We start from the raw sequence: 57,671 nt of genomic DNA on the forward strand, positions 1-57,671 counted from the left end.
GCTGATTTTCCAGAACCGCCGCCCGCCGGAGTTACTCGCCCTGACCAAGGTCGATGAGGGGCGCGCGTTTACCGATAACGAATTTGTCTTTGGTGCCTCGGCCCGGCGCAATGTGGGCTACGGCTTCTGGCAGATGGCTTACCGCATGCAGGCGTCACTGACGCTGGATAACCTCTGGAAAGGCTGGAGCGCGATGCGCGGCTTTACTGCCGATGGCGGTCGCAAGCTGGGTATTCGTCCGACCCATCTGGTGGTGCCGGTGGAGCTGGAGAAAACCGCCACCCAGTTACTGGAGCGGGAATTACTGGCCGAGGGTAGCACCACGGTCTCTAACGAAATGAAAGGCAAGCTGACGCTATTGGTGGCGGATGCGCTCTAAACGCGCTTTAAACAGGGTTTTAACGGTCATTAACGGAGAGTCAAGGGATGTATGCCAGTGAGCAGGATTTACGCGCCCGTTATAGCGCCTTGTTGATAGAAAGACTGGTCGACTGGCGTAGTGATGAGGCGGCCGCCCGGCAGAAGGTGGCGCAGGCGCTCAGCGATGCCAGCACGCTGATGGACAGCTTTATCGCGGCCCGTTACGCGCTGCCACTCTCGGTGGTGCCGTCGGTGCTGAAACAGCATGCCTGCACCCTGGCGTTTTACTACCTGAATGACGAGCGGGCCACCGAACAGACCCGCCAGCGTTACCAGGATGCGCTGCGCTGGCTGGAGGCGGTGAAAAACGGCGAGCTGCCGCTCGGGGTGGATAGCGATAACCAGGCCCCCGACAGTGCCGACCTGCCGCAGATGCAGGCTGATGCGTCGGTGTTCGGGCGCAGGCAAAAGGGGTTTATCTGATGATTGTCTCCACCGAAAACGCTTTGCTGGCGCGACTACATGAGGTATTTGGCAACACGTTGCGTGATATCGCCACCCATCCCGGCGACTGGAGCAAGGAAGGGCTGCGTGATGTGCTGCTGACGCCGCCCTCGGTGTATCTGGTGTGGCTGGGGGCGCAGGCCGGTCAGGTCAAAGGCGTGATTGACAGTCGCTTTGTTTTTTACGTGGTGGCCGAGGTTATCAACGGTGCTGAGGGAGACCGGCCCGGCCTCTACCAGATAGTAGCGCGCCTGATAGCGGGCTTATCGGGTTTTTGTCCCGCAAACGCTGGGTCGATGCGCTTTGAAGAGGGGCGCAACCTGTACACCGAGCAACAGGGGCAACATGGCGTGGTGCTGTATGGCACTTATTTCACCTGCGAGGAGCCGGTGCCGCCTTTGCTTCAGGATGACGGCGTGGATGCGTACCTGCGCCATTATCAGACCTTTACCCAGGCGGACGGCAGCCCGCCGTTCGCCGCCCGTATCACCCTGCACGGGGAGAGCCACGACAATGAATGACACCGACAATACCGCGATGCGCTTCCCTAACCCGCATGACTTACCGATGATTTTTGTGGTGCCGGCCCCGGAGCGTGCGGTGCGTGAACCGAATTCCATGCGGATGTTACCAGATACGGGGGCCTGGGTGCCGCGCAATGCTTTCTGGCTAACGCGCCTGCTGCGTTTCAAGGATGTGCTGGAAATCCCGCCCCCATCCAATCCGGCGGCCACCAGGCAAAAGTCAGCCCCTGCCGCCTTGAGTAAACAGGAGTCGCCTTCATGACCATAAGCTTTAATGAAATCAGCGCCGGGGTTCGCCTCCCGCTGACGCATATTGAGATTGATAATTCGCAGGCCGTCACCGGTACCCCGACCACGCTGACCCAGGTGCTGATGTTGGGTCAGGCCGCCATCAAGGACGGCAAGGTCGACGGCAGCGGCGCAGTAGACACGCCGGTCCGCATCACCCGCGCCGATCATGCCGCGACACTCTGGGGCCAGGGATCGATGCTGGCGGCGATGGTGAGAGAATTTTTAACCGATAACCCGGATGCGGTGTTAACCGTGATGGCGCAGGGTAACGGGGCGGGCAAGGCCGATGCCGGCAGCCTGACCTTATCGGGCACAGCACAACAGGCCGGGGTGCTCAATGTCTATCTCGGGGGCGTGCGGGTGCGCGTGACGGTGGAGAAAGGGTAGCAGGGTAAGGCGGTCGGCGATGCGCTGGCCCTGGCGATTAATGCCCTGCCGTCGCTGCCGGTGACCGCGGTGTCTGCCGCGCCGGGGGGTGAGAATGTCACTGCCGATCAAACGGTGGTGACCCTGACGGCACGGTTTATTTCTGACTATTCGGCGCAGGATATCCGCCTGAATTATTACGATGGCGAGATAACGCCACCGGGGCTGGCAGTGGCGATGGCTGCCCCTGCTGCACGGGCGACGAACCCTGATCTGGCTAACAGTATTGCCGCGTTGGGCGATACCCAATATCACCATATCGTCATGCCCTGGCTCGATACCGCCAACCTAAAATTATTAAGCGAGGCGCTGCGCGACCGCTGGGGACCGGCCAAAATGTCCGACGGCATCGCCTGGGCTGCCCATACCGGCAGTCTGGGGGAAATCACCCAGTTCGGCAAGTCGCGTAACGATTTTCTGCTGACCTGTAGCGGTATTCAGCGCGCGCCGGAGCCGGCCTATCTGTGGGCGGCCACCCTGTGCGCCATTGGTGCAAAACACTTAAGTCTCGATCCGGCACGCCCGCTGCAAAGCCTGCGCCTGCCGCGGCGGTTGGCCCCGGCGCTGTCTGACCGGCTGCGATCCAATGAGCGTAACCAGCTGCTGTATGACGGCATCGCTACCGTGACCGTGGGGGCCGACGATGGGGTGCAGATTGAGCGGCAGATAACCACCTATCGTACCAACGCCTATGGCGATCCGGATCCGTCTTACCTCGATGTCAATACCGTGGCGACGCTGTCCTATCTGCGCTATTCCACCCGGGTACGCATCACCCAGCGCTTTCCGCGCCATAAGCTGGCCAACGACGGTACGCCGGTGGCACCGGGGCAGGCGATGGTGACACCGGGCATTATCCGCACCCAGTTACTGGCGCTGGCGATAGAGTGGCTGGAGGCGGGGCTGATTGAGAACTTCGATAGCTTCCGTGACAGCCTGATTGTCGAGCGCAACAACAATGACCGCAATCGGGTAGACGTGCAGTGCAAGCCGGATATTGTTAATCAATTTCGCATTTTCGCGGAACAAATTCAGTTCATTTTGTAAGGGGGTACGATGGCATTTGGCAAATACCAATACCAGGGCAAGGCGATTGTCCGGGTTAACGGGCAGGAATACCCGACCCTGACAGGGGCCACCTTTACCCCGTCCGGGGAAAAACGCGAGGAAGTGACCGGCGCACGCGTTTATGGCTACAAATCGACGCCCCGTGCCGCCACGCTGGAATGCAAATTCCCGGCACGGGGTGACCTGAGCGTGGAAATCATCAACGGCTGGCACGATGTCACGCTGGAGTTTGCAGCCGATTCCGGCGAAACCCATATGATGACCAACGCCTGGAGCAACGGGGAAGAGTCCCTGACGGATGCGGGAGACATCTCCGCCAAATTTACCGCCATTCGCAGCCAGCGTGTGGCGTAAGGAGCAAGCATGACCCACAGCATGGAAACCCTGGCGGCGGCAGCCCACGAGGTTGAAGGGGTGTCGCCGGATATCGCCAGTGTCGCCGACGAACTGGCGCGCGGGCAACTGACCCTGGTTGACGGTCTGGTCACCGGCAGCGGTGATGATGAACAGCGGCATACGGACGTCACCCTGCGGCCATTAACCGGCAAAGACATTATTGATGCCGAGCTGGCTGCCGAGCGGGTGGTGCAGACGGCTAACGGCTCGGAATTAGTGCGTTCGCCGGCGATGGTGGAGTTTGAGCTGCTGCGCCGGCAGGTCGCCCGGCTGGGCAACCTCAACGGCCCGTTGTCACTGCTGCAACTGAAAAGCCTGTCGGCGCGCGATATTGAACGCCTTATCATCGCCCAGCGTCTGGGCGGTAGCGCGCTGGCCGGCCAGCTGGCGGCTGACGCGGGGCGACTGGATGCAGTGTCGGGAAAAAATTGAGGAAGCGGCGCTGATGCTCGCCACATCCACCAGGTCGGGCATGGACTGGGCGCTTTCCCTGCCGTTAATCCGGCTCTACCGGCACTGCCAGCAAGCCACTCAACTTTTACAGCGTGAGTAACCGATGGCAGAAAAAAAAGTCAAAGCCGCCGTCATTGTTGATCTGCTGGGCAACCTGCCCCGGCAGTCACGGCTGTTCGGTCAAAGTCTGGTCGGCATGGGGCGGCAAGGCGGCGCCTCCCTGCACGGTCTCGGTCTTCGGGCAAATACTTTGGGGAGTCAGCTTGACCGGCTGGGCCACCAGGGCCAGCGCACCTTTAGCGGTCTGCGCCTGGGGCTGGCGTCGGTGTCATCCGGTTTTGACCATCTGGAGACGCGCGCCAAAGCGGCCTATGGCGGCGTAGCACGCCTTTACGGGCTACTGGCCGGGGGCGCGGCGCTGATTGGCCTGAAAAAAGCCTTTATCGACCCGGCGGCGACGATGGAAAACATGACGCTGCGTCTGAACTCCCTGAACCATCACGATAAAGCCCAGACCGACGCTGACCTGAAATGGGCGCTACAGAATGCCAAGGACTCCACCTGGGGATTGCAAGGGGTGGTGCAGGAATACACCGCCAGTCGGGGGTTTGGCATGAGCCGTGAAGAAGCGCGCCACTTTATTACGATGCTGGAAGACCAGGGTGCGCGGCACGGCTGGACGCTGCCGGAAGCCCAGGGAGCCTCCCTTCAGCTGAAACAGATGTATTCGCGTAAAAGTATTCAGGCGCAGGATGCGAGCCTGCTGACCGGCTACGGCATTGATGTCTATAGCGTGCTGGCAGAAAAGCTCGGCAAAAGCCGTAACGAACTGACCCAGCAAGGCGAAAAAGGGTTACTCGGGGCAAAATCGGTTGAGCTGTTGTTCCAGGCGCTGCGCGAGCAGGCCAAAGGGGCGCAAAAAGACGCGATGAACTCGTGGACGGGACTCACTTCCCAGTTGGGTGATGTCTGGCAGCAGTTCGCCGTCAAGGTAATGAATCAAGGGCCGTTTAAACGGCTTAAAGGCGAGTTAAAAGACTTTCTGGATGTTGCTGGCGAGGCGCAGGAAAGCGGTTTGCAGGACCAATGGGCCAACCGACTGGCCAGTCGTTTTAACGGGGTATTCGACAGCGCCCGACGGGGCGTTACGTTATTCAGGCAAGGTCTAGAGCGGGTCAATGCCGAACTGATGGCGCTGCGCAAAGCTGGCTACGGCGAGACTATCGACAACATCGGCAAAGTCGCCGCCAATACGGCCAAAGCCATTCTGGCGATTTACGTCGCCTCGAAGCTGGCCCGTGTCGGCATGGCAATAGCGCGTCCCGCCTGGGGGTTGGCGAGTGCACCGGTACGCTATCCGTGGCGGGCTTATCGATGGTGGCGTGGGCGCGGTAAAAATGCCCCTGCGGGTTTGCCTGGCCCGACACCGTTTGCGATGGGCGGCGGACTGGGTGCGCCGGTGAGCGTGTTTGTCACCAACTGGCCGGCGGGCAGCGGCGGCGGTGGCAGTGAGACTTATGTCGATGGCAGCGGACGCACCCGCCGTAAAGGCTCGCGCGTGCGTCCGGGCCGTCCAGCACCCCCGGTGCCACGCTCCCGCCTGGGGCGGGCGGCCTCCGCCGTCTCAGGCTTCTTTGGCGGCCTGGTCAATCGCACCGGCGCACGGTTAAGCCGGCTACCGGGCATGAGTACGGTCGGGCGCTGGCTGTCCGGTGTGGGTGGCGGGTTGCGCGATATGGGACAGCGCGCGCGTGGCCTGCTGGGTGGGGCAACGGCGCAGCTCACCGGTTTCACCGGCTGGCTGGGACGGTCTGCCGGGGCACTCGGTCGCGGTACAATGCGCCTGGGCGGGCCGGCGCTGACGGCGTTGTCACTGGCCCCGACATTGTTAGATAAGGACGCCAGCGCCGAGGATAAAGGCGGTGCGCTAGGTTCGGCAACCGGGGCAACGGTGGGCGGCCTCGTCGGCGCAATAGGCGGCCCGATTGGCGCAGTGGCCGGCTCGATGCTGGGCAGCGTGCTCGGCGAAAAACTCGGCGGCTGGCTGGGCGATATCTACGCTAAGTGGGACGATAAGGACGCGCAACAGACGGTGCAGCCGCCCGTCAAAGCCCAGGCGGATATGCGTATCGCGCTCGGGCCGGGACTGGTGTTGCAAAACAGCGCCGTCACCGACAGCAACGCCTTTGGGTTAAATCTGGATGTGTATAACGGCGACAACTACCGTATTTATTGAGGTAAGCAGATGAAAAGTACCGGTCAGGGCCGCTTTCGCGGCGTGCCTTTCTGGGTTTACAAAGAGCAGCGCAGCCGCGGCGGTCGCCGGGTGGTGCGGCGGGAATATCCGTTGCGCGAGCAGGGTGGTGCGGACGATTTAGGAAAAAAACTGCCTGAGCACACCTTCACCCTGTCACTGACCGGCGATGATGTGCAGGCGCAGCGGGTACGGCTGACGCAGGCGCTGAATGCGCCGGGACCGGGCGAGCTGTTGCACCCTGACTGGGGTACGCTGTCGGTGCTGGTTGATAATTTTGAAAGCCGCTACAGCGTCGATAACCAGCGTCTGGTGGAGTTTACCGTCACGGTGGTGCCGGTGGCCGATGAGACCGCCCCTACGGTGGCCCAAGATACCGCCGGGGTGGTCAATCGCCAGGGCGACAGCACACTGGCCGCACTCTTTTCAACCCTGGCTGACGGCTGGCAGGCCTCGCTGCATGACGTGCAGGCGTTAATGGATGGTGTTAGCGAAAAGGCCAACACGCTGGAAAGTGCCCTCAATGGTCTGGGGTTGCTGGCCGATATGCAGAGCTTTAGTACCTCGTTTACCGCCCTGCGCGGCAATATCCAGGGGCTTATCACCACCCCCGACCGCCTGGCGCTGGCCTTAAAGGGCATTTTTCAGGGCATACAGCGCCTGCCGGCTTACCCCCAGCCGGAAAAAATAACAAACCGGGCACGCGCGCCGGTCTCCCCGCAGCCCGGCGCACTCCAGCACCAGATAGTCCAGTTGGCCGACCGGCTGGACAGCGCGCTGGTCCGTCAGGAGCGCCAGCGCGATAGGCAGGGGCTGCAACCGGCCACCCGCGCCACGGTGCAGCTGTTGCACAATACGCTGCGCCTGGCGGTAGCCGTGGTGCAGGTACAGATGTTGTCGTCCCTGCTCACCGCCAGTCTGGCGGCGGTCAGCCCAAACGCACCGGCGCAGGTGTTGCCACGCACGGCCTCGCCCGCCCCGCGCCCGCTCAGTGACAGCGGCAGCGTCTGGCTGGAAAGTACGCCGGATGTGGTGCGCGTCAGTCAGCAGGTCGCGCGCCGCCTGGATGCGTGTGCCCTGACCAGCTCGGCGCTGGGCTATCAGACCCTGGCCTTGCAGGTGCGGGCGTTAAGCCGCGCCTTTGTGGCGGATTTATCCCATCGCGGCGTGGCGTTACCCGGCCTGATCCAGGCCGCAGTGACAACCACCGAGCCAGCGCTGGTGATCCTGTACCGCATCAGCGGCGATGCGCGTGACACGGCGCGCTTTATTCGTCGCAACCGGCTGCGTCATCCGCTGTTTGTGCCGGGGGGCGAGCGCGTGGAGGTGCTCGGTGGCTGAGGTGGCGTTGCGCATCGACAACCGGATTTTCACCCACTGGCTTTCGGTCAGTATTACCCGCGGGCTGTCGCGTCTGGCCGGGGATTTTACCCTCGGGATCATGATGCCCGGCCAGGCGTTGCCCGACAGCCTGCGCGCCGGCGGAACGCTGGCGCTGACCCTTGACGGGCAACCGGTCATCACCGGCTACCTGGACAGGGTATCGCACAAGATGGGAGCCGACGCGGCACAGGTCACGATAAAGGGCCGGGATAAAACCGGCGATCTGGTGGACTGTTCGGCGGTCTATCCGGGCGGTCAATGGCGTCACCGCACCCTGCAACAGATTGCGCAAGACCTATGCAGCCCTTTTGGCATTGCGGTGCGCTGGGCGGTGTCTGATCCCGAGGCCGCCAAACCCTTTACCTCCTTTACCCTTGAACTGTCTGAAAGCGTGGCGGATGTGCTGAGCCGGGCGGCGCGTCACCGGGGCGTTTTGGTGACCAGTGATGCCGCCGGCGATCTGGTGTTTACCCAGGCGGCGAACACCCCCACTGACACCCTGCGTCTGGGTGACAATCTGTTGTCCGCCGAGTACAGCGAGGACTGGCGCGACCGTTACCGCCAGTATCTGATTAAGGGGCATGGCAGCGGAGGCGGTCAAGCGGGCGATGCCAACACCAACGCGCTGCGTGCTGCGCCCAAGGGAGAAAGCGACGATCCCGCGATGGGGCGTTACCGCCGCAAAGTCATTCTGGCTGACAGCACACTGACCCCCGCCACCGCACGGGCGCGCGCGCTGCGGGAAAGCCGCCGGGCATTGGCCCAGTCAGAGCGCTTTACCGCCGTGGTCAAGGGCTGGCAGCGCGAAAGCGGCGAACTGTGGCAGACCAACCAGCTAACCCGCGTCATTGCGCCGCGTCTGTCGATGGTCAGTCGTGACCTGTTGATTAGCCAGGTACAGTTTGATCTCGATGCGGACAACGGGGAACGCACAACGTTAACACTGGCCCCGCGCGAGGCGTTTATCGTGCCGGCTGAGGCGGAGCGTCAGGCCAGCGGGGCTGACGGTGGCGTCGATGGTCTGGTGCGGGCCTGGCTTAATCAGGGGAATAAACTCGATGAGTAATATCGCACTGCAACGCCTGCTTGCCCCGGTGATGCGCGGGATCCGCCTGTTGTTTGGGCGGGGCATCCTGACCGGGGTGAATGACGGCCTGAAAGCGCAAAACGTCCAGTTGACGGCGCTGGACGGCGAAACCTTCGATGAGGTCGAGCGCCCGCAGCAATACGGGCATATCAGTGTGCCGTTGCCGGGGGCTGAGGTGGTGTTTGCCTGCCTGGGCGGCAGTCGTGATCAGGCGACCGTGCTAGTGGTAGAAGACCGGCGTTATCGACCGACCGGGCTGCCCGCCGGGGATAGCGGCCTGTATCACTATGAAGGGCATCGCCTGCGTCTGACTCAGGATGGCCGCTGCATCATCACCTGTAAAACGCTGGAAGTGGTCGCTGAGCAGGAGGTGGTGTTTAACACCCCGACCGCGCGGTTTACCGGTGATGTGGAAATAGCAAAGAGTGTGACTGTGAAGCAGAACATGGCGATAGAAGGCAACGCTGGATCCAAAGGCACCTTCACCGCACCGGAAGCCGTTATCGGCGGTGTCAAACACAGCACCCACCGCCATCAGGAAAATGGCCAGGGCAGTCTGACCGGGGGGCCGCAATGAGCGACGCGGCGCTGCGCTGGATGAATGGCGAGGGGGGGCTGGTACAGGCAGGCGCGGATTTACTCGCCGACGACAGCCTGACGACCACGGTGCTGCTTTGCCTGTTTACCGACCGGCGCGCTGAGGTCTCCGACCGTTTGCCGGATGGCGGCCATGACCGACGCGGATGGTGGGCGGACAGTTACCGCGACCGCCCGATTGGCTCGCGGCTGTGGCTGCTGTCACGGGAAAAGGCGCTGCCTGCGGTATTGGCGCGGGCGGAAGCCTACGCCGATGAGGCGCTGCGTGGCCTGCTGGAGGCCGGGATGATCAGCCAATTACATTGCCAGGCGAGTGCGCCGCTGCCGGGCTGGCTGCGGCTGACCGTGCGACTGACGCTCAAGGACGGCAGTGCGCGCCCGTTTACCTTTAAAGCCCGTTTGGAGGGGATGTAAATGCCGTATCAGATACCCACGCTCGGTGAGCTTATCAGCCAGACGCAGCAGGATGTGGCGCAACGCCTGCCGGGCGCGCTACCGGCCCAGGACAGTCTGCTGGGTGCCGTGGCGATGGCGCAGGCCGGGCTGTCGGCGCTGGAGCATGAGCACCTGGGCTGGATAGCCCGGCAGATTATTCCGAGCGACGCCGATGAGAGCGAGTTGCTCAAACATTGCGCCTTTTGGGGCGTGGTGCGCAAGCAGGCAGCGCGCGCCAGCGGCCCGGTTAGGCTGTCGCTGTATGATGCCGCCAGTGTGCCTGTTGGGGCGCGTTTGCAACGGGCCGACGGCGCGCTTTACCGCCTGACAGACGCCGCCGCGGGCAAGGCCGGCAGCGTAACGGTCAACGTCGAGGCCGACCAGCCGCGGCTGGCGGGGGATTGCGGCGCGGGGCAATCACTCGGTTTTGTCACCCCGGTCGCCGGGGTGGTCCAGCAGGCGCTGACGGAAGCCCCCGGTATTCGTGGCGGCGCTGATCGCGAGCGCGTGGAGGAATTGCTGTCGCGCCTGCTGTATCGGGTGCAGTTTCCGCCGGGCGGCGGCACACGCTGGGATTACGAACGCTGGGCGCGCGAGGTGCCGGGTGTCACCCGTAGCTGGTGTCTGCCTACCTGGAACGGGGCGGGCACGGTGGGCGTGACCTTCGTGATGGACCATCACCCGGATATCTTCCCCGGCCCAGCCGATATTGCGCGGGTGACCGACTATCTCGCGCGCCACCGGGATCCGGCCACCGGCGAGTGGGTCGGCCAACCGGAGGGGCCGACGGTGACGGTGTTTGCGCCAGGGGCAAAAAAGGTCGATATCACGCTGCGTATCGCCCCCAATACCCCGGATAACCAGGCCCGTATCCGCGAGGCGCTCAGGCAACTGTTTTACACGGCGGCCAAGCCGGGCGAAACCCTGTTGCCCTCGGCATTTTGGCGTGTGCTGTCCGGGATAGGCGGACTGGATGATTACGCCCTGAAAAACCCGCTGACGCCGGTCAGTAGCGGAAAAACCGAGCTACTGGTGATGAGGGATATCACATGGCTTTAAAAGCACACCAACGCGCACTGCTGCAACTGCTGCCTAATGGCCTGGCCTGGAACAAAGCGCCGGATACGCTGCTGGCGTCGCTGGCCGACGGCCTGGCCCGCAGCACAGCGCGCGTCACCGAACGCGCCGAGCAATTGCTCAGCGAGCGCTTTCCACTGACCGCCACACGGTTGCTGGCTGACTGGGAGCGTTTTTTAGGGCTGCCTGACTGTGATATCGGCGAGGATGCCGGCATCGATGAGCGCCAGCGCTATGCGGCCAACAAGCTGCGGATGAAACCGAGCCTCAACCGGCAGTTTTACATTGAACTGGCGCGGTCTTACGGCTTTACGGTGAGCCTGAGCACCTTGCCGGATAATCAGTGGGTCACGATGGTGACGATTGAGACCCACGTGGACTATCGCCCAATGCATGTGCTTGACCCGATCACCACGCCGCTGCGTATTTATTATGCAGGAATACTGGAATGCCTGTTAAACCGCTATAAGCCGGCGCATCAGGACTTTCGCTATGTGTATGCTGACAAAAAGGAGAAAGGCTAATGTATTTTTTGGATAACAACAGCGGCATTGCCACCATGCCGCCGCTGAAAGAAACCCAGAGCACCACGCCGTTATGGTTTACCGAGGGCGACGGCCACAAGGGTATCAGCTGGCCGGGGGAAGACTGGTTCAATATCCAGCAAGCCGAACAGCTGGCCTTACTGGACGCCGCGGGCATACGCCCGGATAAGGGCAAGTTAAACCAGTTGACGCTGGCTATCCGGGCCATTATCGGTCAGGAGGCGTTGCTGAAAACCCAGGCATTGGCGGAAATTGCCGCGGCGGGCAAAGGGGCACAGGAAAAGGCGCGTACGCATCTGGGGCTGGGCAAGCTGGCGACCCAGGACGGCATTCAGGAAGCCACGGTGCACCGCAAAGGGATAGTGCAGTTAAACAGTTCCCCTCGCAGCGAGGACGACACTACGGCCGCGACACCCAAGGCGGTCAATGAGCGGGTGAATGCGGTTGTTGACAAAGCGCCATCCGATTTAGATACGCTGAACAAGCTGGCACAGGCCATCAGCAATAACCCGAAATTTGCTGAAAGCGTCATGCAACTTTTGAGTCAAAAACTGGCAAAAAATGAAAATGGGGCCGACATCCCGGACAAAAATCAATTTATAAAAAACCTTGGTTTGTTAGAAACGGTAAATCTGGCTAAAAATGCCACACCCAATCAGCGTAAAATTAACGGCAAAACTCTCACTCAGGATGTGCAGCTAACTGCCACAGATGTTCATGCTGTTACACCCGAAGTATTGCGTGTCGAAATCCCGGTAGGTATTCCCCTGCCTTGGCCTGCTGAAAGAGCGCCGACCGGTTGGTTTATCTGCAACGGTGAGCCATTCGATAAGAAAAAATACCCGCTTTTAGCACTCGCCTATCCATCAGGAAAACTCCCTGATTTACGTGGTGAGTTTATTCGTGGCTGGGATGCTGGGCGAGGCGTGAATCCTAGGCGTAAGGTTTTATCGTCTGAAACTGCATCACTCGAGAGCCACGCTCATGGTTATCGGGACAGGTATTATGTTGAAGATGATGGTCCACTAGGCCACGCAAACAATAAAGAAAAAATGCCTGTAGGGTATAATGCAGATACAGGTTCACGTGCTACGGATGGAGATAATGATTCTTTTCTATTCATTGACAAAACAACGTCTAATGCAGGCGGTAGCGAAACCCGCCCGCGAAATGTCGCGTTTAACTACATTGTCAGGGCGGCCTGATAATGTTGAGTTAGTAGCAAACCAGCTCCCATGTTCTCGGCGCTTTAATCCCTGTTCTGGTATAATCTGCACTGATAATTAACGATTTTCCGACTATTTCGACATAAGTACCTAAATTGCCCTCGGGAGCAATACCTTTGTATTTTACCGTCGCGTTTGCCGAGAAAATGGCATGAGGGACGGGACAAGGTAAAGATACCGTATAAATCTGTCCGGCATTGAGTGGTGGTGTGATGCCCCATTGTCTGATAAGGCCGCTGTCACCACATTTCCACCATCCATTCGTAGCGAGGTGAGCTGTATTTTTTGCTCCTCGATTGTTAATCTGCATATTAAGCCAGCTGCTTAACGCCCCGCCCCAAATAGGGCCAGTTACATCACCATTTTCTTGATAAACCGCGGTTCTGCCGCCCCATGAGATATGCAAATTGCTATGAGTATTGATGGTTCCATCAATTTCTACACTCTTTAACCAATGCAATCGATCATTATTCCAGGAAGCTACTTTTGCATTATTAGCATAAAATGCCACGTTGCCATCGCCATTAGCCCGTAATCCTGAATCGTTATCGCCGATATGCACAGATTGGGTCACATGGAGGTTGCCATTGACGCTACCACCCGTTCGTTTATCCAGTGCATTTTTTGCACAATCTACCGTTTCCGTTAAACCAAGGTTTTATTGAATTCAGAATTTAGCTAATATTTTGACCAAAACCAGGCATAATAAGTCTTTTAGAGGAAGGTTAAGGGGCTAAAATGGCAAAAATAGGCTATATGAGGGTGTCAAAAAATGACCAAAACACCGATTTACAGCAAAAATCCTTGATTTGCGCAAATTGTGAACAGATTTTTGAGGATAAAATCAGCGGAAAAACAGACCAGAGACCCGGATTAAAACGTGCTCTAAACGCACTGAAATCGGGTGACACATTGGTGGTCTGGAAGCTGGATAGACTGGGTCGCAGCATTAAACATTTGATTACTTTAATATCCAAACTTGAAGATGAAGGCATTCATTTTCATAGTTTAACGGATTCTATCGACACCTCTTCGTCAGCAGGTCGTTTTTTCTTTCATGTGATGAGTGCCTTGGCGCAAATGGAGCGGGAGCTTATTGTTGAACGTACTCAGGCAGGTTTGGCTGCAGCGAGAAGCAGAGGACGAAGAAAAAAAACCGCTTTACCACGACGGCTGAACTTATGTTGCAACTCTCAACTGCAAAACGACAAAATAAGCTCAAACAATATCTATCACGTTCGGTGATGGCCCCGAAGTTATTGATCATAGATTAGATTGCATATCTACCGTTTGGGCGAGAGGAAGCAAACCTATTTTTCAATGTGATTGCCAAACGTTAGCAAAGACTTGAAAAATTTAGTGGAGTGTGAGACTAAAGAGACTGTATTTATTTAAGGGGGATAATAATGAGTGAATTTTCGGGAAAGGATTTATATCAAATAAAAATCACACTAATTGATAGTAAACCACTAATTTGGCGACGTTTGATCGTTCTGAAGACAATACCTCTTGATGAACTACACATGGTTATACAATTAGCTATGGGTTGGACAAATGATCATTTGTACAGTTTTGAAAAAGGAGATTTGCGATATGGAATGATTATGGACGATTTTAAAGAAACATATCTGCAAGATAGTACAGGTGTGCCTTTGAGCAAACTCCTTCGTAAGAAAGGAGAAAAAATGGTTTACTTATACGATTTCGGAGACAACTGGGATCATTGCATTTTGCTTGAAGAATCATCATTGCCTGATCAGGAATTACTCCAGCTCCCCATCTGTATAAAGGGAGCGGAAGCCTGCCCATCTGAAGACTCTGGGGGGCTTTGGGGATATTACCAAAAGCTCAAAGATATTCAAGATGTTGATAATCCAGAGCGTGAAGAATTACACGAGTGGCTAATGTGCGACATAGCTGAACGAGCATATGACCTTAAAACTATCAATCAGCGGTTGATTAATTTTTACTCTTGAAATATACACATGGAGTGTCCATAGTTCAAAAGGTAGCATTTTAAGTGCTACCTCTGAGACTAAGGTGAGAACATGAGTGCTCTATTGACGAGCAGTTTGGTTAATAAATATTCGCTATCTTGCCCTCGCTGGGACACAGCATCAAGAATTTAATCGGTTTAATCTCTGAATTGAAAGATAAAGGGATTCATTTTCATAGTTTGACAGATTCTATCAACATCTATTCGTAAGTAGGGCGTTCTTTTATGTGATGAACGCTTTGGGGCTAATGGAGCTTACAGCGGCGAGAAGCAGAGAGAGCGTATCGGCGGTAGGTCTTGCTCATTTATCTTATGTATAGGAACAGTAGGCTCAAGAATTACTTGAGTCCTGCCATAGTAGAAAAAAGCTTGTATTACTTTATCTAGTTTCATCGGCCATCATCTACAAATATTGTCCCGTTGATCGTACCACTAGAACAGACCAAAGTGCCTCCGATGAAAAATAACAGTGTAATTCCGTTGCACTGATGGAAACAAGAGTAGCTCACCATTTATCGCACGTTTTGGCTTCAAATATCGCACGCCGCATCAACAACCTATCATCTCTCATATTGTCACCGATCATGCAAAACTGATCCACTAACGATCATCTAAAACTGATCCACTTGGTATTATTCGCACATTTTTGTACGGATAATTTGTGTTAACCAAGGAGATATTTGTGGATATTCATGTTCGCTTTGCACAAGGACAAAGCCTTCGAAAAATTGCCCGTGAATTGGGCATATCCCGTAACACCGTAAAACATCATTTACAACAACAGACAATGCCAACTTATGCTAAAAGAAGTCAACAACCGACTAAATTAGCACCCTTTAAACCTCATTTGCTTCAGCGAATTGAACTGGCTAAACCTGATTGGATCCCTGCAACAGTCTTATTTGATGAAGTAGTTGAAAGCGGCTATCAAGGCGGTATTGCTCAATTACGCCGATTTGTTTGTCAATTTAAACCAAGCATTGTTCCCGAAGCTGTCGTCCGTTTTGAAACACAGCCAGGTCAACAAATGCAAATCGACTTCACCAGCATCCGGCGAGGTAAAAAATCACTAAAAGCGTTTGGTGCAACGCTAGGCTATTCGCGTGCGAGTTATGTAAAGTTCTTTGATAATGAACGAGCAGAATCCTGGCAACAAGGTTTACGAGAAGCTTTCGACTATTTTGGTGGTGTACCACAGGAAATATTGTGTGATAACGCAAAATCCCTCATCATCGAACGGGATGCTTATGCAGAAGGTGAACATAAATTACATGTCGAAATGCTTCAAATGTCGAAAGATTACGGGTTTAAATTGTGTGCTTGCAAGCCCTACAGGGCAAAAACTAAAGGGAAAGTAGAGCGCTTTAACCACTATTTAAAAAACAGCTTTATCGTACCATTAAATACCGACCTTCGTGCTCATAATCTTGAACTGGATATTGAGATAGCTAATGCAAGAGTGGGGCCCTGGTTACAACGCGTTGCCCATCAGCGGATTCATGGAACAACGTTAGAGAAGCCAGCAGATAGACTAGCTAAGGAAGTTAAGTATCTTCTACTCTTACCAGCAAGGGTTTGCCAATCTATCCCGCAGACTGATACGCTTAATATCCGTATCGTACCGCCCCTTGAATCTGTCAGTTTGCAACACTCAATCAGCGTATACGAAGCATTGCTGGGAGGTGAACATGTTATTGCATGAACAAATTGAACACCTGTGTGAGTCATTGAAATTAAATTCTATTCCGACTCATTGGTCATCACTTGCCGAACAATGCATTGCCCAAGACAAAAGCTACGGAGAGTTTTTACTGTCCCTATTAAAATGTGAGCAACAACAACGAGATGAACGAACCCGTAATCTTTTGAGTCGGATGGCAGGATTCCCAGCACATAAAGAACTTAATACGTTCGATTTTAAGTTTGCAACGGGGATCCCCAAACAACACATACAGGAATTAAGCGCATTAACGTTTATTGAACGTAATGAAAATGTCGTGTTGCTTGGCCCAAGCGGTGTAGGCAAAACGCATTTAGCTATTGGGTTAGGATTAAAAGCAGTACAGGCCAAGAAGAAAACCCGCTTTACCACGGCAGCTGAACTGATGTTGCAACTCTCAACTGCCAAACGACAAAATAAGCTCAAACAATATCTATCACGTTCGGTGATGGCCCCGAAATTGTTGATTATCGATGAGATTGGATACCTGCCGTTTGGGCGAGAAGAAGCAAACCTGTTTTTCAATGTGATTGCCAAGCGTTATGAGCATGGCAGTGTCATATTGACGAGTAACTTATCATTTGGGCAATGGCCAAATGCTTTTGCTGATGACGTAACATTAACTGCCGCTATGCTTGATCGTTTACTTCATCATTCGCATGTACTGCAATTAAGAGGTGAAAGCTATCGATTGAAAGATAAGCGGCGCTCAGGAGCAATGACTGAGTAAAAGTGGATCAATTTTGATTGATCGGATTTAGCTAAAAAGTGGATCAGTTTTCGGTGATCGTTGACAACATATCACTACTATTAATAATAATAGTATTATTATCTCCATTAATTACAGTGACATTATTGAGAGTGTAAAATAAACTGTGTAAATGGCATTTTGATAAAAAACTTTTTACAGGATAACAAAATGCCTATCAGTAACGAATTGATTGATCAACTACTCAAAGATTGTAATGCCCCACAAGACCTATTGGGCGAAGGTGGGTTGCTTAAAGAACTCACCAAACGTCTTGCTGAAAGGGTGCTGGAAGCGGAAATGGCGATGCATCTTGGTTATGACAAACATGATCCTATCGGTAACAACTCGGGAAATTCTCGAAACGGCACAACCGGTAAAAATGTACGTTCTGTGCATGGAGCTATCGGGTTGGATGTTCCTCGCGATCGAAATAGCACTTTCGAACCAAAGTTGATATCGAAAGGGGAAAGACAGTTTAATGGATTTGATGAGCGTATAATTTCTCTGTATTCGAGAGGGTTAACGGTTCGAGATATTCAGGCGCATTTTCAAGAAGTCTATGGTGTTGAAGTGTCAGGAACCTTCATTTCTCAGGTAACCAATGAGGTGATGGAAGAGGTTAAAGCCTGGCAAAAAAGGCCGTTGGAGGCGCTGTATCCTATTGTTTATCTTGATTGTATTGTTGTTAAAAGCCAGGATTCCGGCGTAGTCATCAACAAATCCGTTTATCTCGCTTTGGGCATAAATATCCATGGAGAGAAGGAATTATTGGGCTTGTGGATAGCAAAAAGCGAAGGAGCTAAATTCTGGCTATCCGTGATGACAGAACTCAAGAATCGAGGCTTGCAAGATATTTTCGTTGCATGCTGTGATGGTTTAAAAGGTTTTCCTGAGGCTATTGAAGTGCTTTACCCGCAAACCCGTGTTCAATTATGCCTAGTCCATCAAGTACGTAATTCTCTTCGCTACGTCCACTGGAAAGAGCGTAAAGCGGTGGCAGCAGACCTTCGAGCTATCTACGGTGCGGCGACAGTCGATGCTGCTGAGTCTGCTCTGGAGGCATTCTCAGCCAAATGGGATGAGAAGTACCCGACAATTAGTCCGTCATGGACAAACAATTGGGAACGGCTAATCGTTATTTTTGACTTTGCTCCTGAAATCCGTAAAGCCATTTATACCACCAATGCGATTGAGTCACTTAATGCGTCATTGCGTAAGATTACTAAAACGCGGCGAGTTTTCCCAACAGATGAATCTGTCCTCAAGCTACTTTATTTAGCGTTGCATAATATTTCAATAAAATGGACGATGCCTATCAAAGATTGGAAACCCGCCATGAGTCAATTTATGTTGATGTACGGTGATCGGATCACCTGCTAACGGAGGAGCCATTTACACAAAAAATTTTACAGACCCACATTACTAAAATGAATATTGTTGTTACTTGTCATTCCTGGATTATTGAAATCAATATATATCTGTGGTTCTCCCGCTGATGGCGCTTTCCCACTTGGCGTATCTACCGTCGGTGTTTCCGCTTCGGGTGTTCTGTCGGTTGGAATCGATACCGTCGGTGTTTCCGCTGCGGGTGTTTTGTCGGCTGGAATACATACCGTCGGTGTTTCCGCTTCGGGTGTTTTTTCGGTTGGAATCGATACCGTCGGCGATTCAGCTTCGGGTGTTTTGTCGGCTGGAATACATACCGTCGGTGTTTCGGCTTCTGGCTTTTCCCCGGGTGGCGTATCTACCGTCGGCGTTTTAGCTTCGGGTGTTTTGTCGGTTAGAATCGATACCGTCGGTGTTTCCGCTTCGGGTGTTTTTTCGGCTGGAATACATACCGTCGGCGTTCCTGCTTCGGGTGTTTTCCCGGGTAGCGTATCTACCGTCGGCGTTTTCGTGCAATCTGCATTTTGCAAAAGTATGTTTGCATCACCGTTCAGATTTCCTATTCCCGCCTCAGAGTCATTGTCGGCAGATTGTGTAATTTCGTTTTCATCACCGTTCAGGTTTCCTATTCCCGCCATAGAGTCATTGTCGGCAGATTGTCCAATTACGTTTTCATCACCGTTCAGGTTTCCTATTTCCGCCTTAGAGTCATTTTTGGCAGATTGTATAATTTCGTTTTCATCACCGTTCAGCTTTCCTATTCCCGCCTCAGAGTCATTGTCGGCAGATTGTCCAATTATGTTTGTATCACCGTTCACGTCTCCTAATGTCGCCTTAGAGTCATCTTTGGCAGATTGCAGAGCGTCGTTTCTATCACCATTGAAACTGGCTATTCTCAATTGACTCCTATTTTCGGCTATTTGCTCAACTCGATTTTCTTCACTGTTGACATTGTCTATCTTCAACTAGGATCCTTTTTTACCTCTTTGCTTAACTGTGTTGCCATTACCGTTGATATCGCCTATCGTCATACTGACATTATTATTGGCTGTTTCCTGCATTGTGGGCTCTCTACTGCTAACACTGTCTGCTGCCAACCAACTACTCTTTTTCATTTCAGAAAATGTTGATTTTGCCTTCGACTTACTTGTGTCAAAACTATCGTGATCCTGCATATAAACTCCATCACAAGATTTTATTTAATAAAAAATAGGGAATGCGGAATAACTTTTTGTTAATCCGAGGTAATTAATAGGCAAAATTAAAATAATTTAAATTAATACATAATTATTTATTATTTTATAATACCTAAAACAATTATGAGTTAATTAATTTCACGTCGCAATGAAGTTTGTCTGTAAATAAAAAATAAATTTATAATGAATAAATAATATTATATTAAAATAACTTTTAAATATTAATTAAATATAAATTTAATTTAATAACTATTTATTTATTTTTATTAAAATTAATTATATAAAAAAAGACCCACAGGTCTTTTTTTATAATCTAACGATTTAACTAACCAAATAATGCATGCCACCAACTGGAAATAGTGACAACAATATAGTCCCATAATCGACTCAAAAAACCACCCTGCTCTATTGCTTGTTTCACTACGAGCGGGCGTTTATCAATCAATTGATCGTTTAAAAAGAAATTAATGGTCCCAACCACCTGATTTTTGCTTAATGGAGCTTTAAGACAATCTGAGTTCAGACTATAGGTCGCTTTTAGGTCTTGTTCTCTTCCTTTCGGGATAGTGATTGCTGCATCTTTTTCAGTTCCCAATAACACCGTAGACTGGTTACCATACCATACCTTTTCAGTAGTAAATGGCTTATCTGCCGTTATAGGAACAATGGTTGTAAAAAAACGAAATCCCCAATTTAGCAGCTTTTCACTTTCGGTAAAACGAATGCGATCACTCGATGCCCCCAACACAACAGCAATTAATCGCATTGGACCATTCGTTGCCGAAGTGATAAGATTATACCACGCCCCGCTGGTATGTCCGGTCTTGACCCCATCCACCTGCAAGCTTTTGCTCCACAATAAACGATTGCGATTGTATTGCTTAATTTTATTGTAGGTAAACACTTTCTTGCTGTGTAATAAATATTCATCCGGCACATCTCTAATTAATGCCTTAGTCAATGCCGCCATATCGTCGGCAGTACTAAATTAGCCTTCTGAATCTAAGCCGTGTACGGTCTTAAAATGAGTATTTTTTAAGCCTAATGAGGTAACATACTGGTTCATGAGATCGACAAAAACAGTTTGACTGCCGGCAACATAATCAGCCAATGCAATACAGGCATCATTACCAGATTGAATGACAATACCACGATTTAAATCCAGCACTGAAACCCTATCCCCGGGTTTTAAAAACATTAAAGAAGATCCTCGTAGAACAGAATTACCGGTTGCCCAAGCATCTTCTCCTACGGTGACCAGATCATTAACGCTAATTTTACCCGCTTTAATTGCTTGACCCACTACATAACTGGTCATAATTTTTGTTAAACTAGCTGGATATAAACGTTCATCTGGATTATTGGCTGTTAAAACTTTGCCACTATGGTAACCCATCAGTACATAAGCTTTTACATCAAGTTGCGGTGTAACCTGCGATTCATCGGCATGAACATTCATCGAGGAAACAAAAATAAATAATAGACCTAATCCAGTTGTCAAACGATTAATTATTTTCATCAAGCTCTTTTTCATTATCGATCTCCCGCGCTTTCTGATTAAAATATATCAAGTATGCTACTATAAAGAGCTTATAATGATTAAAGTTAGCTAAAAAACATAAAGAATATCGCTATCTTTGATCTACTACACAAATTGAGGTAGAAAAAATAGATTATCAACTGTTTCAGTTGATAGAATTGAGATAATATAATTACTCACCATAAGCAGAAAAACCGAATAATCTTCAGGCAATAGTTGTTCGCCGATGGCACAAATAAATCAGCCCAAAAGCCTTTAATTACTAATTTTTGGCGCTAACCGACAATTTTACAAACGGCCTAGCTGCAAATATATCTTACAATCAATTCACTAATTATAAACTCATTGGCATATTGCCAGGATCAGGGTAATTATATTCAAAACCAAGCTCCTTAGAAATACGGCTACCATCAATGATTTTCCCTATAATAGGCGTTGATTCAGCAATAAACTCTGGCGGTTGTAAAGCTACCCGTTGCGACGCCGCAGTATAATAAGATGATCTAACCGGATGTTCAGGTGCGCATAAATTATAAATATTGCCACCCTCTGGCAGTAATATTAATAATTTTATCGCAGTAATGATATCATCTTGATGAATAAGATTAACCGGCTCATTTCCGCCAGTTAAGGCTGTTTTACCAGCTAAAAACCGTCCTGCATGTCGAGCTTCACCCACTAAACCCGCTAACCTAAGAATATCTACCGATATATTTGGCAATTGGTGTAACCAATTTTCTACCTCGACCAGCGTTTTGCCTTCCTCGGTATTAGGATATAACTTAGCATCTTCATTTAAAGTTCCACTTTGTGCACCATATACTGATGTTGAACTGGTAAAAATAATACGTGGTATAGCGTAGGAAAGTGCAGTATCAACTAAAAGTTGTACCGCCTTCAAATAACCAATACCACCTTCAGCGGTTTTATTGACCGGTAACATAATAACCAGCACATCCGTAGCATTCATTAACTGTTCCAGATCTTCGGCCTCACATTCAATATCTGGCGTAAACCGAAGCTGGTAACAATCAATACCTGACATTCTTGCTGCATTTACACCATCTGACGTGGTTTTACTACCAACCACTGCCATTCCTGACCGCATTAACTCAAGTGCCAAGGGTAATCCTAACCAGCCTAAACCAATGATAGCGACCTTCTTCATAAATCTCACCACCTCCGATCAACTCAGTAGTTACATTATACTTACCTACTTATTAATATAATTCAAAGATCACAATTCTCTAACAATAATTAGTTATAAAATGAAGACTACATTGCTAATTGATAAATATTGATCAAATCAGTCATATTAGCCTGAACAGGATTAGTGATACCGGTGGCACTTTTTAATGCGGCTTGAGCTAATTTAGCTAAATCACTCTCCTGAACATTCAATCTTCTCAGTCCCGAAGGCAGACCAAGATCACAATTTAGCCGCCTTATTTCAGCAATACAAGCTTCTGCACCACGTTGATCGGTCATATGAGCAACTCGAATACCCATTGCCCCAGCAATATTTTTTAACTTTTTCGCTACTACCTTTAGATTAAAAGCTTGCACTTGAGGCAACAGAACGGCATTGCAAATTGTTAACGGTTGATGATAAAAATGGCTCACTTGCCAGGCTAAGGTTTGTACATATCCCTGTGAAGGATTATTAAAAGCCATCCTGGCCAGAAACTGCGCATAAGCAATACTTTCGTGCGCCTGTAGATCTAATAAATAATTAACCGCTCGACGTAAAGCATTACTCAATATTTTTATCGCACTTAGAGCACATGCATCGGTAACAGGATTAGCTGCGGTTGAATCATAAGCCTCAATTGCATAGGTTAAAGAGTTCATGCCTAATGCAGCAATAAATTCACTTGATAAACCTAGCATTAACTCTGGCTCAGTCACTGAAAGTAATGGGGTAATACGTGATCCAGCAATAGCCAAATTGATCAACTCATTTTTAGTTTGATCAAGCAATGGATTAAAATTATCGATATTTGAGGCGGAAGTTGTATTGATAGTAATTAAAGGCCATGTTTTTTAATATTATTACTAATAAAAATGGCGTGATGAGATTGTAAATAAATCATTGCCTTAGCATAATCATAGGCTGCCCCTTCACCAATTGAAACAATACCACGAGTTTCGCACCAATAAAAAAACGCTCTATTTTTAAGTTTAATTCAGCATAATATATAAATAGAAAAAATCTCATAAATTAAAAATAACTTATTGTAATTTAAGTAAATTTATACGTCTTAGCAAGTTACAGATTAATTATTGTTCTGAAGCCATTTCTAGAATTTTATATGCCCGTGCGAAACTCGTGAATACAATCAATCTGCTCATGTTGATAACAATCGATCGACTGCTTTACGATCTATAACGATGACACCAATTTAGCATCAGTAAAAAGATGACTTTTAATCTTATTATGTAAAAAAACTCTGATGATTTTTTCAATCAAACCACTTTTCATTAAAAAAGGATCAGTCACAATAAGCACTTGCTGATAACCATAATCCTTCATTAAATTTACCACATCGACTAAACACCCCCGGCCAATTTTATTAATAGTAGGAATGCAAAAAGTTGATGGCGGCATAGTAATTATCCTTAAGCTAAATAAAATAAAATAAAATAAAATAAAATAAATAAACTTATCGTGATGTCTAATGACAGCCAAGCTCTTTTTTCACCGTTAGCAATAAAAATCGCTTTATCAATCACTTGGTCAATTTATAATTTTATAGTTTATTTATACTTTTAAACTTAAAATGATTATTTTATTTAATATTTTGGTATCTGTACGACATTAAATAGAGTATTAAGCTTATTGCCGATCAAGTAATAAACAGCAAAGAATAGAGAACGGTGAGATAATTGAGGTATTTGTTATATCTAAATTAAATATGTCATTTCAGATTAAAAATAAATAATAAAGCGCCTGAAAAAGCATAAAACACTTTTTCAGGCAATGCCAAAAAATGTTGGCTAACTATCAAGAGAAGATAAACGAATTAATGTTGTTTCTTTGAATGACGGAACTGTGCCTTCGACAATATGTTAAAAAGCTCGCCAATGCCATAAATTAATAACATAATGCCGCCCATCACGATAGGCTCCATACACAGTGCAAAAAGCATACTTTTTAAAATTTCTAGCATTGAGAGCCTCAGCAAAATAATGATCTATTCAATTACGTAAAATATGAACATAACTAAATAGTAACCTTATAAGTTAGATTATTCTATTTATTTTCTCTTTTGAAGGCTAGCACTAGATATTTTCATTTTTTTACACCAATAATACGGTTAGTGACAGATATTACTATATTTTAACAATACTAATTCTCTATCAGCAGATATTTCTTAGAAACAATCAACAAGCCTTCATTCTATTCTCACTATTTGATATAACAAAGAGCAATAACACAATAAATTAATTAACCGTGTTTAGGCTAATAAGGTTGTTTTTATGGATATTTTCTTAACGCTAAAACGTCATGATCGGCTATTTGCTGACGCACGGTGGATCAACTTACTTCTATATATAAAATCTTCTGGTTCGATCAAGCAAGCAGCACAATTGGCGGGCATGAGTTATAAAAGCGCCTGGCATGCAATAAACGAAATGAACCAAATAGCCGATAAAGCGCTACTTGCCAGTGCAACTGGCGGCAAAGGTGGCGGTGGTACCACTTTAACACCCTATGGCGAACGGTTATTGCAACTCTATGGATTATTAAAACAGATCCAGCAACAAGCCTATCATGTGTTAAATGATGAAAATTTACCGCTCGATAGCTTACTGGCGGCAATTTCACGTTTTTCATTACAAACCAGCGCGCGTAATCAATTTTTTGGTACTTTAATTGAGTATGATAACCATTCAATTCAGCAAAATATCAAAATTCAGTTAACTAATAGTAACACAATTATCAATGCATCATTAACCAAGCAAAGTAGCAAACGATTACACTTAACTGCTGGCAAAGAAGTTTTAAGTTTGATCAAAGCGCCAGCAATAAAATTGCTGCCACAACAAACAACAACTCCAGCAGCCGATAATATAATAATTGGCACGGTAGCTGATATAGAAAAAGATGATAAAGATAGTGAGCTTAAGGTGAAACTAGAGGATGGATTATTACTTTGCTCAATCATGTCAAATCAAGAAATAGCAGAACAGAAGATAAAAATTGGCAGTAAAGTGACAGCGATTTTTGCCGCTAGCCAGATTATCATCGCAACACTACAATAATTACCTACCATAGCATCAGATTAATTTAATAAAATTTATTTTAAGATATAAAAAGCTTAATTAAACTTTTTATATGATAAAGTATAAAAAATTAATATGGATATCATGCATATAATAGAAGATTAACTACTTTTGATAGGAATCAACTAACTTCTGTATTTTCTTTTTAGTGCTAACAAAATTATTATATTTTACCTTTGCACATAATAAATCAAGTTTGGTATTGAGCGCCATCGCTAACAGGTTTTTTGAATCACTATCCATAATATTTTTATTGATATTCCAATATTTAATATCATCCATAATCATGACGTAATCTTTAATATATTTTTGATATTTAACCGGTTCAGTTTTTTTAAGTAGATTTAAATGATCAATACATTGATTATTTGTTGAGGAAATAATAATACCATTAAATAATATTCCAGATTTGTCGACTGGAGATTCAACTGCAGCTGTCTGACTATCGATATCGCTATTTTTTTTAGCGAAACCCGCACATCCTGTCAACATCATAATAGCCAATAATACACTAAACAGATTTTTTTTACTGTACGTCATGTCATTGAATCCTAAAAATATTATTCTTTTTGATCTACACGAAATCTCGAATGGTAAATTAACTGATAAAAGAAGTAAACAACTTTTTTATCTAACGATTAATAAAGCGATCTACCTCTCATATTAATCACCATAGCTTTAAAATATAGGTTGCCATCCCTGGCAGCTTAACTACGTCCTATAACTATTATTTAAGGCGAAATAAGTTTAGTTTTCAAACAACAACTAAATAATAATTATTATAAATATTAATCCCTTACTTTTACTTGCTATCGGTAGATTAGTGTAAATTTTCTTTTTTACACTCATAATACCGCTTACATCCTTTAAAATTAATTGCAATAAAATTTACTAGATATCCCTATCAAATAATAATGTAAACAACCCTTTCATTAGTGTGCAAAACATAATAATAATTTATTGATAAAAATTTTTATCACGATTTCCTACTAATTTCTTATTCTATTAACCTTAAATCTGATTTAATTTTCACATTTTCAGGCGTAACAGTTGAGGTCGCAGGGTTATAGAGCCAATCCTGACCTGGTTTCTGATAATTTAATTTAAACAGCCCATCGACATTAAAGTTGGCATTACCACCACTATCAAGTTCTACAACTATTTTTTTAGGCTTATTAATACTGTTATTTGGTTTTAACTCCTCACCATCAACGTTAAATATAAAATTTAATCCGTTTAAATTAGTGGTAAATGCCTCAGCAGATTTGGTGGTATCTGGATAAACATCTAGCGTAACGCGCTTACCGCTAAGGCCGAAATTATTATTAGCATGGCAAGTTAAGTTTAAAGTGCCAATATTCGATACGTCTTGTTCTTTCAACGTTAAATCATTATTGATATCAACCTTAAATTTACGCCAGGAATAATTAGAATCACATGTAACTTCAGTAATATTATTTAATTGAGATAGGCTAAATCGATAATTTCCTTTTGGGGCACTATTTAAACCACCTTTGCCGTCAAGCTGATAAATATTTAGTTGCCCAGAAAAACTACTTGAATCAATATCATCATCTTTTTTTATATAAAGCCTTACTTTAATGATTCCTTTTTCCGGCTTATTGGCTTTCACATTAATATCTGTTTGTATCCTTCTCTCATTTTCTGAGGCTGACATATTTAAATCGGTATCTTTACCATTATAGGTTATGCCAAATTTCATTCCCCGGGGAATATCTGACTCACTTACTTTTGGAAAATAATAAAAATAGACCGGCTCTGATTCTCCAGATTTACATTCTACCTCTCTAGTGAATAGATCAGATATCCAGATCTTTTCACCCTTTTTAGAATTCTTAGGGATCAAGACATTCCCCACCGGTTGAGTCTCACGATAAGGATCACCAGAACTACCTAAAACCTTACATTCCAACGCTAACGCGCTGCCGGTATAGAAAAACAGCATTGATATCATGAGTGCTATTTTTCATTGAAAACTCCATATCTCTCTGAAAATCAACGGGTTACTATTAATGCGATGATGATAATGTTGTAATGGTATACTGTACTTTGAGCGTGTCAGACACAGCCGTATTGGTAGACGAAGTCACTCTGGCCTCAAAGCTACCCGCCTTTGCACTCTTCGGTGAGTACTTAACTTTACCTTGATTATCGGTTGTAAATTTTTCACTAATCGATAATTCTGGAATTACCACATCTAAAGCATAATCTTTCAGAACATTACCATTGGTATCAGTCGCACTAATTTCAAATGGATATTCTGATTGGTTATCCGTTGGCACAATATTATTTTTTTTTAATGAGTTAATTTGGATTTTAGCAGTTGAAATATCTCCAACAAAACTCACTCTCCTATCCGCATCTTTTGCCTCGCCACCTTTTAATTGTGCACTCACCTGAATACCCCCAACCGCTTTAATCGTACTTGTTAGGATAATTTTAGCTTCCCCTTTAGTATTGGTATTACTGCTCGCAGGTTTTGGCAATGTAACATCATTACCTTTATTTTGTTGCCGTGTCACCTCAACATCCGGCACCAAATTGTCATTCGCATCTTTTACCACTGCGATAAAAGTGAATGAATTTTTGCCATTAGCCGCTTTTTCAGTGATTTTGCCATCTAATTGAACCTGAGCTAATGCTGCACTTTTACTATCCGCTTTAAAGGTAGTTTCTTTGTCAGTCGCTTTGCCATTAACCTTAGCCGTCACCGTATAAACACCGGCTTTTTTACTGACTACTGTCGCCGTCGCTTTACCATCCTCACCGGTTTTACCTTTTACGGTAGTAATTGTCGCACCTTCACTTACAGTAAAAGTAACATCCATATTCGGTACCGGATTAGCTTCCGCATCGGTTACCGTAGCAGTAACCTCATTCTTGGTAACACCATCTGCCGGCGAGTTATCTGGCTTGATCACCAAATTGCTATCCGTAATAACAGCCGTTGAAGTATCTGCAACAAAATTAACCTCTTGCTGTTGAGTTGAATTATTAATACTTGCCCTAATGGTAACTCCACCCGCTTTTTTATTAGTGGTATCGAACTTTGCTTCACCATTAACGTTAGTGTCAACTGTTTGCAATGCAGGCATCGCCCCATTATCTGCCTCAAATTTTACACTTACATTTGGCACTAAATTATTATTTGCATCAGTTACTACCGCCTTTAACTGATTTTTTGCTTTACCATCGGCAAATTGATAATCTTTTAATATAATCAAATTACCTTTTTTAATGATCATCGTATCGCGATCAGCTTCGAATACTACAGTTACTAGCTTAACTTTCAGCACTGAACCATTAATTTTAACGCCAACGGTGCTTTCTCCGGCACTAATACCTGTCAGTTCAGCGGTATAAACCCCATTGCCTACCTCTTTAGTATTTTTGATCTGACTATTGGTCAAACTCGTGGTAAAGTCCACTTTATCACCAGAAATAGGATTGCCTTGCGCATCTTTCAGTTCAAGTTTCAAGTTAGCGGCGGTTTTACCATTGGCAACAATCGTTGCAGGTTGTACTGTCAATAATGATTTTTCTGCGCTCGGGTGACCGGTGACAAAAGCAACCGACTGGGTTTTTTGACTACCATTAATTTCGGCAGTGACTTCGCTGCTACCCGCTTTGGTACTGGTAACACCAAAGATCAGTTCTCCGCGCTGGTTAGTATTTGCCGTTGTTCCATTTTCAATGACTGTGCCATCGGTTGCTGTAAGATTAACCGCTATATTCTCTACCGCGTTACCATTTTGATCAGTCACCAATGCATATAGCATATTCTTCTCTTTACCATCAGCTAATGCTTTATCCTTAGTAACATTTAACTTGGCAATCTGAGCTGAATTTCGATCAGCGCTAAATTTGAGCGGCCCATTTTTATAATTGCCGTTTTCCATCGTTGCGGTGATCTTGTCTTCCCCAGCTACTTTACTGGTTATATAAATTACCGCTTTTCCTTGGCTATCGGTGGTTGCCGTTATCCCATCCCCATTGGTAGCACTCTGGGAACCATTAGACAATGTTGCCCCCAATTTGCCATCCTGTTGTTTTAAGCCATCAACGTGGAAAGTAATTACTTGATGACTCAAGGGCTGTCCATGTTCATTGGTGATCACCGCGGTGGTGGTAAAATGATCGCGATCATTAGCCGGTAAAACGGAATTAGGCTCGACAATCAAATCATTAACCACATTTCTGGAAGGTTTTACCCGTATTGTGGTCGTCGCTCTGTTTGATTCATTGTCATTATTATCTATCCCCACCGCACTGATTTGATATTCTTGCGCAGCATTCTTTTGTGTTTTATAAACATAAGCTGGTAAGATAATTTCTAATTGAGTCGGTGAAATAACCTGATAACTGCCACCATTGGCAATAAAACTAGGCGAGACTGTCCAGTTGATTTTTTTCAAACCATATTTGGTTTTATTAACAGTGGCAGGAATAATAATTGTTTCTTTTGCTTCCGCTCTCATTTCGGCTGGTAACGAAATATTAATTAATTCCTGTTTCCGATATTGCATAACAATATCATAATTTCGATCGACAAAATCATACTTATTACCAACCAAATTACGCATGACATCAACAGCATCAGGATCTAACTGTTGCGATAATGGTACGCCAAAGCGATAAATAATATCCATGCCAACCATAGTGTCATTACGATCACGAGTTTTGCACCAATAAAAAAACGCTCTATTTTTAAGTTTAATTCAGCATAATATATAAATAGATAAAACCTTATAAATCAAATACAACTTATTGTAATTTAATAAAATTCATGTGTTTTAGTAACTTGCAGATTGATCATTGCTTTTAAGCCATTTCTAGAATTTTATAGGCCTGTGCGAAACTCGTGTTTAAGTTTAATTCAGCATAATATGTAAATAGATAAAACCTTATAAATTAAATATAACTTATTGTAAATTAAGTAAATTTATGCATTTCAGTAACTTGCAGATTAATCATTACTTTTAAGCCATTTCTAGAATTTTATAGGCCTGTGCGAAACTCGTGACGATCACCGGCCGCATGCTCTCCTTTCAAGGTGATTAATGGTATTGGCGTGTAATTTATGCCTAATGTCAAGGCGTAAGGATCGTCTTTTAATTTATCTGGATCGACACCGGTACCAAGATGGACACCTTTGCCAAAATATTTTTCATATTTAATACTACCACCCAGTTTAGGGTAAGTCGGTAAATAGGCTTCGGCACGAACATCAAAGCCCGTTGCCGGACGCTCATCATAATCATCCATTACCGCTATTTTTGATTGGTGCCAGTCAGTTAAGCCAAAATAACCATTCGCGGCCAATTTTAAATAATCAGTCCGAGCTTCGCCGCCAAGACCTAATCAGGCATTGCCACCGCTATAATCATAATCATAGAAGGTATTAATGCCATACATCCAATCGCCCCAATATTGGCGATAACCTAAACCTAAATTTAAAGTATTTCTGTCTTTATTGGTTCTTAGTCCCAATTGGGTAAAAAGCAGACTATTTATGCTATCAATAACAGGTAATAAAAAATCACCCGAAAATTTTCTATCAGTACCGATAGAAATACGGGCAGTACCGTACTGATTTAACCAATCATTAAGTCGCTGGTTAACCAAACCTTCGCCAATATTTTTTGCATAACCGATTGAAGCATCAACTGCATTTCTATTTGCCACGAGTTTCGCACAGGCCTATAAAATTCTAGAAATGGCTTAAAAGTAATGATTAATCTGCAAGTTACTGAAATGCATAAATTCACTTAATTTACAATAAGTTATATTTAATTTATAAGGTTTTATCTATTTACATATTATGCTGAATTAAACTTAAAAATAGAGCGTTTTTTTATTGGTGCGAAACTCGTGTTTGCTAAAATATTACCAACCTGGCTGGCAATTGAAGCTAAAGTTTGATCTGTATTATCTTCAGGTGGTGTTTCCGTTCCACCTAAATTAGGTAAAATAGTATTAATCGTATTGGCACTATTGCCTTTAGTTTCAAGACTTGGTGGCATTTCTAACGGATAATGTCCTGAACTTAAACGTTCAGAAGGAAATAGAGAAGTTTCCCCCTGAGATGATGATGCAGTATTATCTTCAGTAACGATATTATTACTCGCGTTTGCATCATTCATTAAGGATTGAATACCTGAGATAGTATCTGCCATCTCAGCATTTTCAACTGCACTAGCTATTGATATTAAAGAAAAAAAGGAGTGAGAAAATAGTTGTATTAAAAGCAGGCACCACGCGATTATTTTCCTTCCCTTGGATGAAAATGGTGTCATAATTAATTTACTCTCACATGTACACACATAGCAAGAAACCACCTTCAATCAATTAAAGGTGGTAAGATATGAATAATATTTAAATACTTGATAATGCTTTAACTTTTTCTTTTACGCTTTGAAAACCAGAGAATTGAACTTTTGAGCATAAAGTATCTAATTTAGTGCTCAACGTCATAGATAATAATTCTTTTGAATCTTTATCCATAATATTTTTATTAACATTTAAAAACGTATAATCTCTGCTGATTTTATTATAATCATTAGAATATTGTTGGTATTTACCACCATTCGCTTCTTTTAAAAAATTAAAGCGATCAACACATTCATTATTTGACGAGGCAATAGTAATACCATCAAATAACATTCCTTTTTTTTCTATATAATTTCGCGCAGGAATACTACTCTGGTTATTGACAATAGCGGTACTATTATTAGTTTGACTCGCTGTTTTATCATTGACTTTTTTATTCATCTTTTTTGACACAGGTACAGAACAAGCATTTAATAAAAACATAGCACCAAATACTAAAGCGCACTTTTGGAAATTAACATTCATAACAAAGCCTTTATTCAATTACGTAGCCAATTAACAAGCTCCATTAAGGAGCCATTTCGAGTGATCCAAACTAATAATTCAGTACTACACAACATCATAAAAATGACAGAAAAAAGTAGTACTAGTTTTTTAATAAAAAAAGATAATCGTTTCGACATATAAAAGTGAATCCTTAAAATTTTATTAATAATAAAGTTAAGTAAAAATGTTCACTTTTAATAAAGTAAAATATCGAATAACTATTAGCCATAGATAAACTATATTTATAAATAATATGATAGTGGTTAAATTATATTCAAATACAAATTATTTAAAAGTTCCAACAATAAGTATTCTCATCATATAGATGATTAGATTAAAGTATGGACTAAAACAAAAAAAAGAATAAATTCTATAAGTTAAGCTTGTAGTGAGTGAAATCATATATATAAATATTAAAACAGCAAATCGTTTTAATCGATCATAAATCAAAAATTAATAGATATTAGCTATCAATTATCAACTTATGATCGTTTTCTCCAATGAGTTAAATTAATAAAAATCAATGAGATATAAAAAATGAAAACATTTAGATACATATTTAATTATAGTTTAACTATACAAAGATTATAAAATTACATATTATTTGCTTTAAAACTAATATAGAAAATAAAATTAAATGATATTGCAAAATAACTCATTATAAATACAACCAAATAAAAACAACTTAATAACAAATTGACTTTGAATATTCTCTACAGCTAGCAGATATTGAATATAAAGATTTACACTCTAAACCTTGATAATTGTTAAACGAATATTCGATTTAATTGATTTGGAAACATACTTAATATATGGAAATATAACATATCAATTGGTATTTCTTATTATACTAATTGCTTTATTCTATTTTGTGCCTGAAACTAACGGAGAAGTTTCTCTTATAAAAGGAAAATTGGAGCCAAATGGCTCCATTTTTTTATCTATTGTTACAAATATAAATATACCCACATAATTTAAAAATAGTTATATATTATCCCTAGAATCTATTATTAATAATTTATTTACATCTATATTTATATATAAACCACCAAATTAAACAATTGATTTATTTACGTTCATCTTTTTTATTAATTATATAGATAATTAACATATATTTTACTTATTTTACCAAAAATTTTATTTTAACGAAAATTAATAATTATTATAACTTAATATTTTCTCATCATAGATAAAAAACAATTTCTTTAATAAGCAACCTTAATATCAAGACCATTCTATTATTTACCTATTTAATTAGCATTCATTCTTTAATTTCAAAATTATCCAGCTAATATTAGTTTAATATCAAGATACTTAAATAATGTTTATTTATATAATAGCAAAATAGGCTATTTTGTCAACGATCACCGAAAACTGATCCACTTTTTATCTAAATACGATCAATCAAAATTGATCCACTGTTTTACTCGGTTATTGCTCCTGATCGCCGCTTATCTTTCAATCAATAGCTTTCACCGCTTAATTGCAGTACATGCGAATGATGAAGTAAACGATCAAGCATAGCGGCGGTTAATGTTGCGTCATCAGCAAAAGTACCAGGCCATTGCCCAAATGATAAGTTACTCGTCAATATGACACTACCATGCTCATAACGCTTGGCAATCACATTAAAAAATAGGGTTGCTTCCTCTCGCCCAAACGGCAAGTATCCAATCTCATCTATGATCAACAACTTCGGGGCCATCACCGAACGTGATAGATATTGTTTGAGCTTATTTTGTCGTTTGGCAGTTGAGAGTTGCAACATCAGTTCAGCCGCTGTTGTAAAGCGAGTTTTCTTCCTAGCCTGTACTGCTTTTAATCCTAATCCAATAGCTAAATGCGTTTTACCTACACCACTTGGGCCAAGCAATACGACATTTTCATTACGTTCAATAAATGTTAATGCGCTTAATTCCTGTATTTGTTGTTTAGGAACACTCGTTGCAAACTTAAAATCGAACGTATTAAGTTCTTTGTGTACTGGGAATCCTGCCATCCGACTCAAGAGATTACGAGTTCGTTCATCTCGTTGTTGTTGCTCACATTTTAATAGGGACAGTAAAAACTCTCCGTAGCTTTTGTCTTGGGCAATGCATTGTTCGGCAAGTGATGACCAATGACTGGGAACAGAATTTAATTTCAATGACTCACACAGGTGTTCAATTTGTTCATGCAATAACATGTTCACCTCCCAGCAATGCTTCATATACGCTGATTGAGTGTTGCAAATTGACAGATTCAAGGGGCGGTACGATACGAATATTAAGCGTATTAGTCTGCGGGATAGATTGGCAAACCCTTGCTGGTAAGGGAAGAAGATACTTAACTTCCTTAGCTAATCTGTCTGCTGGCTTTTCTAACGTTGTTCCATGAATCCGCTGATGGGCAACGCGTTGTAACCATGGACCCACTTTTGCGTTGGCTATCTCGATATCTAGTTCAAGATTATGAGCACGAAGGTCGGTATTTAATGGCACGATAAAACTGTTTTTTAAATAGTGGTTAAAGCGCTCTACTTTCCCTTTCGTTTTTGCCCTGTAGGGCTTGCAAGCCTTCAATTTAAAACCGTAATCTTTCGACATTTGAAGCATTTCGACATGCAATTTATGTTCACCTTCTGCATAAGCATCCCGTTCGATGATGAAGGATTTTGCGTTATCACACAATACTTCCTGTGGTACACCACCAAAATAGTCGAAAGCTTCTCTTAAACCTTGTTGCCACGATCCTGCTCGTTCATTATCAAAGAACTTTACATAACTAGCACGCGAATAGCCTAGTGTTGCAACAAACGCTTTTAGGGATTTTTTACCTCGCCGGATGCTGGTGAAGTCGATTTGCATTTGTTGACCTGGCTGTGTTTCAAAACGGACGACAGCTTCGGGAACAATGCTTGGTTTAAATTGACAAACAAATCGGCGTAACTGAGCAATACCGCCTTGATAACCTCTTTCAGCTACCTCATCAAATAACACTGTTGCAGGGATCCAATCAGGTTTAGCCAATTCAATTCGCTGAAGCAAATAAGGTTTAAAGGGTGCCAGTTTACTCGGTTGTTGACTTCTTTTAGCATAAGTTGGCATTGCCTGTTGTTGTAAATGATGTTTTACGGTGTTACGGGAAATGCCTAATTCACGGGCAATTTTTCGAAGGCTTTGTCCTTGTGTAAAGCGAACATGAATATCCACAAATATCTCCTTGGTTAACATAAATTACCCGTACAAAAATGTACGAATAATACCAAGTGGATCAGTTTTAGATGATCGTTAGTGGATCAGTTTTGCATGATCGGTGACACTATTTTGCGGTGTTAAGCCGCTAATCTAATGACAGACAGGTTAAATCAGTATAGATCTTACCCAGCAATTTAAAAACTACCATCAGTTGTATTGGTATTCAGTTGCACGGATAATATAATAATTCAGATCGATTTTAATGAATGTACTAATAGGAGTTTAAACTATGGCAGTAACTAAGCTGGTTCTAGTAAGACACGGCGAAAGCGAATGGAATAAAGAAAACCGATTCACTGGTTGGACTGATGTTGAACTTTCCGATAAGGGCCGCGAAGAAGCAACAGATGCAGGCCAGCTATTAAAAAAAGAAGGTTTTGTTTTTGATTATGCTTATACATCCGTTTTAAAACGCGCTATTCACACCTTGTGGAATATTCTAGACCAAATAGATCAACAGTGGCTAACCGTCGAAAAAAATTGGCGGCTCAATGAACGTCATTATGGTGCTCTGCAAGGTTTAGATAAAGCAGAAACTGCAGCAAAATATGGTGACGATCAAGTTAAACTATGGCGCCGTGGTTTTGAAATTACACCACCAGAATTAACCAAAGATGACCCTCGTTACCCGGGTAATGATCCTCGTTATGCAAATTTGAACCCCTCAGAGCTCCCTGTCACTGAAAGTCTCGCTACCACAATTGAACGTGTTGTCCCCTATTGGGAAGAAGTGATTAAACCAAGAGTTGCTAAAGGTGAAAAAGTCATCATTGCTGCTCACAGTAACTCATTACGAGCATTAGTCAAACATCTGGACAAAATGAGTGAAGACGAGATCCTTGAACTTAATATTCCAACCGCCGTTCCATTGGTCTATGAATTTGATGAAAATATGCAACCGATTAAGCATTACTATCTTGGTGATCAAGCTGAAATAGCCGCTAAAGCAGCCGCGGTTGCTAATCAAGGTAAAGCGAAATAATCAAATTAAACTTTATAAGTATAAGGCCACTTTGTGGCCTTATTAAGCATTAATTAGTTGCTCTTTTCACGACGTCACGAGTTTCGCACCAATAAATAAACGCTCTATCTTTAAGTTTAATCCAGCATAATATATAAATAGACAGAATCTTATAAATCAAAAGCAACTTATTGTAATTTAATAAAATTTATGTGTTTTAGTAACTTGAAGATTAATCATCGATTTTAAGCCATTTCTAGTATTTTATACGCCTGTGCGAAACTCGTGGACGTATCCGAACCGCGTCTGCTAAACGATATAATAATTTTTCACTATCTTGCCAACCAATACAAGCGTCTGTCACACTTTTAACCATACGCTAGCGGTTTATCGGTAGTTATATCTTGATTTCCCTCTAAAAGATGACTTTCAATCATCACTCCAATGATTGCTTTTTCACCTTGACGTATTTGATTAGCAACATTTTCAGCCACTTCAAGCTGCTTTTTATATTGCTTACAACAATTTGCATGACTAAAATCAATCATAATTTGGGCTGATAAGCCTGATTTTTGCAAACTCTCTTTAACGTCTTGTATATCTGATTCACTATAGTTAGGCTTTTTACCGCCGCGCAAAATAATATGGCAATCGTCATTACCGGTAGTATTTACAATTGCTGAATGCCCCCATTTGGTAACCGATAAAAAACAGTGAGCAGCATTAATTGCATCAATAGCCACTTTTATTGTTCCGTCGGTACCATTTTTAAAACCTACCGGGCAAGAAAGACCAGATGCTAATTCACGATGTACCTGAGATTCAGTAGTACGTGCACCAATTGCTCCCCAACTAGTAAGATCTGCAACATATTGCGGAGTGATCATATCAAGAAATTCACCGGCAGTTGGTAAAGCTAAATCATTAATAGTTACCAATAAATTACGTGCAATACGCAATCCTTGATTAATATCAAAACTGTTATCCATAAAAGGATCATTAATTAAACCTTTCCAGCCAACAGTAGTACGCGGTTTTTCAAAATAAACACGCATAACAATTTCTAACTCATTCTTCAATTCATCATGAATTTTTTTTTAGTTTTTGGGCATATTCAATGGCTGCTTTAGGGTCATGAATTGAACATGGGCCAATAACGACCAAAAGTCTATCATCCTTAACAGTTAGAATTTGATGTATTGATTCACGAGCTGTTTGAACTGTCAAAGCGGCTTTATCTGTTGCCGGAAATTTTTCTAATAAGGCAACTGGAGGTAATAACTCTTTAATCTGTTTAATTCTGATGTCATCATTCTTATAAGTCATCTTTTCTACTCAATATATAGCTCTTTAGCCAGTATATTCTCTAAAAAATAAAAGATGAACTCAATTTAACCTCTAGTGATAAAAGTGTAAATATGTACTCATACTTATATTATAAATATTTAATGACAATATATAATATGATATAAAAATTGTTAATATTTTTAAAATCATACTGTTACGCCAATGTAAATAACTATTAACCTGCTAAAAATATTGAACCATTTTCTTTAGCTGACCGAGCCCAAAGGCGAAAACCATTGATTGAAATACCAAGTAGCATCAAATATTCAAATGACATTGCTAAAACACCTTGTAAGTAGAAAATAACAACACTAATAACATTGATAATGATCCACAGTAACCAGCTTTCAGCATACTTTCGTGTCATTAATATCATCGCAATAATTGATAATACCATCATGGTTGAATCCCAAAAAGGGAATGCATCGGGTTCTATTTGTACAGGTTCAAGATAAAAACCTAATAAATGAGCAATGTCCCAAGTGACGTGGGCAAGAAAAATAAACACTTTATCAATGTTAAAACTTAATAGTAGCGTTAAAATAATGGCGATAAATAGAGTTACCACTACTTTAGAAAAACTCATCCAGCGGATCTTAAGACTTGCTTCATGATAAGCATCTACTCGACTCCAAGCGTACCAACCATAGGTATTCGCTGCGAAAAAGAAAATTTGTAACAACAAGCTTGCATACAATTGTATTTGAAAAAAGATAACCGCAAATAATGTAACGTTTATTAGACCAAAAAGATAATTGATAATTTTTTCCTGACTGGCAAGCCAAATACATAAAAATCCAGCTACTGTTGCCACGGCTTCAATATAAGATAAATTATAACCATTGCTGCCAAGAGCAATATGTACCATAGTATTACTAGTATTGAAAAACTCCATTCCTATTACCCTATTAACACTTATAATTCAGCTACTTAATGTTAGCAGCAAACGACAACATCCGCTCCAAAGGCTTTAATGCTCTCTCTCTTAATTCATCATTAATCGATATTTCATGTAATTCACCCTCTTTTTTTAGTCCTTGCTCTATAGTTTTTAAGCTATTCATTGCCATCCAAGGACAATGAGCACAAGTCCGGCAGGACGCACCTTCATCTGCCGTTGGTGCAATATAAAATGATTTCTCTGGGCATGCTTGCTGCATTTTATAAAAAATACTTTTATCCGTTGCCACAATTATTTGCTGATTAGGCAAGTTTTGTGCAGCTTGAATCAATTGACCGGTTGAGCCAACTGCATCCGCTAAATCAACAACCGCTGCAGGGGATTCTGGATGCGCTAATATTGCCGCATTAGGATACAACATTTTCATTTTCTGCAAGGCTTGAATTTTGAATTCATCATGTACAATGCAAGCAGCTTGCCAGCAAAGCATATCTGCCGCGGTTTTTCTTTGTACATAATTACCTAAATGACGATCCGGAGCCCAGATAATTTTTTGCCCTTGACTATCTAAATAGTCAATTAATTCAACTGCAATACTGGAAGTTACAACCCAGTCAGCTCTAGCCTTAACCGCCGCAGAAGTATTGGCATAAACAACCACCGTTCGCTCTGGGTGTTGATCACAAAATTCAGCAAAAGGCTTTGCAGGACAACCTAAGTCTAATGAGCACTCCGCTTTCAATGTAGGCATTAATATTGTCTTTTCAGGATTTAAGATCTTAGCCGTTTCACCCATAAATCTAACGCCAGCGACAATTAAAGTCGATGCAGAATGTCGTGAGCCAAAACGTGCCATTTCCAGTGAATCTGCTACACACCCACCAGTTTCTTCGGCCAGAGCTTGAACATCAGGATCGGTATAATAATGCGCGACTATAACCGCATTTCTTTTTTCCAACAATAGCTTAATAGACCGTTTACAATGTTTTTTTTCATTATCCGTCAAAGGCACTGATTTAACAGGAAATGAGTAGCTAGCTAAATTGAAATCGATAAAATTAGGCATTTTGCACTCTTATGTTTAGTATTTAATGTTTTAAATGATATTTTTTAGCAAAAAAACTATTTATTTGCTAATTTTGTTTCGCATGCTAAACAAGATAATCAATATTTAAAATTTTGTCGCTTAATTTTTACTATCAAATTGTTCTCAATAACCTATTTTTCCATTTGGTTGTAATAAAGAAGAATACTATTTTTCATCTATATTCTGTATGTACAGTAAAATAAAACAGATAACATGAAATTAGCTTTTGACAGAAATAGTCCGAATATCTTTCGATGGTGGGTCGTACAGAATAACTCGGCCTACGGCCTCGCCCTGCGGGTCGCTGTACTTCGCACAACGCTGTCTCGCTTCGCTCGAACCTACACAGCTTCTCATCCTGTACTCACAGAGCTATGTGTTATTTCTGTTTCTTTGGAAAGTAACAAGATATTGTTAGATGGTGGGTCGTACAGGATTCGAACCTGTGACCAATTGATTAAAAGTCAACTGCTCTACCGACTGAGCTAACGACCCATCTGAAGTTACCTGAGGTGATCGCGAAGTATATTACTTATTTTTGCTAAGGGTGCAATGTTTTTTTTACCGAAAGCATTTAAATGCTTATTAATCATACAATTACCCCCGAAATAGATAGCAATAAATACTTCGGGGTTATTCATTAGAGTGACGCTAATTTCTTTTCTGCCAATTTCGCGCTAGGGCTAACTAGGATATGCTTTAATCACCTGTTGATAAACAACACGTGCTTTATCATTTTGCCCTTTTTCTTGCATCAGTAACCCTACTTTATAAAGGGATTCTGCCCCTTTGGCTGAATTAGGGTAATTTTTAACAACGGTAGCAAAATAAAAAGCCGCATCATCTTTGTTTCCCTGATTATAATTTAATTGTCCAAGCCAATAATTCGCATTAGGCTGATAATTAGATTTAGGGTAAGTTTTGATAAAATGCTGAAAAGAACTAATTGCCTGCGCAATCTGCTGTTTAGATTTGCTTTTTATTGCAAGTGCAACGGCTGCATCATACTCAGCTTTTTCATTTGCTGGTTTAGCTGTAACAACAGCATTATTACTACTGTCGGTACTTGCCTTGACTTTATTTGCACCAGTCGTCAATGCATCCAACTGCGTATAGAGATCTTTTTGCCGCTCAATAACTTGACTTAATTGATATTGGTTTTCCTGAATTTGACCACGCAATGTATCAATGTCCCGCTGAGCATCCGATAACTGCTGCTGAATTTGATATAATAACTGCCCTTGAGAATTGACCGCTGTCTCAATTTGCATTAGACGATCACTTGTAGAACCTGAGCCGACATTAATGATTGGCGCTTGGGCGGTAGCGACTACTGGAGCCGCTACGCCAACCAATAACGACAGACTCAAATAAAGATGTCTGAAGTTACTGTTCATATAATACTCTTAATACACAAGTATCGCACGACGGTTTTTGGCATATGCCGATTCGTCATTACCTTGTATAGCCGGTTTTTCCTTACCATAAGATACGATAGCAATTTGCTCACCGTTTACGCCTTTACTCTGCAAATATATTTTCACAGCATTAGCACGGCGCTCACCAAGTGCAATATTATACTCTGGTGTACCCTTTTCATCGGTATGCCCTTCCACAGTAATCTTAACTGAAGGGTTACCGCGTAGGAATGTTGCATGTTTATCTAACAGCTGTGCATATTCTGGGGTAACATCATACTTATCAAAACCAAAGTAAACAATGTTGTTACTTTGCAATTCTTGCATTTGCTGACTAGCAAGTTGCTCAGCTGTCAAGCTAGCATTGCTATCCGCTACATTGTTTTCAGCACCCGTTTTGTCATTGCCCTTTTTTGAGCTACATGCTGCAACGGCTATCATAGGTAACGCTAACATTAGCCCTTTAAGCACTTTATTCAATTGCATCTTGTTCGATCCTTTAATTATTATTGCCATACTTATTATTATGCATCACAAATACAGCGACCAGGCAGGAAATTTAACCTTTCCATCAGTCGCCGGCAGACGCGCTTTGAAACGCCCATCCGTTGACACCAAGTGTAATACAGTACCTAACCCTTGTGAGGCACTATAAATTACCATAGTACCATTAGGTGCGATACTCGGCGTTTCATCTAGAAACGTATCCGTCAAATATTCAACGTTACCCGTTGCCAGATCCTGTTTAGCAATGTGCTGTTTACCATTACTCGAGTTGACCATTACCATAAATTTACCATCAGGGCTGACGCTTGGATCCTGGTTTTGGTTGCCTTCCCAAGTAATACGCTCTGGCACACCACCATTAATATTTAGTTTGTATATTTGTGGACGCCCTGCTTGATCAGAAGTATAAATCAGTGTTTGGCTGTCTGGCATCCAACTAGGTTCAGTATTGTTACTACGACCATCTGTTATTTGGCGAGTTTGACCACTGGCCAAGTCCATTACATAAAGATTTAAACTTCCGCTCTTTGACAGGGCAAAAGCAAGCTTACTTCCATCGGGGGAAAAGGTAGGAGCACCATTATGACGCGGGAAAGCAGCAATCTGGCGGACTTCGCCTGTCGCTAACGTTTGCATAACTAATGCTGAACTACCACTTTCAAAGGTTACATAAGCTAATTTTTCACCATTAGCCGACCAAGCTGGCGACATCAGCGGTTCAGGCGAGCGGTGGACAGTGAATTGATTATAACCATCATAATCTGAGACCCTTAATTCATAAGGAAACTTTCCACCATTAGTTTTAACCACGTAAGCGATACGTGTACGAAATGCACCTCGAATACCGGTTAATTTGGCAAAGACTTCATCACTAATAGTATGTGCCGCATAGCGTAGCCATTTGGCTGCCACTTTTAATTGGTTTTGCGTCAATACTGCGCCAGGAGAATTCACCACATCAACCAGTTGATAACTAATAATGTACTGACCATCAGCAGCCGGTTGTACCTGACCAACAACAACTGCATTAATACCTAATGCCGTCCAAACATTCGGTGTGACTTCCGATGCGGTAGTTGGTTGTTCAGGCATATGACTGGGATCAATAGGATTAAATTTACCGCTATTGCGTAAATCTGCAGCAACAATTTGTCCTACATCATCGGGTAAAGTACCAGTTCCAGTCCATTTAAAAGGCACAATAGCAATAGGCTGTGCAGTATTGATACCTTGGGTAATTTCGATCCGAATTTCTGCCTGAGCAGATGCCGCCCATAATATTAGAAAACCTAATAATAATTTAAATGCCTGCTTCATTTTTCTCCCTTATCACGTATTCACGTCCGTAATAATTAATTTGAATATTAACAAAGGTGAATGCACAAAACCAGATAACTGAAAAACTTTTGTTAATTTTCCTAGCCTTATGCTATTCATAACATTCATTAACTAAGGCTTGAATACTAAAGTACTTCCCTGTTCATTAAATGCATCATAAATACTACGGCTAGGCGGTTTAGGCATTGTCGCTGTTTTGGCTGCACGTATCGCTGCGTCACAGAGTGGTTGATCATTTGCTGTATTACTTTTAGCTGCAATACTAATTAACATGCCGTCAGGAGCGAGTTTTATTCTTAATTCGCATGTTTTACCACGATAAATATCAGCATCATAAAATTTGCTTTCAATTGCGGCTTTGATCTTACCTGCATAATTAGCCACATCCGAACTGGATGCCCCGCTTTTTCTATTTCCTCCTTGACCCGCTGCTGCTGCACCTCCCATTTGCTGAGTTGGTTGTTGGGCAGTTAATCCACCAAGCAGAGAGTCAACCGTAGCAGCCTGTTTAGCCGCATCTGCTTTTTTCTTAGCTGCCAGCGCCTTAGCGGCTTTTTCTTTTGCCTCTGCTTGTGCTTTAGCCCTAGCTATTTCAGCTTCTTTTTTAGCTTGAGCTTCAGCTTTCGCTTTTGCCTCTGCCTGCTCTTTTATTAGCCGTTCTTGTTCTGCTTTAGCTTTAGCCGCCGCTTCTTCAGCAATTTTCTGTTGCTCCTTGGCTTTCTGCGCCGCTTCTTCTGCTTGCTTGCGTTGCTGCTCGGCTTCTCTTGCTATTTTTATACGCTCCTCTTCAACCATTTTTAAGCGTTTTTGTTCTTTTTCCTGCTGTTTTCGGAGTTCTTCTTCTTGCTGTTGAAGACGTTTTTTTCGCTCAGTATCAGCTTGTTTGGCACTATTTTGCTGCCGTTGTAGCTGGTTATACTGTTCTATTACTACGCCGGGATCAACCATGATCGCATCAACCACTTCACCGCCTTGACCACCGCCACCAAGCTTAATAATTTCATCCAATGAACCCAAAATAATAAAACCAAATAACAAAACGTGGAATATAATAGAGAGTACCACAGAGCGACTCAATTTATTTTTTTGCTCTTTTGTCTTTCTCACAACAGATTTCCAAACAAGTAATTATGCAATTACATCAAATAGGCTGAGTCATAAAACCAACCGATTTGATGCCAGCTTGATGAAGTATATTCAGCGCTTTAATAACTTCTTCGTATGGTACATCTTTAGCGCCACCAATTAAAAAAATGGCATGCGGATTTTTTGCCAATGCGGCTTTTGTTATTGCTGCAATCTGTTCTGGCGGTAAAAGCTCTTCTCGATGACCATCAATAATGACACTGTATTGCCCTACTCCAGAGACTTCAAGAATAATCGGTGGATTATCACTACCTGACACAACTTTTGATTGAGTCGCATAGGGTAATTCCACTTTCACACTTTGTGAGATAATCGGCGCCGTTGCCATAAAAATCAATAACAATACTAACAGTACATCCAATAAAGGAACGATGTTAATTTCAGATTTCAGTTCACGCCTATGTCGAGTCCGTGCCATCTTTCTGTTCTCCGCATTTATTGCTTTTCAGAAGCAAAAGCTTGACGATGCAGGATGGCTAAAAATTCTTCCATAAAATTGTCATAACTTTGATCCAATTTATTGACCCGCTGGTTTAGTCGGTTATATGCCATCACAGCTGGAATGGCCGCAAACAAGCCGATTGCCGTTGCAATTAACGCTTCAGCAATACCCGGGGCGACCATTTGTAATGTTGCCTGTTTAACCGAGCCTAATGCAATGAAAGCATGCATAATTCCCCAAACGGTACCAAATAATCCAATATAGGGGCTTATTGATCCTACAGTACCTAAAAAGGGAATATGCGTCTCTAATGATTCTAACTCACGATTCATCGATATTCGCATAGCTCTAGAAGCACCATTCATTACCGCTTCTGGTGTATGAAGATTGGCTTGACGTAAACGAGCAAACTCTTTAAATCCAGAATAGAAAATCTGTTCTGCTCCCGTTAATGCATCACGCCGATCCTGACATCCTTTATAGAGACGCGATAGCTCAATACCAGACCAAAAACGATCCTCAAAAGCTTCCGTTTCTCGGGTTGCGGCATTTAAAATTTTGCTTCGTTGAATAATAATTGCCCAAGAAGCAATAGAGAATCCTATTAGAATCAACATGATAAGTTGAACCAAAAAACTCGCTTTTAAGAATAAATCTAAGATATTCATGTCAGTCACTACTTAAACTCCGCGACAATAGACTCAGGAAGCCTAGTTGGCTTCATTTTAAATGTATCAATTGAAACAATAACTATTTCTGCTGTGCAAATTTCTTTCCCTTGCTGATTAATTAACCGTTGAAAAAAAGCCAATGATGTAAGTTGAACATAGCTAATTATGGTTTCAACGGTCAATAAATCATCCAATTTAGCGGGGTGTAAATAGTCAATTGTCATTTTACGTACGACAAAAGCTAAATTTTCTTTTCGTAATTTCTGCTGTTCAAATCCTTTTTCTCGCAACATTTCCGTTCTCGCACGTTCAAAAAAATGCGCATAACGAGCATGATAAACTACACCTCCCGCATCAGTATCCTCATAATAAATACGGATAGGCCAGCAAAACAGCATATTTTTACTCCCCTTGCTATCAATAAATTACCCGTCACTATACTTAAGTGAATCATCTATTGGAATGATTTATAAATAAAGTTACAAAAAAATAGTGAAATATAAACTTATCTTATGAAATGAAACTAATACGAAAGAAATAAAATAGTCCACAAGCTAGGATCAAAACAGCAGGTAAAGGATGAAAAAGATAACGCCAAAACGCATTTTTAGGTAAAAACCCAATACCAAAAATTATCCCACTACATGTTGCCAAAATAAGCAATAACCCCTGCCATATAGCAAGAGAACTGGTATTTGAGGCAAATAAGGTTGGATCCCAGATCACACAAAAAGCCATGGCAAATGCCATAAAGAGAATAAGGATCCGAAACGGACCCTTATGCATTGATGAGTAGATTTTATCTACCATTATCATTCACCAGTATGTTTAGCTTTGTTAGCAGCATTAGCCTCAACCTGTTCGATAGCCAGAGCTGCAATGACAGCGAAACTACAGGCAAGAAGCGTTCCTAAAATCCAAGCAAAATACCACATACCATTCGCTCCTTAATATAATGAATGTTTGTTATTTTCAATATGCGCTTTGTCAATTCGACCAAACATTTTGTAATAACACCAGGTAGTATACGCCAATATAATTGGCACAAAAATGATGGCAACAACTGTCATCACTTGCAATGTAAATAAGCTCGACGTGGCATCCCAAATCGTCAAACTGGCATTAGGCTGTATATTTGAAGGCATAATGAATGGGAACATACTAATACCGAAAGTTAAAATAATACAAGCAATTGTCAGTGATGAAAATAAAAATGCCCATCCTGCTTTATCAAGCTTGGTGAATAGGATAGTCAGTATTGGAAAAAATAAGCCAAGTGCCGGTAATGACCATAGGCCTGGATTATTATTAAAATTAACCAACCATACCCCTGCTTCTTTTGCTACTTCTTTGTGTAACGGATTAGAAACAGCGTAGGTATCGATTGTACTTTTAATCGCATAACCATCAATTCCATATATCAACCAAAAACCAGCTCCAGCAAAAGTAATTAATGTGAAAAAGGCGGTGATATAAGTGATATTACGTGAACGTAGATGTAATTCACCTAGCGTGCGCATTTGGAGATAAGTCGCGCCTTGGGTGATTATCATCATAATAGAAATAATGCCTGCTAATAAGCCATAAGGATTGAGTAAACCAAAGAAAGTCCCGGTATAATTCAAATACAATAGGTCATTAACTGTAAAAGGAACGCCCTGTAGCAAATTACCAAAAGCAACACCAATGATCAACGGAGGAACAAAGCTACCAATAAATATGCCACGATCCCACATATTGCGCCATTTGGAATTTTCAAGCTTAGAACGATAATCAAAACCTACCGGTCTGAAAAATAGTGCAGCCAAGACTAATATCATGGCAACATAAAAACCTGAGAATGCCGCAGCGTAAAACATCGGCCAAGCCGCAAATAGTGCACCACCAGCAGTTACTAACCAAACCTGATTACCATCCCAATGAGGTGCGATTGAATTGATCATGATCCGACGCTCAGTATCAGTTTTTCCCATAAATGGCAATAAGATACCAACACCCATATCAAAACCATCGGTCACGGCAAAACCGATCAGCAACACACCAATCAGTAGCCACCATATAAATCTTAGAACTTCATAATCAAACATGAATGGACTCCTGTTTACTAAGCGTCTTGGGCTGAAATATTTTGTTGCTCATAATGATAACGACCTGTTTTAAGACTACTGGGCCCTTTACGTGCAAATTTGAACATTAGGAACAATTCAATAACCAAGAACAAAGTATACAGACCACATATTAGCCCCATCGAGAAAAGTAGATCTGCACTACTTAATGATGAATGTGCAACCGCTGTCGGTAAAATTTCACCAATTGCCCACGGTTGACGACCATATTCAGCAACAAACCAACCTGCTTCAACGGCAATCCATGGTAATGGAATACCAAACATGGCTAAACGTAAAAGCCATTTTTTCTCACCAATGCGGTTACGAATAACAGACCAGAATGATAAAGCAAAAATAAGTAACATTAAGAAACCGCAAGCCACCATAATGCGAAATGCCCAGAATAGAGGCCCGACTTTAGGAATACTATCTTTAGCGGCCGCTTTAATATGTTCTTCGCTGGCATCAATAACATTAGGTGTATAGCGTTTTAACAACAATCCATAACCAAGATCTTTTTTATTCGCATCAAATGCTTTTCGTATAGCAGGATCATTATCACCAGCTTGTAATTTTTTTAACAGAGCATAGGCATTCATACCATTGCGGATACGAACTTCATGTTGCGCCATTAAATCTTTTAAACCCAAAACCGGGGTATCAATAGAACGGGTAGTGATAATTCCCATTAACCATGGAATTTCTACTGCGAATTCATTTTTCATTTTTTCGCTATTTGGCACAGCAATAAGATTAAATGAAGCCGGCGGCGGTTGGGTTTCCCATTCAGCTTCAATGGCGGCTAACTTGGTCTTCTGAACATCACCCATTTCATAGCCAGATTCATCACCCAAAACAATAACAGATAGTACTGAAGCAATACCAAAGCTTGCCGCTATTGCGAAAGAGCGTTTAGTAAAAGGTCGATCACGGCCTCTAAGTAAGTAATAAGCACTGATACCTAAGACGAACATGGCACCTGTACAATAGCCAGCGGCAACAGTATGAACAAATTTAACTTGTGCCACGGGATTTAAAATTAATTCTGAAAAACTGAGCATTTCCATCCGCATGCTTTCAAAGTTAAAATCAGACGCAATCGGGTTTTGCATCCAACCATTAGCAACTAAGATCCACAGCGCAGAGAAATTAGAACCTAACGCAACCAACCATGTGCTAGCTAAATGTTGGGTTTTACTTAAACGATCCCAGCCAAAAAGAAATAAACCAACAAATGTTGACTCCAGGAAGAACGCCATTAATCCTTCAATTGCCAATGGCGCACCAAAAATATCACCAACATAATGTGAATAATATGACCAGTTAGTCCCGAATTGGAATTCCATGGTCAAACCCGTTGCAACACCTAAGGCAAAGTTAATAGCAAATAACTTACCCCAGAATTTTGTCATATCTTTATATATCTGTTTACCTGAAATGACATACACCGTTTCCATTATCGCTAGTAAAAACGACATACCAAGTGTTAATGGTACAAACAGGAAATGATACATTGCAGTTAAGGCAAACTGTAACCGGGACAGTTCGACAATATCAAACATCTTGACTCCTTGCTCCTAGCAGGAAGACACCGACTTGCGGCGACCTGACTTTCATAATGCAAAAGATGAAAGCCTCATAACTACCAGCTTTATACATCTTAAAATAACGATAAAAAATTTATCAAAATACAACAAACATCTTAATAATAGTACGCTTATATACACTTATAATAAATAGATTTAATACGATTAAGATTGAAATTTTGCGATTAAATCAACATACCGCTACATTTAAATACTGACTAAATTTGATCAACGATCAATTTCATCGAAAAAATAAATAAAACCTATTTTATTGTTTGATTTAAATCAATTTTTATTAAAGTCATCAATATATTAAATAGCTGTTTATTGTTTTGTTCATGCCAAGAAAATAGGCAATAATTCATTTTAACCATGTACTTGTTGTTGACTTGGGAAAACTCGCCAAAACGCTATTAAAAAAACCATCAACAGGATATTTTTAATCCACATAATGCCACTTTTAATATCGAAAAAATCAAGTTTACCAGCATTACTCACGGCCTAAACATAAAAAAAGCCACTATCTATGAGTGGCTTTTACTAATCATAGTCGAAATCAGGTTATTTACTAGTCACTAATTGCTTAACAGCTTCACCAATCTCAGCTAAGCTACGAACAGTTTTTACACCTGCTGCTTCTAATGCAGCAAACTTTTCATCCGCAGTACCTTTGCCACCAGCAATGATGGCGCCAGCATGCCCCATACGCTTACCTTTTGGTGCTGTTACGCCGGCAATATAAGCAACGACTGGTTTTGTTATATGTTGTTTAATATAAGTGGCCGCTTCTTCCTCCGCTGTACCACCAATTTCACCAATCATAACGATAGCTTCAGTTTGGGGATCTGCCTGGAATAGTTTCAATATATCAATAAAATTTGAACCCGGAATAGGATCACCACCAATACCAACACAAGTAGATTGCCCTAATCCTGCATCAGTTGTCTGCTTAACGGCTTCATAAGTTAATGTACCAGAGCGCGATACAATACCTACTTTACCCGGTTTATGAATATGTCCAGGTTGGATACCAATCTTACATTCACCCGGGGTAATAATACCTGGACAGTTCGGTCCTATCATTTTTACCCCAGTTTCATCTAGCTTTGCTTTCACCGTTAGCATATCTAACGTGGGGATCCCTTCGGTAATGGTAATAATCAGTTTGATACCACTATTGATAGCTTCAAGAATCGAATCTTTACAAAATGGAGCAGGAACATAAATAACCGATGCGGTTGCACCTGTTGCTTGTACAGCTTCACGGACTGTATTGAAAACAGGTAATCCTAAATGTGTTGTTCCACCTTTACCTGGCCTTACACCACCGACCATTTTTGTCCCATAAGCAATTGCCTGCTCTGAATGAAAAGTTCCTTGGCTACCTGTAAATCCCTGGCAGATAACTTTAGTATTTTTATCAATTAAAATAGACATTACTTATTTCGCCTCCGCTGCTGCTACTGCTTTTTCTGCCGCATCGGTCAAGCTGGTTGCAGCAGTAATTTTTAGGCCACTATCCGCTAACTTTTGCGCACCAAGCTCAGCATTATTGCCTTCAAGACGAACAATGACCGGGACTGTTACCCCAATTTCTTTAACTGCTCCAATAATACCTTCAGCAATCAAATCGCAGCGAACAATACCACCAAAAATATTGACCAAAACAGCTTTAACATTTTCATCAGATAAGATAATTTTAAATGCTTCTGCTACACGTTCTTTAGTTGCCCCACCACCCACATCAAGAAAATTAGCTGGAGCGCCGCCATGTAACTTCACAATGTCCATGGTTCCCATAGCTAAACCGGCACCATTAACCATACAACCAATATTTCCATCTAAAGCAACATAGTTTAATTCCCACTCCGACGCATGGGCTTCACGGGGATCTTCCTGAGAAATATCACGCATCTCCTTTAATTCTACTTGGCGATATAGTGCATTGCTATCCACACTAAGCTTGCCATCCAGACAGATTAAATCCCCTTGCTTAGTTATCACGAGAGGATTAATCTCGATTAAAGCCAGATCACGCTCGAGAAAAATTGTCGCTAATCCGATAAATATTTGGGTAAACTGCTGGACTTGTTTGCCGCTCAAACCTAGCTTAAAAGCAAGCTCGCGTCCTTGATAAGGCATAGGGCCGGTTAATGGATCAATAATAGCCTTATGAATAAGTTCTGGTGTCTCTGCTGCAACTTTTTCAATTTCGACCCCACCTTCAGTCGATGCCATAAAGACAATTCGACGAGAGGCGCGATCTATCACCGCACCTAAATAAAGCTCTTTATCAATATCCGTTGCTTCTTCTACCAAAATTTGATTAACGGGCTGTCGATGGGAATCGGTTTGGTAAGTCACTAAGCGTTTTCCTAACCACTTTTCAGCAAATAACCGGATTTCGTCGCGATTATTAACAACTTTTACGCCTCCCGCTTTGCCTCGACCACCAGCATGTACCTGGCACTTTACAACCCAAGGACTATTACCCAATTTTGTTGTTGCTTCTTCTGCCTCTTTTGCTGTTTCACAAGCATAACCTGTCGGTACTGGCAAACCATAATGCGCAAGCAGTTGTTTTGCCTGATATTCGTGTAAGTTCATGATGCACTATCCATAATTTAGCCTGACAGAGAGTTAACAATTCTCTATATATTTTTATTTAAACATTGGTCAATAAAAAATTAACCAAGCTTTACTCCAGACTGAGTAAATAACTTCACTCTAAATTGGTTATCTAGACGTCTAACAATAAACGAGCCGGATCTTCCAACATGTCCTTTATTGTCACCAAGAAGCTAACAGACTCACGTCCATCAATTAAACGGTGATCATAAGAAAGTGCTAAATACATCATTGGCAAGATTTCGATTTTACCATCAACTGCCATCGGCCGATCTTTGATTGCGTGCATACCTAAAATTGCACTTTGCGGCGGATTAATGATCGGAGTTGACATTAAAGAGCCAAAAACACCACCGTTAGTAATAGTGAAGTTTCCACCGGTCAATTCTTCAACCGTTAATTTGCCGTCACGCCCCTTAACTGCCAACTCTTTAATACGCTTTTCAATTTCTGCCATGCTAAGCGCATCTGCATCACGTAATACTGGTGTAACTAAACCCCTAGGTGTGGAAACAGCAATACTAATGTCAAAATAACTATGATAAAGCACATCTGAACCATCAATCGATGCGTTCACTTCAGGATAACGCTTTAAGGCTTCAACAACTGCTTTCACATAGAAAGACATAAAACCCAAACGCACACCATGCCGCTTTTCAAAGCTTTCACCATAATGTTTACGCAAATCAAAAACAGGCTTCATGTTAACTTCATTAAAGCTAGTCAACATGGCAGCATTATTTTTTGCCTCCAGTAAACGCTCTGCTATACGCTTACGCAAACGCGTCATTGGTACCCGTTTTTCACTTCGATGAGAAGAAGTTGATGATGGCGTTGTAGATGCGTCATTCTGTTGCTTAATCGGTCTATTTTCGCTTGCTGTTGATTGGTTTTTAATATATTTCTCAACATCATCACGCGTTATACGCCCACCTACGCCGCTACCTTTGATATTGCTCGGGTTTAAATCATGTTCTGCAATTAAACGACCGACAGCCGGTGTTAGTGGACTATGACTCTCTTCCTCAAGGCTAGCAGTCTGGCGTTTCGCTGGTGCTGACTCAGTAGTCTCTTTTACCTCAGCCGGAATCCCGGTACTATCACTAAGATGTATGCGACCCAATAGCTGTTTTGATAAAACAGTAGCTCCCTCTTCTTCTAAAATTGATTCCAGAATACCTGAATCTGCTGCTGGTACTTCAAGTACAACTTTATCCGTTTCAATTTCCACTAACACTTCATCACGCTCTACCCGATCACCTGGTTTCTTGTGCCAAGTTGCAACTGTAGCATCTGCAACAGATTCAGGAAGATCAGGAACAAGAATTTCTATGTTACTCATTTTCTATCCTTTAATTTATTTATTTTTAGTGCATCATCAACCAATGCTTTTTGCTGTTCTTGATGAACAGACGCGTAGCCTACGGCTGGTGAAGCAGATGCGGGCCGTCCCGCATAACTTAATAATGAACCTTTTGGAATTGCTTCCCGAATATTATGCTGACTACAGTACCATGCCCCCTGATTGAGAGGTTCCTCTTGACACCAGACAAAATCGCGAACATGCGCATAAGGCTTGAGCGTAGTTTCTAAATCTTTATGGGGAAATGGATATAATTGTTCAATACGAACGATAGCGATATTTTTTTGTTTGTTTTCACGACATTGTTCAAGTAGATCATAATAAACTTTACCTGAACATAAAACGACACGTTTGACCTTTTTCGCATCTATGGGATCAATTTCATTAATTATCGGCTGGAATTCACCATTTGCTAACTCTTCCAAACTAGAAACTGCAAGAGGATGACGCAGTAATGATTTGGGTGACATAACAATCAATGGACGTCGCATATTACGAAGTATCTGACGACGGAGCATATGATAGACCTGAGCTGGAGTAGACGGAATACAGACTTGCATATTTTGTTCCGCACATAATTGTAAATAACGCTCTAAACGGGCTGAGGAGTGCTCCGGACCTTGTCCTTCATAACCATGGGGTAACAGCATCACTAATCCACACAATCGCCCCCATTTCTGTTCACCAGAACTAATAAACTGATCGATAACTACTTGCGCCACATTAGCAAAATCACCAAACTGAGCTTCCCAAATAGTCAAAACCCGTGGCTCGGCTGATGCATAACCATATTCAAAAGCAAGTACCGCTTCTTCAGACAAAACGGAATCCCAGACGTCAAATATTCCTTGATTTTCACGTATATTAGCCAGAGGGACGTAAACTGAACCATTAGTTTGATTATGAATAACGGCATGACGATGAAAAAAAGTACCTCGGCCGGCATCTTCACCTGATAAACGAACTTGTATCCCTTCATCAACTAATGTTGCATAAGCCAAAGTTTCTGCTGCTCCCCAATCGAGCAATTTTTTACCGTTCGCCATTGCCAGGCGATCACGGTAAATTTTTTCAACCCGAGGCTGCATGACAATCTCTGCCGGAATAGTACTTAAACGTTTAGCTAAGTCTTGTAGTCGTTTCTTCTTAACTTTAGCAGGGTAAGCATCATTCCATTCATGATTTAAATAGGGTTTCGAGACCAAATAGTCAGTTCCCATTGGACGCCATTCATCAACGACACAATCACCGTGATCTAACTTATCACGGTAAAGATTAACCATTTCTGTTACTTCGTCGCTAGTAACTGTCTTTTCCGCTATCAATTTATCCGCATAAATTTTACGCGGTGTCGCATGTTTTTTAATTTTTTGATACATAATTGGTTGGGTAGCACTCGGCTCATCCGCCTCATTATGACCATGGCGACGATAGCAAACTAAATCAATGACCACATCGCGTTTAAATTTATTGCGAAAATCTAATGCCAATCGAGTAACAAAAGCAACCGCTTCTGTATCATCGGCATTAACATGAAAAATAGGTGCTTGCACCATTTTCATGATATCAGTGCAATATTGTGTTGAACGTGCATCTTTAGGATTGGATGTGGTAAAACCTATCTGATTATTAACCACGATCCACACTGTACCGCCAACCTCATAACCACGAGCCTGAGACATGTTGAGCATTTCCTGAACAACTCCCTGGCCTGTTACCGCTGCATCACCATGGATAGTAATGGGCAGTACCATATTACTACGACCTTCATCTAAACGAGCACGACGAGCACGAACAGAACCGATGACTACTGGACTAACTATTTCTAAATGTGATGGATTAAAAGCCAAGGCTAAATGAACCAAAGCCCCTTCTGTTTTAAAATCAGAAGAAAAGCCCTGATGATATTTAACATCACCAGTACCTAAATGATCTTTATGCTTACCTGCAAACTCATCAAACAGCTCTTTTGGTTGCTTACCTAAAATGTTAACTAAAACATTTAATCGCCCACGATGCGCCATTCCCAATACGACTTCACGCGTATCCTGATGACCTGCATAACGGATCAAATCTTTTAACATGGGAATGAGCGAATCACCCCCTTCAAGGGAAAAACGTTTTGCGCCAGGAAATTTTGCCCCAAGATAGCGTTCTAATCCTTCAGCTGAAGTTAATTCTGATAAGAAGCGGATCTTTTCTTGTTTGCTAAATTGTTGACTAACCGGCGTTGCCAGTTCTAGGCGCTGTTGGATCCAACGTTTTTCTTCAGTATTAGTAATATGCATGTATTCGGCACCAATTGAAGCGCAATAAATACGCTTCAGTGCAGTATACAGCTCACTTAATTTCATTGTTTCCTGGCCAATAGCAAAAGAACCAACATTGAACGTTTTTTCAAAATCAGCATCGGTTAAATCATGAAATGCAGGATCTAAATCAGGTACAGTTTCTTGTTTCCAAAGCTCTAATGGATCAAGATTTGCATTTTGATGTCCTCTAAAACGAAAGGCGTTTATTAATTGGAGGACTTTAACTTGCTTCGCATCCAAAGACGGATCACTAATCGAAGTTTGATAACGTGTAGAATCTTTCGCCAATGAACGAAAATATTCACGTGTTTGAGAATGGGAGTATTCACCGTTGGAGCTTGCACCTGGTAGTTTATTAAAAAAGTCTCGCCAGTCTGCATTAACGGAATTAGGGTCAATTAAGTAGTCTTCATAAAGCTGTTCGATATAAGACTGATTTGCACCAGCTAGAAAACTTGAATCTAGCCAGTCCTTCATTACGCCGTTGTGCATTGTGATCCCTTAAGCTTATAGGCTTTAGTTTTCGTCGTAGTTAACAGTACCGCTTTTTATATAGACGGTTTCAATAAAGATTCTTTGAACGTGTTCTATGCACGATTATTAATAAAGGAGCGCTTAATTAAATTCCCCTTATTTATAAGAACCTTTAAAAACCGCAACCGGTTTTTAAAGGTTCCTTCTGTAATTTACCACATAAAATAAATATCAATTTTAAATAATAGTTTTCCATTTTTTATTTCCCGTAACATTTCGATTACGGGAATTTTTGCCAAAGCTATGCACTACGCTTTAATAACATCGATTTAATGTGCCCAATAGCTTTAGTTGGATTTAAACCTTTTGGGCAAACACTGACACAATTCATAATGCTATGACAGCGAAATACACTAAAAGCATCATTTAAATTATCTAATCTGTTATCGGTTTCGGTATCCCGACTATCGATTAAAAAACGATAAGCAGCTAATAAACCGGCAGGACCAATAAATTTATCCGGATTCCACCAAAATGATGGACATGAGGTTGAACAGCAAGCACAAAGAATACACTCATATAAGCCATCCAATTTTTCTCGTTGTGCAGGAGTCTGTAAATACTCACGAGCTGGTGAATTCTTGCCATCATTGATAAGGTAAGGCCGAATTTTTTCATATTGAGTATAAAATTGAGCCATATCAACAATTAAATCTCGAACAACCGGTAAGCCTGGCAATGGGCGCACAACAACCTTTTTTTTATCACGACACAAAGCTGACAGTGGAGTAATGCAGGCCAAGCCATTTTTACCATTCATATTTAATCCATCAGAACCACAAACGCCTTCACGACAAGAACGACGAAATGCTAAAGTAGGATCTTTTTCTTTTAGTTGGATTAAAGCATCCAGCAACATCATGTCACGCCCTTTAGCGATCTCCAAACTGTAGTCTTGCATACGTGGCATATTATCGACGTCTGGATTGTAACGATAAATGGAAAATTCAATTTTCATAATCTACTTTCTCCGCAACACTATTAACGCCACACATTAATAAGTACGTATTTTAGGTGGGAAGGGATCACGTAACTCAGGTTGCATATTGACTGCTCGGCGAGTCATAGTTCCAGACTGTGGTAAATATAGCGTATGACATAACCAATTTGTATCATCACGATCAGGATAGTCAAAACGACTATGTGCTCCCCGACTTTCAGTACGAAAATTTGCCGCTTCTGCCGTTGCAAACGCTGTTTCTACCAAATTATCCAGCTCTAAACATTCAATGCGTTGGGTATTAAATTCGCGTGAGGTATCATCCAAACGGGCATTTTTCAAACGTTCACGAATTACCTTTAATTCTTCTAAGCCCTTAGCCATCGCATCGCCTTCACGAAAAACGGAAAAATTATGTTGCATACAGGCTTGTAATGCTTTGCGAATTTCTAACGGATCTTCACCGCTTTGTGTATTATCCCAGCGATTTAAACGCATTAAGGCCGCATCAATATCAGATTCGCTAGCATCACGCATTGAGCCTTGTTCCAGTAAAGATTCTTTCAGATGTAAACCGGCAGAACGCCCGAATACCACCAAATCAAGCAATGAATTTCCGCCCAAACGGTTTGCTCCATGAACGGAAACACAAGCTATTTCACCAACAGCAAATAATCCCGGGATCACAACATCTTCACCTTTTTCATTAATCATCAATGCCTGTCCGGTTACTTTAGTTGGGATCCC

At 42.9% G+C, this 57,671-nt stretch carries 53 protein-coding genes, 1 tRNA gene, 1 other RNA gene and 7 pseudogenes (1 of these 62 running past the window's edge); 24 read left to right on the top strand and 38 right to left on the bottom strand.

What is annotated here, in order from left to right; translation table 11 throughout:
• From V3224_RS04310 to V3224_RS04385, 16 genes and pseudogenes are all read left to right on the top strand, one after another.
• Window positions 1–379 (top strand): Mu-like prophage major head subunit gpT family protein (locus V3224_RS04310; RefSeq protein WP_334468778.1); only part of this gene is annotated, 379 nt, incomplete at its 5' end.
• Between the two features lie 47 nt (window positions 380–426).
• Window positions 427–843: a gp436 family protein gene (locus V3224_RS04315; RefSeq protein ID WP_334468780.1), complete on the top strand. Its 417-nt coding sequence runs from the start codon at window positions 427–429 to the stop codon at window positions 841–843.
• Window positions 843–1,385 (top strand): phage protein Gp37, encoded by a 543-nt coding sequence (locus V3224_RS04320; protein ID WP_334468782.1) that lies wholly within the window; start codon window positions 843–845, stop codon window positions 1,383–1,385. The genes V3224_RS04315 and V3224_RS04320 overlap by 1 nt, the downstream gene beginning before the upstream one ends.
• Before the next feature lie 46 nt (window positions 1,386–1,431).
• Window positions 1,432–1,650, top strand: a complete 219-nt coding sequence (locus tag V3224_RS04325; RefSeq protein WP_334470287.1) for a DUF2635 domain-containing protein — start codon at window positions 1,432–1,434, stop codon at window positions 1,648–1,650.
• Window positions 1,647–3,152: pseudogene (locus V3224_RS04330) on the top strand (phage tail sheath subtilisin-like domain-containing protein). The gene V3224_RS04325 and the pseudogene V3224_RS04330 overlap by 4 nt, the downstream one beginning before the upstream one ends.
• Before the next feature lie 9 nt (window positions 3,153–3,161).
• A complete protein-coding gene (locus V3224_RS04335; protein WP_334468784.1) occupies window positions 3,162–3,527 on the top strand; it encodes a phage tail tube protein in 366 nt (121 codons plus the stop codon).
• A 9-nt stretch (window positions 3,528–3,536) separates the two neighbouring features.
• Window positions 3,537–4,001 (top strand): hypothetical protein, encoded by a 465-nt coding sequence (locus V3224_RS04340; RefSeq protein WP_334468786.1) that lies wholly within the window; start codon window positions 3,537–3,539, stop codon window positions 3,999–4,001.
• Complete coding sequence (locus V3224_RS04345) at window positions 3,979–4,122, top strand: hypothetical protein (protein WP_334468787.1); 144 nt, start codon at window positions 3,979–3,981, stop codon at window positions 4,120–4,122. Before V3224_RS04340 ends, V3224_RS04345 begins: the two co-directional genes overlap by 23 nt.
• 3 nt (window positions 4,123–4,125) lie before the next feature.
• The gene (locus tag V3224_RS04350; RefSeq protein WP_334468789.1) at window positions 4,126–6,258 is read left to right on the top strand and encodes a tape measure protein; all 2,133 of its coding nucleotides are present in this window, start codon (window positions 4,126–4,128) and stop codon (window positions 6,256–6,258) included.
• Window positions 6,259–6,267: 9 nt separating this feature from the next.
• The gene (locus V3224_RS04355) at window positions 6,268–7,617 is read left to right on the top strand and encodes a DNA circularization protein (protein WP_334468791.1); all 1,350 of its coding nucleotides are present in this window, start codon (window positions 6,268–6,270) and stop codon (window positions 7,615–7,617) included.
• The gene (locus V3224_RS04360) at window positions 7,610–8,725 is read left to right on the top strand and encodes a phage baseplate assembly protein (RefSeq protein ID WP_334468793.1); all 1,116 of its coding nucleotides are present in this window, start codon (window positions 7,610–7,612) and stop codon (window positions 8,723–8,725) included. The genes V3224_RS04355 and V3224_RS04360 overlap by 8 nt, the downstream gene beginning before the upstream one ends.
• Window positions 8,718–9,323 (top strand): phage baseplate assembly protein V, encoded by a 606-nt coding sequence (locus V3224_RS04365; RefSeq protein WP_334468795.1) that lies wholly within the window; start codon window positions 8,718–8,720, stop codon window positions 9,321–9,323. The genes V3224_RS04360 and V3224_RS04365 overlap by 8 nt, the downstream gene beginning before the upstream one ends.
• On the top strand, window positions 9,320–9,757 hold the full coding sequence (locus V3224_RS04370) for a phage GP46 family protein (protein ID WP_334468797.1): 438 nt from the start codon (window positions 9,320–9,322) through the stop codon (window positions 9,755–9,757). The genes V3224_RS04365 and V3224_RS04370 overlap by 4 nt, the downstream gene beginning before the upstream one ends.
• Window positions 9,758–10,837, top strand: coding sequence for a baseplate J/gp47 family protein (locus V3224_RS04375; protein WP_334468798.1), 1,080 nt, complete (start codon window positions 9,758–9,760; stop codon window positions 10,835–10,837).
• Window positions 10,828–11,379, top strand: a complete 552-nt coding sequence (locus tag V3224_RS04380) for a putative phage tail protein (protein ID WP_334468800.1) — start codon at window positions 10,828–10,830, stop codon at window positions 11,377–11,379. Before V3224_RS04375 ends, V3224_RS04380 begins: the two co-directional genes overlap by 10 nt.
• On the top strand, window positions 11,379–12,605 hold the full coding sequence (locus V3224_RS04385) for a tail fiber protein (RefSeq protein WP_334468802.1): 1,227 nt from the start codon (window positions 11,379–11,381) through the stop codon (window positions 12,603–12,605). The genes V3224_RS04380 and V3224_RS04385 overlap by 1 nt, the downstream gene beginning before the upstream one ends.
• A 10-nt stretch (window positions 12,606–12,615) precedes the next feature.
• Here V3224_RS04385 and V3224_RS04390 read toward each other — a convergent pair whose 3' ends face one another.
• Window positions 12,616–13,200: a gp53-like domain-containing protein gene (locus V3224_RS04390; protein WP_334467938.1), complete on the bottom strand. Its 585-nt coding sequence runs from the start codon at window positions 13,198–13,200 to the stop codon at window positions 12,616–12,618.
• 164 nt (window positions 13,201–13,364) lie between these two features.
• Between V3224_RS04390 and V3224_RS04395 the strand changes: the two are divergent.
• The 6 genes and pseudogenes from V3224_RS04395 to V3224_RS04420 all read left to right on the top strand — a co-directional run.
• Window positions 13,365–13,772, top strand: a pseudogene (locus tag V3224_RS04395) (recombinase family protein); the annotation flags it as partial.
• 2 nt (window positions 13,773–13,774) lie between these two features.
• Window positions 13,775–13,963 (top strand): annotated as a pseudogene (locus V3224_RS04400) (ATP-binding protein); the annotation flags it as partial.
• A 69-nt stretch (window positions 13,964–14,032) separates the two neighbouring features.
• On the top strand, window positions 14,033–14,602 hold the full coding sequence (locus V3224_RS04405; RefSeq protein WP_334467940.1) for a plasmid pRiA4b ORF-3 family protein: 570 nt from the start codon (window positions 14,033–14,035) through the stop codon (window positions 14,600–14,602).
• Between the two features lie 681 nt (window positions 14,603–15,283).
• On the top strand, window positions 15,284–16,324 hold the full coding sequence (istA, locus tag V3224_RS04410) for an IS21 family transposase (protein WP_334468804.1): 1,041 nt from the start codon (window positions 15,284–15,286) through the stop codon (window positions 16,322–16,324).
• Window positions 16,311–17,072, top strand: coding sequence for an IS21-like element helper ATPase IstB (gene istB / locus V3224_RS04415; RefSeq protein ID WP_334468806.1), 762 nt, complete (start codon window positions 16,311–16,313; stop codon window positions 17,070–17,072). Before istA (V3224_RS04410) ends, istB (V3224_RS04415) begins: the two co-directional genes overlap by 14 nt.
• 189 nt (window positions 17,073–17,261) lie before the next feature.
• Window positions 17,262–18,473: an IS256 family transposase gene (locus tag V3224_RS04420; RefSeq protein ID WP_334468808.1), complete on the top strand. Its 1,212-nt coding sequence runs from the start codon at window positions 17,262–17,264 to the stop codon at window positions 18,471–18,473.
• Between the two features lie 26 nt (window positions 18,474–18,499).
• Here the strand turns inward: V3224_RS04420 and V3224_RS04425 are convergent, their stop codons facing one another.
• From V3224_RS04425 to V3224_RS04455, 7 genes and pseudogenes are all read right to left on the bottom strand, one after another.
• Window positions 18,500–19,444, bottom strand: a complete 945-nt coding sequence (locus tag V3224_RS04425) for a hypothetical protein (RefSeq protein ID WP_334468809.1) — start codon at window positions 19,442–19,444, stop codon at window positions 18,500–18,502.
• Window positions 19,445–19,654, bottom strand: a complete 210-nt coding sequence (locus V3224_RS04430) for a hypothetical protein (RefSeq protein ID WP_334468811.1) — start codon at window positions 19,652–19,654, stop codon at window positions 19,445–19,447.
• A gap of 346 nt (window positions 19,655–20,000) precedes the next feature.
• A pseudogene (locus V3224_RS04435) lies at window positions 20,001–21,209 on the bottom strand (serine hydrolase).
• A 340-nt stretch (window positions 21,210–21,549) separates the two neighbouring features.
• On the bottom strand, window positions 21,550–22,383 hold the full coding sequence (locus tag V3224_RS04440) for an SDR family oxidoreductase (protein ID WP_334468813.1): 834 nt from the start codon (window positions 22,381–22,383) through the stop codon (window positions 21,550–21,552).
• A gap of 107 nt (window positions 22,384–22,490) precedes the next feature.
• On the bottom strand, window positions 22,491–23,195 hold the full coding sequence (locus V3224_RS04445; RefSeq protein ID WP_442889863.1) for a hypothetical protein: 705 nt from the start codon (window positions 23,193–23,195) through the stop codon (window positions 22,491–22,493).
• 403 nt (window positions 23,196–23,598) lie between these two features.
• The gene (locus V3224_RS04450) at window positions 23,599–23,823 is read right to left on the bottom strand and encodes an iron-containing alcohol dehydrogenase (protein WP_334468815.1); all 225 of its coding nucleotides are present in this window, start codon (window positions 23,821–23,823) and stop codon (window positions 23,599–23,601) included.
• 415 nt (window positions 23,824–24,238) lie between these two features.
• Window positions 24,239–24,385 (bottom strand): AcrZ family multidrug efflux pump-associated protein, encoded by a 147-nt coding sequence (locus tag V3224_RS04455; RefSeq protein WP_334468816.1) that lies wholly within the window; start codon window positions 24,383–24,385, stop codon window positions 24,239–24,241.
• A 310-nt stretch (window positions 24,386–24,695) separates the two neighbouring features.
• Here V3224_RS04455 and V3224_RS04460 point away from each other — a divergent pair, with 310 nt between their 5' ends.
• Window positions 24,696–25,481, top strand: coding sequence for a TOBE domain-containing protein (locus V3224_RS04460; protein ID WP_334468818.1), 786 nt, complete (start codon window positions 24,696–24,698; stop codon window positions 25,479–25,481).
• A gap of 126 nt (window positions 25,482–25,607) precedes the next feature.
• Here V3224_RS04460 and V3224_RS04465 read toward each other — a convergent pair whose 3' ends face one another.
• From V3224_RS04465 to istA (V3224_RS04500), 8 genes and pseudogenes are all read right to left on the bottom strand, one after another.
• Window positions 25,608–26,042 carry a DUF4041 domain-containing protein gene (locus V3224_RS04465; RefSeq protein WP_052044946.1) on the bottom strand — a complete coding sequence of 145 codons (435 nt, stop codon included), beginning with the start codon at window positions 26,040–26,042 and terminating at the stop codon, window positions 25,608–25,610.
• Window positions 26,043–26,499: 457 nt separating this feature from the next.
• On the bottom strand, window positions 26,500–27,477 hold the full coding sequence (locus V3224_RS04470; RefSeq protein ID WP_334468822.1) for a hypothetical protein: 978 nt from the start codon (window positions 27,475–27,477) through the stop codon (window positions 26,500–26,502).
• Between the two features lie 55 nt (window positions 27,478–27,532).
• Complete coding sequence (locus V3224_RS04475) at window positions 27,533–30,241, bottom strand: Ig-like domain-containing protein (RefSeq protein ID WP_334470291.1); 2,709 nt, start codon at window positions 30,239–30,241, stop codon at window positions 27,533–27,535.
• Between the two features lie 280 nt (window positions 30,242–30,521).
• Window positions 30,522–31,208, bottom strand: a pseudogene (locus V3224_RS04480) (inverse autotransporter beta domain-containing protein).
• Window positions 31,209–31,342: 134 nt separating this feature from the next.
• Window positions 31,343–31,819 carry a hypothetical protein gene (locus tag V3224_RS04485; protein ID WP_334468824.1) on the bottom strand — a complete coding sequence of 159 codons (477 nt, stop codon included), beginning with the start codon at window positions 31,817–31,819 and terminating at the stop codon, window positions 31,343–31,345.
• A 79-nt stretch (window positions 31,820–31,898) separates the two neighbouring features.
• Window positions 31,899–32,396, bottom strand: coding sequence for a hypothetical protein (locus V3224_RS04490; RefSeq protein WP_334468826.1), 498 nt, complete (start codon window positions 32,394–32,396; stop codon window positions 31,899–31,901).
• 1,465 nt (window positions 32,397–33,861) lie between these two features.
• The gene (gene istB / locus V3224_RS04495; protein ID WP_334468828.1) at window positions 33,862–34,584 is read right to left on the bottom strand and encodes an IS21-like element helper ATPase IstB; all 723 of its coding nucleotides are present in this window, start codon (window positions 34,582–34,584) and stop codon (window positions 33,862–33,864) included.
• On the bottom strand, window positions 34,571–35,611 hold the full coding sequence (gene istA, locus V3224_RS04500) for an IS21 family transposase (RefSeq protein ID WP_334468830.1): 1,041 nt from the start codon (window positions 35,609–35,611) through the stop codon (window positions 34,571–34,573). The genes istB (V3224_RS04495) and istA (V3224_RS04500) overlap by 14 nt, the downstream gene beginning before the upstream one ends.
• Before the next feature lie 253 nt (window positions 35,612–35,864).
• Here istA (V3224_RS04500) and gpmA point away from each other — a divergent pair, with 253 nt between their 5' ends.
• Window positions 35,865–36,617: a 2,3-diphosphoglycerate-dependent phosphoglycerate mutase gene (gpmA, locus tag V3224_RS04505; protein ID WP_334468832.1), complete on the top strand. Its 753-nt coding sequence runs from the start codon at window positions 35,865–35,867 to the stop codon at window positions 36,615–36,617.
• Between the two features lie 235 nt (window positions 36,618–36,852).
• Here the strand turns inward: gpmA and aroG are convergent.
• From aroG to sdhA, 22 genes and pseudogenes are all read right to left on the bottom strand, one after another.
• Window positions 36,853–37,922: pseudogene (gene aroG, locus V3224_RS04510) on the bottom strand (3-deoxy-7-phosphoheptulonate synthase AroG).
• Between the two features lie 196 nt (window positions 37,923–38,118).
• Entirely contained in the window at window positions 38,119–38,838 is a 720-nt protein-coding gene (pnuC, locus tag V3224_RS04515; protein WP_032116279.1) for a nicotinamide riboside transporter PnuC, read from the bottom strand.
• A 31-nt stretch (window positions 38,839–38,869) separates the two neighbouring features.
• Window positions 38,870–39,910 (bottom strand): quinolinate synthase NadA, encoded by a 1,041-nt coding sequence (gene nadA, locus V3224_RS04520; protein ID WP_334468835.1) that lies wholly within the window; start codon window positions 39,908–39,910, stop codon window positions 38,870–38,872.
• A 276-nt stretch (window positions 39,911–40,186) separates the two neighbouring features.
• Window positions 40,187–40,309: non-coding RNA, RtT sRNA (locus V3224_RS04525), on the bottom strand.
• Between the two features lie 41 nt (window positions 40,310–40,350).
• A tRNA-Lys gene (locus tag V3224_RS04530) sits at window positions 40,351–40,426 on the bottom strand.
• Between the two features lie 145 nt (window positions 40,427–40,571).
• Window positions 40,572–41,328: pseudogene (ybgF, locus tag V3224_RS04535) on the bottom strand (tol-pal system protein YbgF).
• A 9-nt stretch (window positions 41,329–41,337) separates the two neighbouring features.
• Window positions 41,338–41,835: a peptidoglycan-associated lipoprotein Pal gene (gene pal / locus V3224_RS04540; protein WP_334468837.1), complete on the bottom strand. Its 498-nt coding sequence runs from the start codon at window positions 41,833–41,835 to the stop codon at window positions 41,338–41,340.
• 45 nt (window positions 41,836–41,880) lie between these two features.
• Window positions 41,881–43,173, bottom strand: coding sequence for a Tol-Pal system beta propeller repeat protein TolB (tolB, locus tag V3224_RS04545; protein ID WP_334468839.1), 1,293 nt, complete (start codon window positions 43,171–43,173; stop codon window positions 41,881–41,883).
• A 132-nt stretch (window positions 43,174–43,305) separates the two neighbouring features.
• The gene (tolA, locus tag V3224_RS04550; RefSeq protein ID WP_334468840.1) at window positions 43,306–44,301 is read right to left on the bottom strand and encodes a cell envelope integrity protein TolA; all 996 of its coding nucleotides are present in this window, start codon (window positions 44,299–44,301) and stop codon (window positions 43,306–43,308) included.
• A 34-nt stretch (window positions 44,302–44,335) separates the two neighbouring features.
• The gene (tolR, locus tag V3224_RS04555; RefSeq protein ID WP_334468842.1) at window positions 44,336–44,758 is read right to left on the bottom strand and encodes a colicin uptake protein TolR; all 423 of its coding nucleotides are present in this window, start codon (window positions 44,756–44,758) and stop codon (window positions 44,336–44,338) included.
• 17 nt (window positions 44,759–44,775) lie between these two features.
• Window positions 44,776–45,459, bottom strand: coding sequence for a Tol-Pal system protein TolQ (gene tolQ, locus V3224_RS04560; RefSeq protein WP_334468844.1), 684 nt, complete (start codon window positions 45,457–45,459; stop codon window positions 44,776–44,778).
• Window positions 45,459–45,851: a tol-pal system-associated acyl-CoA thioesterase gene (gene ybgC / locus V3224_RS04565; protein WP_334468846.1), complete on the bottom strand. Its 393-nt coding sequence runs from the start codon at window positions 45,849–45,851 to the stop codon at window positions 45,459–45,461. The genes tolQ and ybgC overlap by 1 nt, the downstream gene beginning before the upstream one ends.
• A 112-nt stretch (window positions 45,852–45,963) precedes the next feature.
• On the bottom strand, window positions 45,964–46,263 hold the full coding sequence (gene ybgE / locus V3224_RS04570) for a cyd operon protein YbgE (protein WP_334468848.1): 300 nt from the start codon (window positions 46,261–46,263) through the stop codon (window positions 45,964–45,966).
• A 2-nt stretch (window positions 46,264–46,265) separates the two neighbouring features.
• Window positions 46,266–46,388, bottom strand: a complete 123-nt coding sequence (gene cydX, locus V3224_RS04575) for a cytochrome bd-I oxidase subunit CydX (protein WP_063657031.1) — start codon at window positions 46,386–46,388, stop codon at window positions 46,266–46,268.
• 12 nt (window positions 46,389–46,400) lie between these two features.
• Window positions 46,401–47,540 carry a cytochrome d ubiquinol oxidase subunit II gene (gene cydB / locus V3224_RS04580; RefSeq protein ID WP_334468852.1) on the bottom strand — a complete coding sequence of 380 codons (1,140 nt, stop codon included), beginning with the start codon at window positions 47,538–47,540 and terminating at the stop codon, window positions 46,401–46,403.
• 17 nt (window positions 47,541–47,557) lie between these two features.
• Window positions 47,558–49,123: a cytochrome ubiquinol oxidase subunit I gene (cydA, locus tag V3224_RS04585; RefSeq protein ID WP_334468854.1), complete on the bottom strand. Its 1,566-nt coding sequence runs from the start codon at window positions 49,121–49,123 to the stop codon at window positions 47,558–47,560.
• Window positions 49,124–49,708: 585 nt separating this feature from the next.
• The gene (sucD, locus tag V3224_RS04590; RefSeq protein WP_334468856.1) at window positions 49,709–50,584 is read right to left on the bottom strand and encodes a succinate--CoA ligase subunit alpha; all 876 of its coding nucleotides are present in this window, start codon (window positions 50,582–50,584) and stop codon (window positions 49,709–49,711) included.
• Between the two features lie 3 nt (window positions 50,585–50,587).
• Window positions 50,588–51,754: an ADP-forming succinate--CoA ligase subunit beta gene (sucC, locus tag V3224_RS04595; protein ID WP_334468858.1), complete on the bottom strand. Its 1,167-nt coding sequence runs from the start codon at window positions 51,752–51,754 to the stop codon at window positions 50,588–50,590.
• 133 nt (window positions 51,755–51,887) lie between these two features.
• Window positions 51,888–53,117 (bottom strand): 2-oxoglutarate dehydrogenase complex dihydrolipoyllysine-residue succinyltransferase, encoded by a 1,230-nt coding sequence (odhB, locus tag V3224_RS04600; RefSeq protein ID WP_334468860.1) that lies wholly within the window; start codon window positions 53,115–53,117, stop codon window positions 51,888–51,890.
• Window positions 53,114–55,942, bottom strand: coding sequence for a 2-oxoglutarate dehydrogenase E1 component (gene sucA / locus V3224_RS04605; RefSeq protein ID WP_334468862.1), 2,829 nt, complete (start codon window positions 55,940–55,942; stop codon window positions 53,114–53,116). Before sucA ends, odhB begins: the two co-directional genes overlap by 4 nt.
• A gap of 283 nt (window positions 55,943–56,225) precedes the next feature.
• On the bottom strand, window positions 56,226–56,942 hold the full coding sequence (locus V3224_RS04610; protein WP_290605801.1) for a succinate dehydrogenase iron-sulfur subunit: 717 nt from the start codon (window positions 56,940–56,942) through the stop codon (window positions 56,226–56,228).
• 36 nt (window positions 56,943–56,978) lie between these two features.
• On the bottom strand, window positions 56,979–57,671 hold the 3' end of the coding sequence (gene sdhA, locus V3224_RS04615; RefSeq protein ID WP_334468865.1) for a succinate dehydrogenase flavoprotein subunit. Its footprint extends 1,074 nt past the window's final position; the window shows 693 of its 1,767 coding nt (coding positions 1,075–1,767); its start codon lies beyond the right edge, outside the window; the stop codon is at window positions 56,979–56,981.

The organism is Arsenophonus sp. PmNCSU2021_1 (genome assembly GCF_036919435.1).
GTDB classification, from domain to species: Bacteria; Pseudomonadota; Gammaproteobacteria; order Enterobacterales; family Enterobacteriaceae; genus Arsenophonus; species Arsenophonus nilaparvatae.

Bases quoted from the DNA above. Each gene is read 5' to 3' on its own strand.
- V3224_RS04315 (WP_334468780.1), top strand. From the start codon at position 427: ATGTATGCCAGTGAGCAGGATTTACGCGCCCGTTATAGCGCCTTGTTG.
- V3224_RS04320 (WP_334468782.1), top strand. From the start codon at position 843: ATGATTGTCTCCACCGAAAACGCTTTGCTGGCGCGACTACATGAGGTA.
- V3224_RS04325 (WP_334470287.1), top strand. From the start codon at position 1,432: ATGATTTTTGTGGTGCCGGCCCCGGAGCGTGCGGTGCGTGAACCGAAT.
- V3224_RS04335 (WP_334468784.1), top strand. From the start codon at position 3,162: ATGGCATTTGGCAAATACCAATACCAGGGCAAGGCGATTGTCCGGGTT.
- V3224_RS04340 (WP_334468786.1), top strand. From the start codon at position 3,537: ATGACCCACAGCATGGAAACCCTGGCGGCGGCAGCCCACGAGGTTGAA.
- V3224_RS04345 (WP_334468787.1), top strand. From the start codon at position 3,979: ATGCAGTGTCGGGAAAAAATTGAGGAAGCGGCGCTGATGCTCGCCACA.
- V3224_RS04350 (WP_334468789.1), top strand. From the start codon at position 4,126: ATGGCAGAAAAAAAAGTCAAAGCCGCCGTCATTGTTGATCTGCTGGGC.
- V3224_RS04355 (WP_334468791.1), top strand. From the start codon at position 6,268: ATGAAAAGTACCGGTCAGGGCCGCTTTCGCGGCGTGCCTTTCTGGGTT.
- V3224_RS04365 (WP_334468795.1), top strand. From the start codon at position 8,718: ATGAGTAATATCGCACTGCAACGCCTGCTTGCCCCGGTGATGCGCGGG.
- V3224_RS04370 (WP_334468797.1), top strand. From the start codon at position 9,320: ATGAGCGACGCGGCGCTGCGCTGGATGAATGGCGAGGGGGGGCTGGTA.
- V3224_RS04375 (WP_334468798.1), top strand. From the start codon at position 9,758: ATGCCGTATCAGATACCCACGCTCGGTGAGCTTATCAGCCAGACGCAG.
- V3224_RS04380 (WP_334468800.1), top strand. From the start codon at position 10,828: ATGGCTTTAAAAGCACACCAACGCGCACTGCTGCAACTGCTGCCTAAT.
- V3224_RS04385 (WP_334468802.1), top strand. From the start codon at position 11,379: ATGTATTTTTTGGATAACAACAGCGGCATTGCCACCATGCCGCCGCTG.
- V3224_RS04405 (WP_334467940.1), top strand. From the start codon at position 14,033: ATGAGTGAATTTTCGGGAAAGGATTTATATCAAATAAAAATCACACTA.
- istB (WP_334468806.1), top strand. From the start codon at position 16,311: ATGTTATTGCATGAACAAATTGAACACCTGTGTGAGTCATTGAAATTA.
- V3224_RS04420 (WP_334468808.1), top strand. From the start codon at position 17,262: ATGCCTATCAGTAACGAATTGATTGATCAACTACTCAAAGATTGTAAT.
- V3224_RS04430 (WP_334468811.1), bottom strand. From the start codon at position 19,654: ATGCAGGATCACGATAGTTTTGACACAAGTAAGTCGAAGGCAAAATCA.
- V3224_RS04440 (WP_334468813.1), bottom strand. From the start codon at position 22,383: ATGAAGAAGGTCGCTATCATTGGTTTAGGCTGGTTAGGATTACCCTTG.
- V3224_RS04450 (WP_334468815.1), bottom strand. From the start codon at position 23,823: ATGCCGCCATCAACTTTTTGCATTCCTACTATTAATAAAATTGGCCGG.
- V3224_RS04455 (WP_334468816.1), bottom strand. From the start codon at position 24,385: ATGCTAGAAATTTTAAAAAGTATGCTTTTTGCACTGTGTATGGAGCCT.
- V3224_RS04460 (WP_334468818.1), top strand. From the start codon at position 24,696: ATGGATATTTTCTTAACGCTAAAACGTCATGATCGGCTATTTGCTGAC.
- V3224_RS04465 (WP_052044946.1), bottom strand. From the start codon at position 26,042: ATGACGTACAGTAAAAAAAATCTGTTTAGTGTATTATTGGCTATTATG.
- V3224_RS04470 (WP_334468822.1), bottom strand. From the start codon at position 27,477: ATGATATCAATGCTGTTTTTCTATACCGGCAGCGCGTTAGCGTTGGAA.
- V3224_RS04485 (WP_334468824.1), bottom strand. From the start codon at position 31,819: ATGACACCATTTTCATCCAAGGGAAGGAAAATAATCGCGTGGTGCCTG.
- istB (WP_334468828.1), bottom strand. From the start codon at position 34,584: ATGTTATTGCATGAACAAATTGAACACCTGTGTGAGTCATTGAAATTA.
- istA (WP_334468830.1), bottom strand. From the start codon at position 35,611: ATGTTAACCAAGGAGATATTTGTGGATATTCATGTTCGCTTTACACAA.
- gpmA (WP_334468832.1), top strand. From the start codon at position 35,865: ATGGCAGTAACTAAGCTGGTTCTAGTAAGACACGGCGAAAGCGAATGG.
- pnuC (WP_032116279.1), bottom strand. From the start codon at position 38,838: ATGGAGTTTTTCAATACTAGTAATACTATGGTACATATTGCTCTTGGC.
- nadA (WP_334468835.1), bottom strand. From the start codon at position 39,910: ATGCCTAATTTTATCGATTTCAATTTAGCTAGCTACTCATTTCCTGTT.
- pal (WP_334468837.1), bottom strand. From the start codon at position 41,835: ATGCAATTGAATAAAGTGCTTAAAGGGCTAATGTTAGCGTTACCTATG.
- tolB (WP_334468839.1), bottom strand. From the start codon at position 43,173: ATGAAGCAGGCATTTAAATTATTATTAGGTTTTCTAATATTATGGGCG.
- tolR (WP_334468842.1), bottom strand. From the start codon at position 44,758: ATGGCACGGACTCGACATAGGCGTGAACTGAAATCTGAAATTAACATC.
- ybgC (WP_334468846.1), bottom strand. From the start codon at position 45,851: ATGCTGTTTTGCTGGCCTATCCGTATTTATTATGAGGATACTGATGCG.
- ybgE (WP_334468848.1), bottom strand. From the start codon at position 46,263: ATGGTAGATAAAATCTACTCATCAATGCATAAGGGTCCGTTTCGGATC.
- cydX (WP_063657031.1), bottom strand. From the start codon at position 46,388: ATGTGGTATTTTGCTTGGATTTTAGGAACGCTTCTTGCCTGTAGTTTC.
- cydB (WP_334468852.1), bottom strand. From the start codon at position 47,540: ATGTTTGATTATGAAGTTCTAAGATTTATATGGTGGCTACTGATTGGT.
- cydA (WP_334468854.1), bottom strand. From the start codon at position 49,123: ATGTTTGATATTGTCGAACTGTCCCGGTTACAGTTTGCCTTAACTGCA.
- sucD (WP_334468856.1), bottom strand. From the start codon at position 50,584: ATGTCTATTTTAATTGATAAAAATACTAAAGTTATCTGCCAGGGATTT.
- sucC (WP_334468858.1), bottom strand. From the start codon at position 51,754: ATGAACTTACACGAATATCAGGCAAAACAACTGCTTGCGCATTATGGT.
- odhB (WP_334468860.1), bottom strand. From the start codon at position 53,117: ATGAGTAACATAGAAATTCTTGTTCCTGATCTTCCTGAATCTGTTGCA.
- sucA (WP_334468862.1), bottom strand. From the start codon at position 55,942: ATGCACAACGGCGTAATGAAGGACTGGCTAGATTCAAGTTTTCTAGCT.
- V3224_RS04610 (WP_290605801.1), bottom strand. From the start codon at position 56,942: ATGAAAATTGAATTTTCCATTTATCGTTACAATCCAGACGTCGATAAT.